The sequence below is a fragment of the Haloarcula salina genome (assembly GCF_010119195.1).
Taxonomy (GTDB): Archaea; Halobacteriota; Halobacteria; order Halobacteriales; family Haloarculaceae; genus Haloarcula; species Haloarcula salina.
In genome coordinates, this window is the sequence record NZ_WRXL01000005.1 from 173,014 (window position 1) to 230,684 (window position 57,671).

General features: G+C 66.4%; 47 protein-coding genes (2 of these 47 only partly in view). 29 read left to right on the top strand and 18 right to left on the bottom strand.

The genetic code is table 11. The annotated features are described in order from the left end of the window. A protein-coding gene (locus GM656_RS14275) for a Zn-dependent hydrolase (RefSeq protein ID WP_162414353.1) crosses the window boundary here: on the bottom strand, positions 1–1,186 show its 5' portion. Its footprint begins 47 nt before the window's first position; 1,186 of the gene's 1,233 nt are visible here — the first part of the coding sequence; it begins with the start codon at positions 1,184–1,186; its stop codon lies off the left edge, out of view. A 131-nt stretch (positions 1,187–1,317) separates the two neighbouring features. On the opposite strand from GM656_RS14275, the gene GM656_RS14280 reads away from it, so the two are divergent. After that, complete coding sequence (locus GM656_RS14280; RefSeq protein ID WP_162414354.1) at positions 1,318–3,030, top strand: N-acyl-D-amino-acid deacylase family protein; 1,713 nt, start codon at positions 1,318–1,320, stop codon at positions 3,028–3,030. A gap of 126 nt (positions 3,031–3,156) precedes the next feature. Here the strand turns inward: GM656_RS14280 and GM656_RS14285 are convergent, their stop codons facing one another. Next, a complete protein-coding gene (locus tag GM656_RS14285; RefSeq protein ID WP_162414355.1) occupies positions 3,157–4,311 on the bottom strand; it encodes a BMP family ABC transporter substrate-binding protein in 1,155 nt (384 codons plus the stop codon). A 184-nt stretch (positions 4,312–4,495) separates the two neighbouring features. Then, positions 4,496–5,662: a BMP family ABC transporter substrate-binding protein gene (locus GM656_RS14290; RefSeq protein WP_162414356.1), complete on the bottom strand. Its 1,167-nt coding sequence runs from the start codon at positions 5,660–5,662 to the stop codon at positions 4,496–4,498. A gap of 291 nt (positions 5,663–5,953) precedes the next feature. Between GM656_RS14290 and GM656_RS14295 the strand changes: the two genes are divergently transcribed. The 4 genes from GM656_RS14295 to GM656_RS14310 all read left to right on the top strand — a co-directional run bounded on the left by GM656_RS14295 (position 5,954) and on the right by GM656_RS14310 (position 10,866). Then, the gene (locus GM656_RS14295; RefSeq protein ID WP_162414357.1) at positions 5,954–7,618 is read left to right on the top strand and encodes an ABC transporter ATP-binding protein; all 1,665 of its coding nucleotides are present in this window, start codon (positions 5,954–5,956) and stop codon (positions 7,616–7,618) included. After that, positions 7,618–8,718, top strand: coding sequence for an ABC transporter permease (locus GM656_RS14300; protein ID WP_162414358.1), 1,101 nt, complete (start codon positions 7,618–7,620; stop codon positions 8,716–8,718). Before GM656_RS14295 ends, GM656_RS14300 begins: the two co-directional genes overlap by 1 nt. After that, positions 8,718–9,698: an ABC transporter permease gene (locus tag GM656_RS14305; RefSeq protein WP_162414359.1), complete on the top strand. Its 981-nt coding sequence runs from the start codon at positions 8,718–8,720 to the stop codon at positions 9,696–9,698. Before GM656_RS14300 ends, GM656_RS14305 begins: the two co-directional genes overlap by 1 nt. 133 nt (positions 9,699–9,831) lie before the next feature. Next, positions 9,832–10,866 carry an LLM class flavin-dependent oxidoreductase gene (locus GM656_RS14310; RefSeq protein ID WP_162414360.1) on the top strand — a complete coding sequence of 345 codons (1,035 nt, stop codon included), beginning with the start codon at positions 9,832–9,834 and terminating at the stop codon, positions 10,864–10,866. 56 nt (positions 10,867–10,922) lie between these two features. Here the strand turns inward: GM656_RS14310 and thrC are convergent, their stop codons facing one another. Both thrC and GM656_RS14320 read right to left on the bottom strand, forming a co-directional pair. Then, the gene (gene thrC, locus GM656_RS14315; protein ID WP_162414361.1) at positions 10,923–12,182 is read right to left on the bottom strand and encodes a threonine synthase; all 1,260 of its coding nucleotides are present in this window, start codon (positions 12,180–12,182) and stop codon (positions 10,923–10,925) included. A 184-nt stretch (positions 12,183–12,366) separates the two neighbouring features. Further along, positions 12,367–13,707, bottom strand: coding sequence for a dihydroorotase (locus GM656_RS14320; protein ID WP_162414362.1), 1,341 nt, complete (start codon positions 13,705–13,707; stop codon positions 12,367–12,369). Positions 13,708–13,852: 145 nt separating this feature from the next. Here GM656_RS14320 and GM656_RS14325 point away from each other — a divergent pair, with 145 nt between their 5' ends. The 3 genes from GM656_RS14325 (at position 13,853) to GM656_RS14335 (ending at position 17,175) form a co-directional block, all read left to right on the top strand. Next, positions 13,853–15,151, top strand: coding sequence for an amidohydrolase family protein (locus GM656_RS14325; protein ID WP_162414363.1), 1,299 nt, complete (start codon positions 13,853–13,855; stop codon positions 15,149–15,151). Between the two features lie 144 nt (positions 15,152–15,295). Then, a complete protein-coding gene (locus GM656_RS14330; RefSeq protein WP_162414364.1) occupies positions 15,296–16,204 on the top strand; it encodes a hypothetical protein in 909 nt (302 codons plus the stop codon). Positions 16,205–16,308: 104 nt separating this feature from the next. Beyond that, positions 16,309–17,175: a hypothetical protein gene (locus GM656_RS14335; RefSeq protein WP_162414365.1), complete on the top strand. Its 867-nt coding sequence runs from the start codon at positions 16,309–16,311 to the stop codon at positions 17,173–17,175. A 195-nt stretch (positions 17,176–17,370) separates the two neighbouring features. On the opposite strand, the gene GM656_RS19145 is transcribed toward GM656_RS14335, so the two are convergent. From GM656_RS19145 to GM656_RS14350, 4 genes are all read right to left on the bottom strand, one after another. Continuing rightward, complete coding sequence (locus GM656_RS19145; RefSeq protein ID WP_174242984.1) at positions 17,371–17,532, bottom strand: hypothetical protein; 162 nt, start codon at positions 17,530–17,532, stop codon at positions 17,371–17,373. Positions 17,533–17,641: 109 nt separating this feature from the next. Beyond that, positions 17,642–17,947: a HalOD1 output domain-containing protein gene (locus GM656_RS14340; protein ID WP_162414366.1), complete on the bottom strand. Its 306-nt coding sequence runs from the start codon at positions 17,945–17,947 to the stop codon at positions 17,642–17,644. Between the two features lie 93 nt (positions 17,948–18,040). Next, positions 18,041–21,784, bottom strand: a complete 3,744-nt coding sequence (locus GM656_RS14345) for a PAS domain S-box protein (protein ID WP_162414367.1) — start codon at positions 21,782–21,784, stop codon at positions 18,041–18,043. 120 nt (positions 21,785–21,904) lie between these two features. After that, positions 21,905–25,291: a PAS domain S-box protein gene (locus tag GM656_RS14350; protein ID WP_162414368.1), complete on the bottom strand. Its 3,387-nt coding sequence runs from the start codon at positions 25,289–25,291 to the stop codon at positions 21,905–21,907. A gap of 203 nt (positions 25,292–25,494) precedes the next feature. Between GM656_RS14350 and GM656_RS14355 the strand changes: the two genes are divergently transcribed. From GM656_RS14355 to GM656_RS14375, 7 genes are all read left to right on the top strand, one after another. Further along, positions 25,495–25,839: a DUF7344 domain-containing protein gene (locus GM656_RS14355; RefSeq protein WP_241692783.1), complete on the top strand. Its 345-nt coding sequence runs from the start codon at positions 25,495–25,497 to the stop codon at positions 25,837–25,839. A gap of 185 nt (positions 25,840–26,024) precedes the next feature. Continuing rightward, entirely contained in the window at positions 26,025–26,711 is a 687-nt protein-coding gene (locus GM656_RS14360) for a potassium channel family protein (RefSeq protein ID WP_162414369.1), read from the top strand. Further along, complete coding sequence (locus tag GM656_RS14365) at positions 26,708–28,366, top strand: TrkH family potassium uptake protein (protein ID WP_162414370.1); 1,659 nt, start codon at positions 26,708–26,710, stop codon at positions 28,364–28,366. The genes GM656_RS14360 and GM656_RS14365 overlap by 4 nt, the downstream gene beginning before the upstream one ends. A 246-nt stretch (positions 28,367–28,612) precedes the next feature. Then, on the top strand, positions 28,613–28,741 hold the full coding sequence (locus tag GM656_RS19540) for a hypothetical protein (RefSeq protein ID WP_277815057.1): 129 nt from the start codon (positions 28,613–28,615) through the stop codon (positions 28,739–28,741). 432 nt (positions 28,742–29,173) lie between these two features. After that, positions 29,174–29,311, top strand: a complete 138-nt coding sequence (locus tag GM656_RS19150; protein WP_174242985.1) for a hypothetical protein — start codon at positions 29,174–29,176, stop codon at positions 29,309–29,311. Between the two features lie 64 nt (positions 29,312–29,375). After that, the gene (locus tag GM656_RS14370; protein ID WP_162414371.1) at positions 29,376–29,777 is read left to right on the top strand and encodes a DUF7344 domain-containing protein; all 402 of its coding nucleotides are present in this window, start codon (positions 29,376–29,378) and stop codon (positions 29,775–29,777) included. Next, entirely contained in the window at positions 29,774–30,016 is a 243-nt protein-coding gene (locus GM656_RS14375; protein ID WP_162414372.1) for a HalOD1 output domain-containing protein, read from the top strand. Before GM656_RS14370 ends, GM656_RS14375 begins: the two co-directional genes overlap by 4 nt. 24 nt (positions 30,017–30,040) lie before the next feature. Here the strand turns inward: GM656_RS14375 and GM656_RS14380 are convergent, their stop codons facing one another. Continuing rightward, positions 30,041–31,081, bottom strand: a complete 1,041-nt coding sequence (locus tag GM656_RS14380; RefSeq protein WP_162414373.1) for a zinc-dependent alcohol dehydrogenase family protein — start codon at positions 31,079–31,081, stop codon at positions 30,041–30,043. A 165-nt stretch (positions 31,082–31,246) separates the two neighbouring features. On the opposite strand from GM656_RS14380, the gene GM656_RS14385 reads away from it, so the two are divergent. Then, the gene (locus GM656_RS14385; RefSeq protein ID WP_162414374.1) at positions 31,247–32,878 is read left to right on the top strand and encodes a class I adenylate-forming enzyme family protein; all 1,632 of its coding nucleotides are present in this window, start codon (positions 31,247–31,249) and stop codon (positions 32,876–32,878) included. Between the two features lie 39 nt (positions 32,879–32,917). On the opposite strand, the gene GM656_RS14390 is transcribed toward GM656_RS14385, so the two are convergent. Genes GM656_RS14390 through GM656_RS14405 form a run of 4 tightly spaced genes read right to left on the bottom strand, consistent with a single transcriptional unit; the run spans position 32,918 to position 37,642 of the window. Beyond that, a complete protein-coding gene (locus GM656_RS14390) occupies positions 32,918–34,318 on the bottom strand; it encodes an aminotransferase family protein (RefSeq protein WP_162414375.1) in 1,401 nt (466 codons plus the stop codon). Beyond that, a complete protein-coding gene (locus tag GM656_RS14395) occupies positions 34,315–35,280 on the bottom strand; it encodes a CoA-transferase subunit beta (protein ID WP_162414376.1) in 966 nt (321 codons plus the stop codon). Before GM656_RS14395 ends, GM656_RS14390 begins: the two co-directional genes overlap by 4 nt. Next, complete coding sequence (locus GM656_RS14400) at positions 35,277–36,302, bottom strand: CoA transferase subunit A (protein ID WP_162414377.1); 1,026 nt, start codon at positions 36,300–36,302, stop codon at positions 35,277–35,279. The genes GM656_RS14395 and GM656_RS14400 overlap by 4 nt, the downstream gene beginning before the upstream one ends. Continuing rightward, complete coding sequence (locus GM656_RS14405; protein ID WP_162414378.1) at positions 36,299–37,642, bottom strand: ArgE/DapE family deacylase; 1,344 nt, start codon at positions 37,640–37,642, stop codon at positions 36,299–36,301. Before GM656_RS14405 ends, GM656_RS14400 begins: the two co-directional genes overlap by 4 nt. Before the next feature lie 167 nt (positions 37,643–37,809). Between GM656_RS14405 and GM656_RS14410 the strand changes: the two genes are divergently transcribed. Genes GM656_RS14410 through GM656_RS14425 form a run of 4 tightly spaced genes read left to right on the top strand, consistent with a single transcriptional unit; the run spans position 37,810 to position 42,047 of the window. Next, the gene (locus GM656_RS14410; protein ID WP_162414379.1) at positions 37,810–39,072 is read left to right on the top strand and encodes an ABC transporter substrate-binding protein; all 1,263 of its coding nucleotides are present in this window, start codon (positions 37,810–37,812) and stop codon (positions 39,070–39,072) included. 55 nt (positions 39,073–39,127) lie between these two features. Further along, positions 39,128–40,243 (top strand): ABC transporter ATP-binding protein, encoded by a 1,116-nt coding sequence (locus GM656_RS14415; protein ID WP_162414380.1) that lies wholly within the window; start codon positions 39,128–39,130, stop codon positions 40,241–40,243. Beyond that, positions 40,240–41,241, top strand: coding sequence for an ABC transporter permease (locus tag GM656_RS14420; protein ID WP_162414381.1), 1,002 nt, complete (start codon positions 40,240–40,242; stop codon positions 41,239–41,241). The genes GM656_RS14415 and GM656_RS14420 overlap by 4 nt, the downstream gene beginning before the upstream one ends. Further along, complete coding sequence (locus GM656_RS14425) at positions 41,238–42,047, top strand: ABC transporter permease (protein WP_162414382.1); 810 nt, start codon at positions 41,238–41,240, stop codon at positions 42,045–42,047. The genes GM656_RS14420 and GM656_RS14425 overlap by 4 nt, the downstream gene beginning before the upstream one ends. Before the next feature lie 37 nt (positions 42,048–42,084). Here the strand turns inward: GM656_RS14425 and GM656_RS14430 are convergent, their stop codons facing one another. Further along, positions 42,085–42,603, bottom strand: a complete 519-nt coding sequence (locus tag GM656_RS14430; RefSeq protein ID WP_162414383.1) for an Lrp/AsnC family transcriptional regulator — start codon at positions 42,601–42,603, stop codon at positions 42,085–42,087. A 93-nt stretch (positions 42,604–42,696) separates the two neighbouring features. On the opposite strand from GM656_RS14430, the gene GM656_RS14435 reads away from it, so the two are divergent. The 6 genes from GM656_RS14435 (at position 42,697) to GM656_RS14460 (ending at position 49,230) form a co-directional block, all read left to right on the top strand. Next, positions 42,697–44,022: an aspartate aminotransferase family protein gene (locus GM656_RS14435; RefSeq protein ID WP_162414384.1), complete on the top strand. Its 1,326-nt coding sequence runs from the start codon at positions 42,697–42,699 to the stop codon at positions 44,020–44,022. Further along, a complete protein-coding gene (locus GM656_RS14440; RefSeq protein WP_162414385.1) occupies positions 44,019–45,179 on the top strand; it encodes a thiolase family protein in 1,161 nt (386 codons plus the stop codon). The genes GM656_RS14435 and GM656_RS14440 overlap by 4 nt, the downstream gene beginning before the upstream one ends. Before the next feature lie 100 nt (positions 45,180–45,279). Beyond that, positions 45,280–45,777, top strand: coding sequence for an Lrp/AsnC family transcriptional regulator (locus tag GM656_RS14445; protein ID WP_162414386.1), 498 nt, complete (start codon positions 45,280–45,282; stop codon positions 45,775–45,777). A gap of 119 nt (positions 45,778–45,896) precedes the next feature. Further along, complete coding sequence (gdhB, locus tag GM656_RS14450) at positions 45,897–47,177, top strand: glutamate dehydrogenase GdhB (protein ID WP_162414387.1); 1,281 nt, start codon at positions 45,897–45,899, stop codon at positions 47,175–47,177. Next, entirely contained in the window at positions 47,174–48,559 is a 1,386-nt protein-coding gene (locus GM656_RS14455) for an NAD-dependent succinate-semialdehyde dehydrogenase (RefSeq protein WP_162414388.1), read from the top strand. Before gdhB ends, GM656_RS14455 begins: the two co-directional genes overlap by 4 nt. Positions 48,560–48,651: 92 nt before the next feature. Further along, on the top strand, positions 48,652–49,230 hold the full coding sequence (locus tag GM656_RS14460; protein WP_162414389.1) for an NAD(P)/FAD-dependent oxidoreductase: 579 nt from the start codon (positions 48,652–48,654) through the stop codon (positions 49,228–49,230). An 821-nt stretch (positions 49,231–50,051) separates the two neighbouring features. Here the strand turns inward: GM656_RS14460 and GM656_RS14465 are convergent. After that, positions 50,052–51,299, bottom strand: a complete 1,248-nt coding sequence (locus tag GM656_RS14465) for a Cdc6/Cdc18 family protein (protein WP_162414390.1) — start codon at positions 51,297–51,299, stop codon at positions 50,052–50,054. Between the two features lie 925 nt (positions 51,300–52,224). Next, positions 52,225–53,070, bottom strand: a complete 846-nt coding sequence (locus tag GM656_RS14470; protein WP_162414391.1) for a CPBP family glutamic-type intramembrane protease — start codon at positions 53,068–53,070, stop codon at positions 52,225–52,227. 179 nt (positions 53,071–53,249) lie between these two features. On the opposite strand from GM656_RS14470, the gene GM656_RS14475 reads away from it, so the two are divergent. Then, complete coding sequence (locus tag GM656_RS14475; protein WP_162414392.1) at positions 53,250–53,906, top strand: lactate utilization protein; 657 nt, start codon at positions 53,250–53,252, stop codon at positions 53,904–53,906. 1,002 nt (positions 53,907–54,908) lie between these two features. On the opposite strand, the gene GM656_RS14480 is transcribed toward GM656_RS14475, so the two are convergent. Continuing rightward, positions 54,909–56,051, bottom strand: coding sequence for an ABC transporter ATP-binding protein (locus GM656_RS14480; RefSeq protein WP_162414393.1), 1,143 nt, complete (start codon positions 56,049–56,051; stop codon positions 54,909–54,911). A 173-nt stretch (positions 56,052–56,224) separates the two neighbouring features. On the opposite strand from GM656_RS14480, the gene GM656_RS14485 reads away from it, so the two are divergent. Further along, complete coding sequence (locus GM656_RS14485; RefSeq protein WP_162414394.1) at positions 56,225–57,580, top strand: ABC transporter substrate-binding protein; 1,356 nt, start codon at positions 56,225–56,227, stop codon at positions 57,578–57,580. 64 nt (positions 57,581–57,644) lie between these two features. Continuing rightward, a protein-coding gene (locus GM656_RS14490) for a carbohydrate ABC transporter permease (RefSeq protein ID WP_162414522.1) crosses the window boundary here: on the top strand, positions 57,645–57,671 show its 5' end (the start). Its footprint extends 849 nt past the window's final position; only the first 27 of its 876 coding nucleotides appear in the window; its start codon is at positions 57,645–57,647; its stop codon lies beyond the right edge, outside the window.

Here is a 57,671-nt window from a genome sequence, read left to right on the forward strand (position 1 = left end):
CGGTGACGACGTCGTCCCACTCGGTGAACTCGCTCTCGCGGTGGCTGATGCCGTCGACGCTCGGAACGAAGATCATGCTCGTGGGCGTGATCTTGTTGAGGTAGTTCGCGTCGTGGCCCGCGCCGCTGACCAGCCGCGTGTACTCGCAGCCGACCGTCTCGGCGGCGTCGACGACGGTGTCGATGCAGTCCCGGTCGAACGGGTCCGCGTCGACGCGCATGATCTGCTCGACCTCGTAGTCCAGGCCCTCGCGCTCGGCGGCGTGGGCGATCTCTCGCTCGATTCGCTCGACGGCCGCGTCGACCGCCGCGTCGTCGTACGAGCGGAAGTCGAGCGTGAACTCCACCCGCTCGGGGATGACGTTGATGGCGTTCGGCCACACGTCGACGCTGCCGACCGTGCCGACGAGGTCCGTGCCCTCCGTCGCGGTGATGCGCCGGACGGCCCGCGTCACGTCCGCCGTCGCGACGAAGGCGTCGTGGCGCATGTCCATCGGCGTCGGCCCGGCGTGGTTGGCCTGTCCCTCGAAGGTGACGTTCAGCCAGGAGAAACCGAACACGCCCTCGACGGCGGCGACGGGGAGCCCCTGCTGTTCGAGGAACGGTCCCTGTTCGACGTGCAACTCGAAGTAGCAGTGGAGGTCAGCGGCCTCGCAGGGACCGTCCCCCTTGTAGCCGATGCGCTCCAGTTCCTCGCCGAACCGCTTCCCGTCCTTGTCCTCGCGAGCGTACGCGTAGTCGAGGTCGAACACGTCGCAGTAGACGCCGCTGCCGAGCATGTCCGGCTGGAAGCGCACGCCCTCCTCGTTGCTCCAGGCGACGACCTCCAGCGGGCGTCGCGTCGTCTCACCGGCGTCGTTGAGCGCCTCGATACATTCGAGCGCTCCGAGGACGCCCACGACGCCGTCGTACTTGCCGCCGTTGTACTGGCTGTCGATGTGCGAGCCGAACAGGACCGGGTCCGCGTCGTCGTCTCGTCCCTCGCGGCGGCCGAAGATGTTGCCCATCTCGTCGAAGCGCACGTCGAGGCCGGCCTCGCTGAGCCACTCGACGAGCGTGTCGCGGGCCTCCAGGTTCGCGTCCGAGAGGCTGGGGCGATTGACGCCGCCGTTCTCCGTCGCGCCGATCTCGCTGAACGCCTCGAAACGACGGCTGAACCGCTCGCTGTCGATGCTGACCTGTGCCATTGGGTAGCTGTTCCGGGGCGCGCTCTTGAATATTTCGCCGCCCCCGACGGCCGCCCCGTGTCTCACTTGCGGCCGCGACACAGACGCAAATCACCGAAAGAGCCAAACGGCTATTCCGCAAGAATGGGGGTATGACGACAGCCAGTAGCACGTCCCTCGCCTTCCGGGACGCGCGCGTCCTGGACGGGAGCGGCGCGGCCGCGTTCGCCGGGAGCGTTCGCGTCGCGAACGGACGCATCGACGAGATCAGCGACGAGCCGCTCGACGCCGAGCGAGTGATCGACCTCGGGGGCGCGTATCTCGCCCCCGGGTTCATCGACATGCACGCTCACTCGGAACTGCGACTGTTCGAACACCCCGAAGCGCCGGAGAAACTGACCCAGGGCATCACGACTGAGGTCCTCGGCCAAGACGGAGTGAGCGTCGCGCCGATTCCGGCCGACCTCACGGCCGAGTGGGAGGAGCGCGTCAAGTCCCTCGACGGCGAGATCGACGGCCGGTGGCCCTGGCACACCGTCGCGGGCTATCTCGACGAACTCGAAGCCGCCGAGCCGGCCGTCAACTGCGCGTACTACGCACCCCACGGTAACATCCGGTCTCAGCTCGCCGGGTTCGAAGACCGCCCGCTCAGCGACGAACGCGTCGTCGCCGCCGGACCGGTGGACGCCCCGCACCTCGAACAGGAAGCGGCCGACGGCGAGGCGGCTCCGGGGGAGTTGGAGGCGCTCCGCCGGGAGCTCGCGGTCGCGCTCGACGAAGGCGCGTTCGGCATGTCCAAAGGAATGATCTACCCGCCCAGTTCCTACGCCCGCGACGACGAACTGGAGGCGCTCGCCACCGTGCTCGCCGAGCGCGACTCGTTCATGATCTCGCACGTCTGGAACGAGACTGACCGCGTTGTCGAGTCCATCGAGCGCTACCTCGACATCTGCCGCCGGGGCGGCTGTCACGCTCACGTCTCGCATCTCAAGGTCGGCGGCAAGCGGAACTGGGGGCGGTCCGAGGCCGTTGTCGACCTGTTCGACGAGGCCGTCGAGCGCGGCCAGCGGGTCACCTTCGACCAGTATCCCTACACCGCCGGGTCGACGATGCTCACCGCGCTCCTCCCCCCGTGGGCGAGACAGGGCGAGTCCGAGGACATCCGTCACCGCCTGCACTCGGCGGCGGTCCGCGAGCGCATCGCCGCGGACATCGACTCGGCGAGCGACTGGGACAACCTCGCCCGCGCGGCCGGGTCGTGGGAGAACATCCTCATCACGCAGACCGGCAGCGGTCGCTACCAGGGCGAGACGCTCGCGTCCGTCGCCGCGGCGATGGACCGCGAGCCGGTCGACGCGATGTGCGAACTGCTCGTCGAGGAGGACCTCGACGTGACGATGGCCGACTTCATCATGTCCGAGGAAGACATCCAGCGCTTCCTCGCCGACGACCGCGGGACGTTCTGTACCGACGGCATCTTCGGCGGCAAGCCCCACCCGCGAGCCATCGGAACGTTCGGTCGCATCCTCGAACGGTACGTGCGCGAGCGCGACGTGCTCTCCCCGGAGCTGCTGGCCTACAAGGCGGCCGGCCACCCGGCCGATATCCTCGGCCTCGACGACCGGGGCTACGTGCGCGAGGGCTACGTCGCCGACCTCGTCGCCTTCGACCTCGACGCTGTCGCGGCGAACGCCACCTACGAGGACCCGTTCCAGTTCACCGACGGCATCGAGTACGTCCTCGTCGGCGGCACGGTCGCCGTCGCGGACGGCGCGCCGACGGGGGCGCGAAACGGGAGCGTCTTGCGCTCGCACGAGGAGTGGAACGGGGCGAACCGGCCCACCCTGGACCGCGCCGCCGAGTGAGCGGGGCGGCGCTCGCGTTGTGGGGGACGCTCGTGCGGTGGCGGTCGCCAGTGCAGTGGCGACCGCTCACGTCAGTCGACTCCCGCCGTCGATCCGCTGAAAAAACACCGCGAACCGCGTGGACCCTTATTCCGGCACTTCGCCGTCGACGCCCTCGACGAAGCTGCTCATCTCCTGAAACAGGAACTCGTCGCTCTCGCCCTCGAACTTCGAGCCGGCCCACACGTCGAGTTCGTCGTCGAGGATCTGCTGTTCGGTCTCTGCGACCGTGTCCTTGACGTCCTGCGGGACCTGGGGCCCCCACTCGTCGAGCGCGGGGAGGTTCGTCTCCATGCCGCCCCAGAAGGCGTCCGACTCCCAGGAGCCGTCGTGGACCGCCGAGACCGCCGGGTCGTAGAACTCCTCCCAGTTCCAGACCGGAGAGATGAGGTAGTTCTCGCCGCCGAACTCGCCCATCGGCGCGTTGTAGCCCGAGGCCCACACGCCCGCGTCGGCCGCGGCCTTGACCGCGGCGGGCGAGTCCTGCTCTTGGGAAATCACGTCACAGCCCTCGTCGATGAGGGAGTTCGCCGCCTGCCGGGCGGTCGGCGGGTCGAACCAGGCGTTGACCCAGCGGATCTTGAACGTCGCTTCGGGGTTGACCGAGCGCGCGCCGAGCACCATCGCGTTGATGGAGCGGACGACCTCCGGAATCGGGAACGCCCCCACGTACCCGATGGTGTTGTTTTCCGTCACCATGCCGGCGGCCTGGCCCGCCAGGTAGCGCGGCTCGTAGATGCGGCCCATGTACCGCCCCATGTTCTCGCGGGTGCGATAGCCCGTGGCGTGCTCGAAGTAGGTGTCGGTGTACTGCTCGGCCACGTTGAACATCGGGTCCTGATACCCGAACGTCGTCCCGAAGATGACGTCCGTCTCGCCCTGGGCGTACTGCTCGAAGACGCGCTGTGAGTCTCCCGGCGCGACCGCCTCCGTGTACTCCGTCTCCAGCCAGTCGTACTTCTCGTCGACGGCCTTCCGGCCCTCGTTGTGCGCCCAGGACCACCCCAGGTCGCCGACTTCGGAGATGTAGACCCACGCGGCGTTGACCGTGTCCATGCCGGACCCGCCGTCGCCGCTCGTCGCGGTCCCGCCCGAACCGTCGGACGAGGTCCCGCCGTCGCCGCCCGAATCGGTGCTCCCGCTGCCACCGTCGCCGCCGCTACACCCGGCGAGCGCGGCGACACCCGTCGCCCCGAGGCCGCTCAGTATCTCGCGTCGCGAAATCGTGCGTTTGGAATCCATGAGTGGACTGGGTGGGTATTGCGTAACCGCTCACTTAAGAATATCTTATTGATGTCGCCATATCTGGAACAAATAACGGACAAATGCGCCATATATTCGACAAAATGCGGAAATTCGTACCGATAGTCAGGAATATATCGCGTCCAACTGGGGAAAACAGCCGAGTTCGAGCGGGTCGGCGTTCTCAGCTCGGCACTTCGCCCTCGACGTTCTCGACGTAGCTCCCCATCTCCTGGAAGAGGAACTCGTCGCTCTCGCCCGCGAACTGCGAGTCGGCCCACACGTCCAGGTCGCCGCCGACGATGGCCGACCGGGACTCGGCGACGGAGTCGACGACGTTCTGGGGGACCTCCGGGCCCCAGTCGTCCAGGCTACAGATGCCGGCGTCGAGGCCCTCCCAGTAGGCGTCGGCCTCCCAACTGCCGTCTTTGACTGACTGGATCGTCGGCCCGTAGAACTCCTCCCAGTGCCAGATGGGGGAGGTGAGGTAGTTGTCGCCGGCGATGTCGCCCATCGGCGCGTCGTAGCCCGTCGCCCAGACGCCCGCGTCGGCCGCCGCGCGGAGGGCGGCCGGCGAGTCCTGGTGCTGGGCCATCACGTCGACGTTCTCGTCTAAGAGCGCCTTCGCCGCCTCGCTCTCGGTCGGCGGGTCGAACCAGGAGTTCGTCCACCGCACCTTCGTCGTCACCGCGTCGTTGACCGAGGCCGCCCCGAGCGTGAAGGCGTTGATGCCCCGGATGACCTCCGGAATCGGGAACGCCGCCACGTACCCCAGCAGGTCCGTCTCCGTCACCATGCCGGCGGCCTGGCCGGCCAGGTATCGGGCCTGGTAGATGCGGCCCATGTACCGCCCCATGTTCTCGCGGGTGCGATACCCCGTGTTGTGCTCGAAGTAGGTGTCGGTGTACTGCTCGGCCACGTTGAGCATCGGGTCCTGGTAGCCGAACGTACACCCGAAGATGATGTCGGCGTCGCCCTGGGCGTACTGCTCGAAGACGCGCTGGGAGTCCCCCGGCGCGACCGCCTCCGTGTACTCCGTCTCCAGCCAGTCGAACTGCTCGGCGACGGCCTTCCGGCCCTCGTTGTGCGCCCAGGACCACCCCAGGTCGCCGACCTCGGAGTTGTACACCCACGCGGCCTTGACAGAGTCCATGCCGGACCCGCCGTCGCCGCTCGTCGCGGTCCCACCGGAGCCCTCCGTGTCTGTACTCCCGCCGCCGGAGTCCGTGGCCCCGCCGTCTCCGCCGTCGCCTCCGTCTCCGCCGCTACATCCGGCGAGGGCCGCGATCCCCGTCGCCCCGAGTCCTCGCAGTACCGCTCGTCTCGTCCGTGCATGTGTCTTGTCAACCATTAGCTAACCGACGAATTATTCCGGGAAGAGAGACTTAAAAGATGGTGTTCGCGCAGGTATCGCCCCGCCGTCTGTCGACCGTGCCGGTGGAACGGACGAGTGAGGGAAATGTGGGGCGAATCTGTCGCCGTGTCCAGACAGCCGTCCTCCGGTCGGAGCGAATCGCCGACTGTGTCGCCGGTGAACGGCGGAGGAGCGACAAAATGACAAACGCGCCACAGTGGTGCGGAACTTGGTCAGTGGAAACAGTTATACCCGTACATTATGGATACCCGGTCAAGAACACAGCGCATGTCGGAAAACACCACTCTCAGGATGGAGGGGATCCTGAAGGAGTTCCCCGGGGTCGTGGCGAACGACCACGTCGACCTCTCGGTCGAGCGCGGCGAGATCCACGGCCTGCTCGGGGAGAACGGGGCGGGGAAGAGCACGCTCATGAAGATCCTCTACGGGCTCTACTCCCAGGACGCCGGTGACGTCTACTTTCAGGGGGAGCGTCTGGACCTCGACTCCCCGCAGGACGCCATCGACGCCGGCATCGGGATGGTCCACCAGCACTTCATGCTGATTCCGCGCCTGACCGTCGCCGAGAACGTCGTCCTCGGCGAGCGCGAGCCGGCGACGGTGTTCCGGGACGACGCCGGCGAGGAGAGCTGGCTGCCGGCGTCGATTCGGAACAACGGCCTCGTCCAGTCGCTGGCCGGTACCTTCTCGCTCGGACTCGACGTGCCCGAACAGCGCATCCAGGAGCTGGCCGACCGCTACGGCTTCGACATCGACGTGAGCGCGAAGATCTGGGAACTGGACGTGGGCCAGCAACAGCGCGTCGAGATACTCAAGGCGCTGTATCGGGACGTCGACCTGCTCATCCTCGACGAGCCGACGGCCGTCCTCACGCCGACCGAGGCCGAGCGGCTCTTCGAGTCGCTCGAACGGCTGACCGACGAGGGACTGTCGATCATCTTCATCACGCACAAGCTCAAGGAGGTCGACGCGGTCGTCGACCGGGTGACGGTCCTGCGGGAAGGCAAGAACGTCGGAACAGCCGAGGTGTCGTCGGTCACGCGCGCCGACCTCGCGGAGATGATGGTCGGCCGCGAGGTGCTGTTCGAGATCGACAGAGAGGCCGTCGACCTCGGCGAACCGGTGTTGCGCGCCAGCGGCGTCAGCGCCGAAGACGACCGCGGCATCGAGGCGCTCTCCGGCGTCGACCTGACGGTCCGCCAGGGCGAGGTCGTCGGCATCGCCGGCGTCAGTGGCAACGGCCAGAAGGAACTCGCGGAGGTCATGGCCGGCATCCGCGACCCGACGGCGGGCGAACTGGTGGTCAGCGGGACCGACATCACGGGCGCGAAACCGAAGCGGTTCGTCGAGAACGGCGTCTCGTTCGTCCCCGAAGACCGACTGCGCTACGGCTGTGCGAAGGACCTCTCGGTGATGCACAACGCCACGATGAAGGACTTCGACGGCGCGGCCTTCGGCGACCGGGGGTTCCTCGACTACGGGAAACTCGAAGACTACGCCGAGACGCTGGTCGACGAGTTCGACGTGCGCGGCGTCAGAGACGTGACCGAGACGGACGCCGGGGACCTCTCCGGCGGGAACCTCCAGAAGCTGATCCTGGCCCGAGAGATCTACCGAAACCCCGATCTGCTCGTCGCGAACCAGCCTACCCGGGGCGTCGACGTCGGCGCTATCGAGTTCATCAGGGAGACGCTGCTCGAACAGCGCAAGGAGGGGACCGGCATCATCCTGCTCTCGGAGGACCTAGACGAGATCTTCGACCTGAGCGACCGGATTCTCGTCGTCTACGAGGGCGAGTTCGTCCACGAGACCACGCCGGCGGAAGCCGACCGCGAGCGCATCGGCCTGGAGATGACCGGCGGCAGCGGCGACGAGTCGGCGTCTGATCCGACCGCCTCGCCCGCCGAGGTCACCCAGGAGAGTGAGAGCTGATGAACGTCGCCATCGACGTGAACGCCCGCGAGGACGTCCCCGCCTGGCTGGCCTACGGGACGCCAGTGTTCACCGTGCTGGCCGCGCTGGCGGTCAGCGCCGTCGCCCTCCAGTTGCTCGACGTGAACCCGCTCGCGGCCTACGCGACGATGTTCGTCGAGACGCTCACCACGGAGTTCGGCCTCACCGAGACGCTCGTCAAGGCCGTCCCGCTGATCCTCACCGGCCTGGCGGTGTACCTCCCGCTGAAGGCCGGGCTGTTCAACATCGGGGCGGAGGGCCAGCTCATCGCCGGCGCGCTCGCCGGGACGTGGGTCGGGCTCAACGTCTCTCTGCCGGGCCTCGCGCTCGTCCCGCTGATGTTCGCCGCCGCGGCGGTCGCCGGGGCCGTCTGGGCCGGGATTCCGGCCTGGCTCCGCGCGAAGTGGGACGTCAACGAGATCATCACGTCGCTCCTGCTGACGTTCGTCGCGCTGGAGATCCAGAGCTACCTGCTCCGCGGGCCGATGCAGGGCGGGACGGGGAACTTCCCGCAGTCGGCGCGCTTCTCCGACGCGGCGACGATTCCGGAGCTGGCCTCGGGCGTCCACGCCGGTCTGCTGGTCGCCGTCGCGATGGTCGTCGTGACCTACGTCATGATGAACAAGACGCGGCTGGGCTTCGAGATCACGTTCGTCGGATCGAACCACGAGGCCGCACAGCAGGCCGGCATGAGCCGGTTCAAGGTGTACCTGCTGGTGTTCGTGGTCGGCGGCGCGTTCGCCGCCATGGGCGGAATCAGCGAGATCGCCGGGGCGCAGGGCCGCTATCGCGCCGCGTTCGAGCCGGGCTACGGCTTCACCGCCATTCCCATCGCCCTGCTCGGCCGCAACAGCGCTATCAAGGTGTTGCTCGCCGGGCTGTTCTTCGCGGTGCTGTTCGTCGGCGGGTCGAGCATGGAGGTGGCCTTCGGCGTGCCCGCGGCGCTCGTCGAGATCATCCAGGCGCTCGTCATCCTCTTTCTGATCACCGCGGAGTTCTTCAAGAACTACCGGGTCAGCCTCGACTTCGACCGCGGGCCGAGCGGCGCGGCGGTCGAGCCACAGGGGGGTGACGACTGATGGTGAGCTTCCTCGCCGGCCTGCTCGACGCGACCGTGCAGGCGGCGACGGTCCTCCTGCTCGCCGGGCTGGGCGAACTCATCAGCGAGCGGGCGGGCGTGCTCAACCTCGGCGTCGAGGGGATGATGCTCGTCGGGGCGCTCGGCGGGTTCATCGTCACCGTCGTCACCGGGAGCTACTGGCTGGGCTTCGCCGCCGGCATCGTCCTCGGGATGCTGCTCGCGCTGGTCCACGCCTTCCTCTGTATCACGCTGAAGTCGAACCAGGTAATCAGCGGCGTCATGCTGACGCTCCTGGGGACGGGCATCACGACCTTCTTCGGGTCGGCCTGGGTCGAGGAGTCCATCGACGGTTTCCCGCAGATCGCGATCCCGTTCCTCGTCGACATCCCGGTCGTCGGCGAGGCGTTCTTCCGCAGCACGGCGACGGACTACCTCGCGCTGTTCATGGTCGTCGTCGTCTGGTACTTCCTGAACCACTCGAACCTCGGGCTCGAGATGATCTCGGTCGGCGAGGACCCCGAGATGGCGGACACGATGGGCGTCTCGGTGTTCCGGCTGCGCTACCTGGCCGTCCTCATCGGCGGCGGCTTCGCGGGCGCTGCCGGGGCGCACCTCTCGCTCGCGTTCTCCCAGTTGTGGGTCCCGGGCATGACCGCGGGCCGCGGCTGGATCGCCGTCGCGCTGGTCATCTTCGCGCAGTGGCGGCCCCGCCGGATGCTCGTCGGCGCGTACCTGTTCGGCCTGCTCGACGCGCTCCAACTGCGCTCGCAGTCGCTGTCGCTGACGCTCGGCCCCGACGCGCCGCTGGCCTCGCTCGTCAACCCCGTCGTCGAGTTCCTGATGACGCCCCAGATCATGGGGACGTACCCCTATCTGGCGACCATCGTCGTCCTCGCCTACGCCGTCATCCGGACCAAGAGCGACCGGCTCGCGGTCCCCTCGGCGCTGTTGCAGTCCTACAGCCGCGAAACGGACTGACTGACGGGCGGGCGCGACGTCACCGCCGAGCCACAGTCGACGCGAACCGTCGACACACACGCCACACAGACCGTGTGTCACGTCCACGTCACCCAAATCTATTTACCCGCATTCTCTCAATCACGGGTGTCTCATGAGCGACAGACAGGTCTTCGATAGAGGCGACCGCGTCGGGATCTACTTACAGGACAAGCACTCCCTGGAAGCGAACGTCGAACTGGTCCAGTACGCCGAGGACCAGGGGATCGACGAGATCTGGCAGGCCGAGTCTCGCCTCGCTCGGGACGCCGTCTCGCCGCTGGGCGCGTACGCCGCCGTCACCGACGACATCAAGCTCGGGACGGGCGTCATCAACAACTGGACGCGCAACACGGCGCTGATCGCCCAGTCGATGAGCACGCTGGAGGAACTGGCCGGCCCGGACCGCATCATGTGCGGCGTCGGCGCGTGGTGGGACCCGCTGGCCGAGAAGGTCGGCATCGACCGCAGCGGCGCGCTCCGGGCGATGCGCGAGTGCGTCGAGGTGACCCAGGACCTCCTCGACATGGAGAACGTCACCTACGACGGCGAGTTCGTCCAGATGCGCGACGTGGAACTCGACGTGGTCCACGGCGACGCCGGCCCCCGGACCGTGCCCGTCTACGTCGGCGGGACCGGCTTCAAGATGCTGGAGCTCACCGGCCACTTCGCCGACGGCGCACTCCTGAACTACCTCGTCAGCCCCGAGTACAACCAGAAGGCCCTCGACGCGCTGGAGACGGGCGCGGAGCGCGGCGACCGCACGCTCGAGGACATCGACCGCCCGCAGCTCGTCGTCTGTTCGATGGACCACGACGAGGAGAAAGCGCTGGACAACGCCCGCGAGCTCATCACGCAGTACCTCGGCCAGCAGCCCCACATCATGAAGGCCAGCGGGGTGAGCCAGGACCTCATCGACGAGGTGGGCGAGACCATCGGCGGCTGGCCGGCCGACCACGAGGACATCGAGAAGGGGATGCACCTCATCCCCGACGAGGTGGTCCACAAGCTCACCGCGAGCGGGACGCCCGAGCAGTGCCGCGAGAAGGTCCGCGAGTACGCTCAGAACGGCTGTCAGTGCCCCATCCTCTACCCGCTGGGCGACGACCGCGAACTGATGATCGACGAGTTCGCCGACGGCTACCTGTAGTCGGCTGCGAGGCGGAGCCGCGACCCACGGTCCGTGTTACCCGACTGCAGTTCGCCTCAGTCGTCGGCCGCGGCTTCCTCGGCCGTGCCGTAGAGGTGTTCGACCTCCTCGATGTCGGGGTCGATGCGGTCGACGCCGCCCGTCGCTTTCTCGGCGCTCTCCGTGTCCTTCAGGCCGAAGCCGGTCGAGACGACGACGACCGTCTCGTCCTCGTCGACGATGCCGCGGTCGAGGGCCGTCTGGACGCCGGCCACGGGCGTCGCGCCGGCGGGTTCGGAGTAGATGCCCTCGGTGCTTCCGAGCAGTTTCTCGGCTGCCAGGATCTCGTCGTCGGAGACCAGTACGCTCGTCCCGCCGCTCTGTTCGAGCGCGCGGCAGGCCTTGACGGTGTTTCGCGGCCGGCCGACGGCGATGGAGTCGGCCACGGTGTCCGCGATGTCGTCCACGTCGTCGTGTTCGTGGAAGGCGTCGTGGATGGCCGACGCGCCCTCGGCCTGGACGCCGAGCATCTTCGGGTGGTCGTCGACGTAGCCCATGTCGTAGAACTCCCTGAAGCCCTTCCAGGCCCCGGCGATGGTGCAGCCGTCGCCCATCGAGAAGACGACCCAGTCGGGGACGTGACCGCGGTCGATCGACTGGTCGGCGAGCTCGTGGCCGACGGTCCGCTTGCCCTCGACCTGGAATGGGTTGATGGCGGCGTTGCGGTTGTACCAGCCGTACTCCTCGGTCACCTGGACGCTGAGGTCGTAGGCCTCGTCGTAGCTCCCGTTGACGGCGAGCACGTCGGCGCCGTAGACGAGCGGTTGAGCGAGCTTTCCGGTCGGGGCATCGCCGGGGACGAAGATGCGACAGTCCATCCCGCCGCGGGCGGCGTAGCCCGACAGCGAGGCGGCAGCGTTGCCCGTCGAGGCGCAGGTGATGATGTCGCGCCCGGCGTGTCTGGCCTTCGTGACAGCGATGGAGCTGGCGCGGTCCTTGAAACAGCCCGTCGGGTTGCGGCCGTCGTCCTTGACGAGCGTCGTGACCCCGAGCGCGTCGCTGAGGTTCGGCGCGTCGAAGAGGTCCGTCCCGCCCTCGTTGAGCGTCACCACGTCGGCGTCCTCCGCGACCGGGAGGAACGCCTCGTACTTCCACTGGCTCTCGATGGGACCGCCGAGGTCGCCGTCGAAGGCGTCGTCGATGGCGTCGTAGTCGTATTTCACTTCGAGGATGCCCTTGACGCCCTCGTGTTCCGGACAGGTGTAGATGACCTGGTCGGGATCGTACTCCGCTTCGCACAGCGTACACTCTAGCGTCGTGACTTGCTGCATGCCCATGGTGTAGCCCACGACAACCGGGTAAAAAACAGTGCCGCCTCGCGCGCCGCGTGCGCCGGCGAGTGTGCGCCGTCAGCGCGCGTACCGGACGCCACACCCGACGAATCGCCGGATGTGCGAGTGGCGGCACACGCGACACACGCCCCACACGGCCGCGTGTGGATCCGAGCGGGCCGCGTCGCCGTCACAGCGGCCGGTCCAGGAACGTCCCCCGTCCCGGCTCCGACCGGACCTCGTGGTCCTCGGCGACGACCTCGCCGCCGGCGATCACCGTGTCGACGCGGGCGCTCCAGCGCTCCCCCTCGTACGGCGTCCACCCGCCGCAGAACTCGAGGTCGTCGGCCGTCACCTCGTACTCGTCCTCGCGGAGGAGCGTCACGTCGGCGTCGGTCCCCACGCGGAGCGAGCCCTTTCGCGGGTAGACGCCTGCCGACCGGGCCGGCCCGGCACAGACCAGTTCGTTGAGTCGCGGCCAGGAGATCCGGCCCTCGTGGACGCCTTCGCTCGCGAGGAACTCCACCATCGTCTCGACGCCGGGGAGCCCGGCGTAGGGCTCCCAGATGTCGTCCCAGCCCCGTTCGCGGTTCTCGCGGTAGGTCGGGAAGTGGTCGGTTCCGACGATGTCGATGGTCCCGTCTCGGACCGCGTCCCAGAGCCGATCGACCTCGTCGGCGGACTTCAGGCTCGGATTGACCTTCAGGAACGGGCCCTTCGCGGCCACGTCGTCCTTCGAGAACGCGAGGTACTGCGGGCACGTCTCGAGCGTGACGGGGACGTTCGCACGGGACGCGAACCGACTGCCCTCCCGTGCCCCGCTCCCGCTGGAGATGTGGACGACGTGGAGCGGACAGTCGGCGTACTCGGCGAAGTAGCCCGCCCGGGAGATGCCGTCGAGTTCGGCCTCGACCGGCCGAGAGTCCATGTACACGTCGGGGTCGTCGCCGTCGATGGTCGAGCGCGCATCGTCGAGCAGCCCCTGCGTCTCGCAGTGGACCCGGACCGTTCCGCCCGCCTCGCCCACCCGGCGCATCAGCCGGGCGATGGCCGCGTCGCTCGCCAGGTACGGGTCGGCGGTGAAGGTCTTGAAATCCGCCGTCCCCGCCTCGACGAGCCCGTCGACGTCGAGGTCGGGGTCCCGGACGTTGCCCGCGACGAGGCCGAAGTCGACGTGGGCCAGGTCGGCGCAGGTCGCGGCTTTCTCCCGGAGCGCCTCGGGCGTCGTCACCGGCGTCTGGGTCGGCAGTTCGACGACGGTCGTCACGCCGCCGGCGACGGCGCTGGCCGTCTGCGAGGCGAAGTCGATGCCGTCGGGAAAGAGGTCGTCGTCGTGCATGTGCGTGTGCACGTCGAGCGCGCCCGGGAGCGCGACCATGCCGTCGGCGTCGACGACGGTGTCCGCCGCTCCGGCGTCGGCCGCGGCGTCAGGACCGACGGCGTCGATGAGCCCGTCCGAGACTGCGATCGCCCCGCGCTCGACGCCCGCCGGCGTCACCACCCGCGCCCGCTCGACGAGGAGGTCCGTCATGCCCGAGACGGGGGCGCGCAGCGAGAAAACAGTTGGTGTGTGCGCAGTCACACATCGGAGACACATCGGTGTTGGCGCGCCACGCCGGGCGGAGCGACCGCGTGCCGCGGATAGCTTTTAGTCGCGCGGCGGTATCCTCGGACCTGTGATACTGAACGCAGGCACGCTCGTCACGATGAACGACGAGCGCGAGGTCCGCTCCGAGGTCCACGTCGTCGTGGAGGACGGCGAAATCGTCGCCATCGAGGACGGCTACGCGTCTGGCGAGGACGCGGTCGACGCCCGCGACGAGGTCGTCATCCCCGGGCTGGTGAACTGCCACACCCACATGTACGCGCTCCCGATCCGCGGTGCGCCCCTCGACGCCGCGCCCGAGAGCTTCTACGAGGCGCTCGTCGACATCTGGTGGAACGTGGACGAAGCGTTCACGGAGCGTGACGCCCGCCTCTCGGCGCTCGGTTCCTGTGCCGAGATGCTCGAGAGCGGCGTCACGACGTTCTGTGACAACTACTCCGGTCCGAACACGCTCCCCGGCGGCCTCGACGCCGTCGCCGAGGGCGTGGCCCAGACGCCGATCCGCGGGATGATAACGTTCGAGACGACGGCCCGCAACTCCGAGGACGAGGCGATGGTCGGCATCGAGGAGAACCAGCGGTTCGTCCGCGAGGGCGAGGACGACTACGACCGGGTCTCGGGCCACTACTGCCTGCACACGCTGTTCACCAACACCCGACCCGTCGTCGAGGAGTGCGTCGACCGGGCGACCGACGACGACCGGCCGATCCAGATCCACCTCGAAGAGGGACTGGTCGACGTCCACGAGTCCATCGCCGAGTACGGGAAGCGGCCGGTCCCCGCGCTGGCGGACATGGGCTTCTTCGACGCCGAGGTCATCGCCGCCCACTGCGTCCACTCCACGGAGACCGAAATCGAAATCCTCGCGGACCACGACGTGAGCGTCGCGCACAACCCCTACTCGAACATCAACAACGCTGTCGGCATCGCCGACGTGGAGACGATGGAAGCCAACGGACTGACCATCGGCATCGGCGACGACGGCTGGGACCCCGACATGTTCGAGACGATGCGCTCGGCGGTCGGCATCCACAAGCTGAAACAGAACAACCCCAGCGGCTTCGACATGGCCAAGGCCCTGGAGTGGGCGACGATCGGGAGCGCGGAAGTCCTCGGGATGGACGACGCGGTCGGCAGCGTCGAGGTGGGCAAGCGCGGCGACTTCGTCACGCTGGATCTCGGCCCGAACCCCGTCCTCGACGAAAGCGCGCCGTACTACGTCGTCAGCGCGGCGAGCCGCGCCGACGTGACGCGGACCATCGTCGACGGCGATGTGGTGTACGACCCGCAGACGGGCGTGACCGGCGTCGACGACTCCGACCTCGACGCCGTCGGGGCCGCGAGCGCCGACCTCTGGAACCGACTCTGAATCGATTGGCCAGCTATTCACACACTTAGGGTGTGATAGTATCCGGCCGGGTGTAAACTGTACGTACACGCCGCCACGAGTGCGTATAGTGGCAATTTTGTCTCGTTCCGGCAGGTAAAAGTGTCATTATCTATCATAGACAACATGGTCGTTAGTGACGCCTTTGAAACGCTCACTGCGGTACTCCAGCGCGTCGAGTCGTCCGCCACCGATATCGAAGCCGTCTCGGTCCGCGAACAGACGACCCCGGGAGACGAGGAGATCACGGCGGACCTGACCGTCGCGACGCCGGTGCTGGGGGACGCGCACCTGGACGACGACGTCTCGGTCAAGGCAGACGGCGTCGACGTGCGAGACCGGCGCCTCGAACTCGACGTGACCGTCACGGTTCCCGTCGACGCGACGCTCGACTCGCCGTCGGACGGCGGCGAGTCGGCCGACGACCTGGCGGAGGCGTTCTCGGACTCGAGCACGGTCCCTGCGTACAAGGACCCCGAAGCGCTCCGGGCCGCGTACGAGACCTGCGACACCTTCCCGGAGATGACAGAGGCGCTCGGGGCCGACGTGACCTCCGAAACGGTCCGCCGGTACATGGTCGAGTACGACATCCACGATCCGTCCGAGAACGCGGCCCCCACCGGCGGTCTCGACCTCTCCGATCCCCAGTCGAACGACTCCGAGCCACGGGCGGACGCGACAGAGCCATCCGAGACGGAACCGGCCACTGGATCGGCGAGCGACGAGAGCGACGACCTCGGCGAGCGCTCCGTCGCCGCCCTGCTCGCGGAGGACGGCGAGGACAGCGACGACAACCTGGTCGCCGACGGCCTCGGCGTCCCGCAGGGCTTGACCGTCGCCGAGCTCGCGGCGACCGTCAATCAGTCCGATTCGATCCACGCGGTCACCCGGCGACTCGACCTGAGTCAGGGACACGCCCGCCGACTGCTCTCGGAACTCGATCTCCTCGACCTCGTGACCCACCGCCTGGCGGCCGGCCAGATACGCGTCTCTCACGCCGAGATCCAGCGGCGAATCACGACAGAGACCCACTGAGTCGGCGATCCGTGTGTCGAACGCCCCGCGTAGCGCCAGCTGCGCCTGTCGGTGACGGGATGACAGGGGAACAACTATTGTCACGTGTCAGAAAGACATGGCAAATGGCAACGATTCGCGTGCGCGACTGGACGAAAGAGCAGATCGAGCGGATCCGGGACGCCGAGTCGCACTCCTCGCACGACTCGGTCATCAAGTCCCTCCTGAAAGACCGCAAGCTCGCCCAGTACGTCGACGAGCCGGCCGAATCGGGACGCGACCAGACCACCGAAGCCGAGGCCGAGAACGCGGCCCCGGACAAACCCTTCGAGGACCTGACCGTCCTGACGGAGTTGCGACAGCCCGAGAACGGGGTCGTGTTCCTGTGGTGTCCCAGTTGCGGCAACGAGCTCGCTCACCTGACCGTCGAGACGCCGCTCGGCGTCTCCGTCTTCGAGACGGAGTGCCAGCGCTGTCTCACCCATCTCGACAGCCACGCCGTCGTCGCCATCGAGATCGGCTATCCGATCGAACAGAAGCTCATGGACGACGACCTGCAGTCAGACCTCAAGGAGTGCGTGCTCGACTACTGGGACCGCACGCTCGACGCCCGCCGCGACGATGACGACGGCCCCACCGAGGACGCGACGGACATCGACCGCCTGGTCTGGCAGTTCGACCAGTACCGCCGCGACTTCTCCTGGGACTGGCCCGCCGACAGGCCCGTCGTCGGCCTCGATGCCGGCACCACCTACCGCGACACGCGGACGGACGAGCGCGTTCGGGTCCTCGAACCCGTCACCGACAACCGCAACGCACTCGACGCTTTCGAAGTCCGCCGCTACCCTGCCGACACCGACCCCGAAGCGGCAGACCCGGACACCGAACTCCTCGACCCCACAGACATCGTCCGCCTCGTCCGAGACCGGCGACTGATACTCGACGATCCCAGTCCGTCGGCCGACCGCGAGCCGCCCGAACCGTCCGCGTGAGTCGGCGACCGGCCCCGATCCTGCTCGCCGTTCGAGGATGCCTCGTACCCGTCCGACGAACTCGCTCTTCGGCGTGACCCGCGCGTCTTCCGTAAGGCAGACGCTCGGCTGGTAGTCGTCCGGACAGTGGCCATAAGGTGTAGCTATACTAAATGACTATGCTATGTAGCAATATCGCGAAGGACGGCGCGTCGATCAGGGGCGCACGTCGACGACGAAGTCCGACTGGACCCACGCCCGGTGATTCTCGGTGTCCTGGATGATCGAGATCGGCCCCGAGTCACCGCTGTACTCTATCCAGCGGAATCTGTCCGAAAGCCCCGTGACCGCGTCTCCGGCGCCGTTTTCACTGTTCATCGGTGGTCCTACGGGTCGCATCACCCGGTGCGGCGGGCGGGGGACGTACGGTCGTCGCGACACCGCTCCAACGGCGACCGGCGGGCGGGCGGAACGAGTCCGGCATCGGTCACTCCTCGCCGATGACCGGAGAAGGGTCACAGGTGCCGTCGGCCGGCCGGACCTCCGCCGTCCCGTCGCCCGAGACCCGGACCTCGTATTGCTCCACCCGGAACGACACTCGGCTGTATCCCCGTCCGTCGGACGTGCTCTCGACGAGCGTCGTGAGGGCTTCGACGTCCACGTACTCGTTGAGTGGCGGGAGGTCGAGCGGGTCGACCTCGCGTGCGGTCGCGAGCTGGTCAGTGATCGAGAGGAGCAGTGACTCGGAAGCGCCGTCGTCGCCGGCCGTCTCGTCGAATCGGTCGTACGCCATTACGACATCCTACATGCTTCAGCCGCATACGCGTCCTCACTAAGGACATACCCCGTGTCGGTGAAGGGGGCTATATTCCTAGCCCGTGTCGGATCACTCCTCGAACACCTGAGAGAACAGCTTCCGTTCGCCCGTCCTGATGTGGCGACTGACCGTCGGCTGTGCGATGTCCAGCAGGTCGGCCAGTTCCTTGCCGCTCGTCTCCCGCGGCCACTCGAAGAAGCCGCTGAAGTAGGCCGTCTTGAGGACTTCCAGCTGGCGCTCAGTCAGGCGGTCGCGGTAGTGAGCCTCGAACTCGGCCATGGTCTGGACCGGACGGTCGTACTCCTTCCGAGAGACGAGTTCGGCGCTCTCGTACTGACCGGTGAACATCCGGACGAACGACTGCACGTCACCGCTCTGTGGAATCTCCACCGTCACGGTTCCGCCGTCGGCCCCGGCCGTGACCACCGTCGGGTGGACGCCGTACGAGAGGAGCTGGGAGAGGAATCCGTTCTCGGAGACGAGCGCCTCGTAGCGACCGCCCTCTTCGGTCTCCGCCAGCAGACTCACCTGTTCGATGGCCGGAATCCGGTCGGCGAACTCGGAGACCTGCTCCGGGTCGGCGTCGGAGACGGTGAAGAAGGCCCGCAGATCCCCGTCGCCGTGTTCGACGAGCTCCTCGAACTCGAACGTGCTGTCGGTCTGGCTCGCGAACGCCAGGGCGGGAATCGACTCGTCGTCGAGGTGAAAGGAGAGTTCGACAGCGCCGTCGCTGACCAGCGCCTTCTTTCGCTCGAAGGCGTTGATCGCGTAGCCGACCATCTCGCCGAGCTCCCCGAGCACCGCGACCTCCATCTCGTCGAACACGCCCGGTTCGTCGGCGTAGAGGTGCAGGATTCCGTAGACGGTGTCGCGGTACGCCAGCGGGACGGCGATGCTCGCTCTGTATCCCCGCTGGAGCGCCTGGGTGCGCCACGACTCGAACGGCGGCTCGGTCTGGAGCGAGTTCTGGACGGCCGGCTCGCGGGACCTGAAGGCGGTCCCCGTCGGCCCGCTGCCGGTCTGCTCGTCGCCGGTGGTGACGGTGATCGTGTCCAGATACCCGTCCCCTCGGCCGGCGCTCGCACGCGGGACGATCTCGTCGCTCGCGGCTCGCTGCTCGCCGATCCAGGCGAAGACGTACGGCTCCGAATCGACCAGCTCCGAGCAGACGGCGGTCTCGATCTCGTCGCGCGTCGACGCCTGCGTCAGCTCCTGAGTGAGGTCACGTATCACGCGGTTGAGGCGACTGAGCCGTTCGAGCGACTCGTTGCGATCGGCCAGCCGCTCGTTCTTCTCCTTGAGCGACTGCTCGCGGTCGACGCGATCGAGCGCGGCCGTCGCGTTCGCCACCAGGATCCGAGCGACCATCACGTCCGTCTCGGTGAAGGCGTCGGCCTCGGTCGAGCCGGCGGTGAAGACGCCGTGGCTCCCGACGTCGAGGAGCACCGCGCTCTCCAGCGGCGTCTCGTCGGCGTCAAGGGACGGCTCCGCCGAGAGGTCGCCGATAACTCGGCCGTCGCTTTCCGTGAATACCTTCCACGGCACGCCCCACTCGGACGCGAACAGCGGGTCGCTCCCGACGAGGTCCTCGAGGGGCGCGGTCGCCGCGCCCCGGGTCAACTGTCCGGTCTCCTCGTCGTAGTACTCGAGGGTCACCAGCGGCAAGCCGAGCATCTCTCGCGCCCCGCTGACGACGATGTCCGCGACTTCGGTTTCCGTCTCAGCGACCGTCAGTGCCTGCCCGATCTCGTTGAGCGTCGCGAGACGTTCCTCGCGGCGCTTGCGCTCGGCGATGTCGCGAACGATCCCGACCCGCCCGTGTCTGCCGTCCGCCAGTTCGAACAGCGAGATGCGCGCCTCGACTGGGACGGTCTCCCCGTCGGCGGTCTCGAGCGTGGTTTCGAGCGTGGCCTGTTCGGACCCCGTGTCCCGGATCTCGCCTTGCAGGTCCCGCGCGACGTCGGTGACGCCGGGATCGATGACGTCGCTCGCGGGCCGCCCGAGCAGTTCGTCGCGGTCGTAGCCGAGGAGATCGGTGTAGGCGTCGTTGACCAGCACGAATCGCTCCTGGTCGTCGAGGGCGTACACGCCGTCGCCAACGGTTTCGACGACGGCCTCGTACCGCTGGAGCTGTCGTTCGCGGCGCTTTCGGGCGGTGACGTTCTGGAGGGAGAAGACGCCCGACGTGGCCTCGCCGTTCTCGCCCCGCAACGGTGCCCCGCGCACCGAGAGCCAGCGCGTCTCCCCGTCGATCTCGACGCTGGCCTGCCCGGACAGCGTCTCGCCGTCCTCGACGACGCGCTGGTAGGGCCGGCGGTCGTCGTCGATCAGTTCCCCGTCGAAGGTGAGGGGTTCGAGCGAGAGGTCCGCCTCGGTGAGCGGGCCGTTGTACCCGTCGATGGCCAGGATCTCGGTCGCCCGGTCGTTGAGGTATCGGAACGTGCCGTCTTCGTCGATGATGGCGATCCCGACCGGGCTGGTCTCGAGGATGCGGTCCTTGAGGCTCCGTTCCTCGCGGAGAGCGGTCTCGGCGCGCAGGCGCCCCATGAGTCGGCCGAGGTCAGCCGCGATCGTCCGCGTCGCCTCCAGCATCTCCTCGTCCGGTTCGCGCGATTCGGCGAGGAGGAAGACCATGACCGCGACGACCGTCCCGTCGGTGACGATGGGGACGGCGAGCGCCGCGCGCAGTCCCGCCGAGACCGCTTCGGCCTCGCGTTCGAAGCCCGCGTCGTCGGTCACGTCGGTGAGCCACTCCGCCGCCCCGGAGTCCCACACCCGACCCACCAGTCCGTCGTCCCGCGTGAAGGAGACGGGCGACGTGGCGTCCTGGAACGACGCGGCGGCATCGGACGTGGCGTAAGCCTCCGAAACGCGCTCGAAGTGCTCGTTCTCGGTCTGTACCCAGGCTTCTCCGTACTGCCAGTCCATCGCCGACCCGACGGCGTCGAGGGCGGTTTCGAGCCCGTCCTCGAACGAGTCCGCCTGGAGGATGCGCTGGGTCGTCTCGCGGTACAGCGCGCGCTCGGCTTCGAGTCGTTTTCGCTCCGTGACGTCCCGGATGATCCCGGTGAAGTACCGGTCCGTTCCGGTCGTGAACTCCGCGAACGAGATGCTCAGCGGGATTCTATGGCCGTCTGCGTGTTGCCCCGGTAACTCGATGGCGTCCCAGTCGAGGGTCCGCTCGCCCGTTCGGAGGTAGCGCTGGATCCCCTCGTGGTGACTCGCGGCGAGGTCGTCCGGCATCAACGCCGTGAGCGGTTCGCCGACGAGTTCGTCGGGGTCGTATCCGAACACGTCGGCGACCGCGGGGTTCGCGTACCGGATGGTGCTCGACTCATCGATCGAGACGATGGCGTCGGGCGTCGCCGACGAGAGCGCTTCCATGTGGCGGGTCGTGTGGGGCGTCCCGGCCTCCCGCGCCCCGTCTCCGAACCGCTCTCGCAGGTGGTGTTCGACGACGCGGTGCTTCTCCGGACCGGTGTCGTGGACGAATCTGTCGATGCCGGCGTCGTACGCGCGTTCGACGAGGTCGGGATCGCTGTCAGCCGAGACGAGGATCGTCAGCGCGTCCGGGTTCGCGTCGCGGTAGTGAGACAAAACCGAGATCCCGTCGCCGTCGGCGAGGTCGTACTGCGAGACGACGACGCCGGGGCTGGCCGCCGACGTCTGTTTCGCCTCGGCCGCGCTCTCGACGGCGAGGCGCTGGACGGAGACATCGACAGCCGACAGATAGTCGCGGACCGGCTCAGACGCGAAGACTCCCGAGTCGACGTCGAGGAGCGTGAGGGAGACCGCGTCGTGGTCGATACGCATGACTGTTCACTGTCCTCTCTCGTGGAAGTACACCAGGCCTAATCGTATAGGCTTTTGACACGATCGGGACAGAGAGCATGAGTAGGAAGGCCCGACGACGCGACGAGCCGCGACCGCCGATCACTCGGGCGCGGACAGTTCGGTCGAGAGGAGGCGGTCGAACACCTTCGACTCGGCCTTCCTGAGGTGCTGGTGAAACGTCGGGGGAGCGACGCCGAGCGAGTCGGCGACGTCCTCGCCGGAGGCGTCGCGCGGCCACTCGAAGAAGCCCGCGTAGTATGCGGCCTGCAACGAGGCCAGTTGCCGATCGGTGAGCTCCGTCTCCAGGGCGTGGCGGACCTGCGTCGTCGTTTCGGTGTCACGGGTTCGCTGCCGTCGCTTGAGGAGGTTGATACCCGGGTACGCCTCAGTGACGGTGTCGATCACCTGTCGAACGTCGACGCTGGTCGGGACGTAGATCGTCATGTCGTAGGTGCCGTCCTCGATCGTCGCCTGCGCGACGGAGCCGCCGAGCGACGCAACCGTCGAGAGCACCGGCGGCTCGGAGAACCTGGCCTCGAAGCCGATCTCGCCGTCGCCCTCCCGGAACGTCACGTCCTCCCAGTGCGGAAGCGTCTCGACGAGACCCCGGACGCTGTCGACCGCGTCGGCCGTCACGGTGCCGTAGACGAGGTACTCCGAGTCGCGGATGGGTGTCGCGTGCTCGATCGAGATGCGGCCGGCGTCCGTCGACGGGACGTCGAGGGACTCGAAGACCTTCGGGAGGCGAAACTGGAGCTCGACGATCTCGTCGCTCATCAGCGCTCGCTTTCGCTCCGTTGCCGCGATGGCGTGGCCGACGATCTCGCCCAGTTGGTCGAGCACCGCCCGCTCCGTCTCCTCGAACGCGTCCGGCCGATCCGCGTAGACGTTGAGGACGCCGTACGTCGTCTCCTCGTGTCGGATCGGGACAGCGGCCGACGAACGGACCCCGTGTTCCGCGGCGTTGTCGCGCCACGGTTCGAACCGCGGGTCAGTCTCCACGTCCCGCGTCGTCTGTATCTCGCCCGTGCGGAAGGCTCGTCCGGCCGGTCCATCGCTCCGCTCGTCGTCCGGGTCGAGCGAGATGATGACGTCGTCGAGATAGCCGTCGACGCCGGCCCCGGTACGGAACGTTATCGTCTCGGCAGTCCTGTCGGCGTCTCCGATCCAGGCGAAGCGATACGAGTCCGTCGCCGCGATGCGCTCGCAGACGGCCGCCTCGATCTCGTCTCGGGTGGACCGCTCGATAACGGCGTCGGTGATGTCACGGACGACGTAGTTGAGGTTGTTCAGCGCCGCGAGCTGCTCGCGCTGACGGAGCAGTTCCCGCTCGCGTTCGAGGCGGGCCGAGATGTCGCGGGTGACGCCACAGCGGCCGTAGCTATCGCCCATCGGGAACGGTGAGAGGCGGCTCTCACAGCGCACGGCGTCGCCGGACTTCGTGTGGACATCGAGTTCGAGCCGACCCACGTCGCGCTCCCCCCGAGCGACTTCGTCCGCCATCTCCTGGGCGCGCGGCGTGATCTCGTCGTCGTGGATTCTCGTGGCGTGCGCGCCCAGCAGTTCCGACCGCTCGTACCCCGTGAGCTCGCAGAAGCCGTCGTTGACCAGGACGAACCGCCCCTCGTCGTCGACCGCGTAAATGCCGTCGCCGACCGTCTCGACGATTGCCTCGTAGCGTTCGAGGTCCCGCTCGCGCTCCTTTCGCTCCGTGACGTCACGGACGACGGCGACGCGCTCGTACCCGCTCTCGATGTCCATCAGCGCGAACGTCGCCTCACCGATCCTGGTATCGCCATCGGGCGTCGTCAGTTCCGCTTCGAGCGACGCGGTCGATCGCTCGCCGGCCGCCAGTTCCGCTTCGATCTCTCTCGCCGCGTCCAGCGTGCCCTCGTCGCCGATGACCGTCGAGACGTGCGACCCCAGCAACCGCTCTCGCGAGTGGCCGACCAGCGACTCGTAAGCCTCGTTGGCCTCGGTGAAATAGCCGTCTTCGTCGACGACGTAGATGCCGTCTTCGACCGTCTCGACGATGGTCTCGTAGCGTTCGAGAGCCCGCTCGCGCTCCTTTCGCTCGGTGATGTCCCGGAAGTACACCGAGAGCCCGCTCTCGGACGGGTAGGCGCTCACCTCGAACCAGGCGTCGAGCGGCGGGTAGAACTCCTCGAACGTGACCGGGTCCTGCGTCTCGAACGCGTCCTCGTACTTCCGCCGGAACGTCGAGTCGGCGGACGCCGGGAACTCGTCCCACACGCGCCGGCCGACGAGTTCGCCCACCGACCGATTCAGCAGGTCCGCCGCCCGGTCGCTGACGTGCGTGAATCGCCAGTCCTCGTCGAGGCCGAAGAACGCGTCGTCGATTCGCTCGAACACCTCCTGAAGCTCCGCTTCGAGGTCGTCTCGCTGGCGCTCGATCTCGCGCTGTCGGCGCTTTCGCTCGCTGACGTCGCGGCCGATGCCCGTCACGCCGGCGATCCTGTCGCCGCCGTCCTCGGTGACCGGTGACGCGGAGAACTCGTACGGAACCGGTCCGTCCTCGGTTTCGAGCGGGAGTTCGACGGTGACGGTCTCACCGCGCTCGACGACGCGCTCGAAGGCGTCCATGGCGTCCGCAACCGCGTCGTCGCCGACGAAGTCGATCGGCTCGCCGTCTCGTATCTGTGCCGGGTCACAGTCCGTCACGGTCTCGAATCGGTCGTTCCATCGGAGGAACTTCCCGTCGGTGTCGAAGGCGTAGAGGACGTCCCGCTGGTTGTCGAAGAGGCTCTCGACGAAGGCCTTCTCCTGCCGGAGTTCTCGCTCGGCCTCGCGGCGCTCGGTCATGTCGCGCGTGACCTTCGCGTACCCGTCGAGAGTGCCGTCGTCGTCGAACAGCGCGGTTATCGTCACGCTGGCCCAGAACCGCGACCCGTCGGCCCGGACCCGCCATCCCTCCTCTTGGTACGTTCCGTCCGCGGCGGCGGCCTCCAGATTCGACTCTGGGTTTCCGGCCGCACGCGCCTCGTCCGCGTAGAACGTGGAGAAGTGCTCGCCGACGATTTCGTCGACGTCGTACCCCTTGATCCGTCTGGCCCCCTCGTTCCAGGTCTGCACGTGGCCGTCGGCGTCGAGCAGGAAGATGGCGTACTCCTCGGTCGCCTCGACCAGCGACCGGAACTGCCAGTCGCGCCGGGTCTGTGCCCGCTCGGACCGTCGCAGCTCCGTGGTATCTGTGGTCTCAGTCCCCTGCGTCGCGTCCGTTCCGTCCGCCGAGCCGTCGGTGTGGGAGACGTCGCTCCGGACCGGCTGCCACCAGACGCGAGCGTTCGCGCCGACTTTCTTTGTCCGCACCTGCTCGCGGTCGGCGAGTCGGTCGAGTCGATCGTACGTGCTTCGCCGTCCGAGGTCGAGGCGCTCCGCCACCTCGTTCGTCGTGAGCGGGACGCCGTCGGCCTCGAAGAGCGACAGCGTTTCCCTGAGGGCCGGCGTCAGCGCGTTCGAAGTCATGACCGAGGTAGGTGATGCCACGATAAATAGACTCCGTCGACGGAGTGTGTTCACGACGAGCCCCGAGTTGGTACCCAAGTGAGAACCGTTTCGGAAGCACGTGATCCGATTTCGCGCTCGTCTCGGCGGGCCCGTGCGTCGGACGGAGTCTAATTCTTGTGAAGTCAGCCTTACCCCTGAACGACTCGACATCTCAGTCACTGATGTCCCCCACACCGATTCCGACAGATCCCGACGCGACCCACACCGAAGCGAGTCCTGACGACGCGGCCGCGCTGTTCGACCGGGCCGGCCTCTCTGCGTCCGAGCGCAGCCGCCTGCTGGCCTCCGAGCGACGGCAGACGGCGCTCTCCGTCCTCTCGGAGACGCGCTGTCCGGTCGAGCTGGAGGAGCTGGCGGCCGCGGTCGCCGCGCGCGAAAGCGACTCCGACGACGCGGAATCCGACCGCGTCGCGACCGTCGCCACCGCCCTTCACCACAACCACCTCCCGCGGATGGCCGACATGGGTGTCGTCAGCTACGATCCCGAGTCGGGACGGGTGACGTAGGCGGTCCCCGCGGCACGTTCGGCCCGTTCACCTTCGGCAAGCGCCGTGACCGATTCTCCCGATTGTCGCACTCCCGCCGGAGCTGACAATCACCGGCCCCGAAGCCACGAGCGAACAGCGACGGGAGCGCAGTCCCCGGGTTCGAGTGAATAGTCATATGGACACGCGGGCAGACAGCGGTCTGTATGTACGTCATCATCGTGGGCGCGGGCGACATCGGGACGCCGCTCATCGAGCTGGCGACCCGTGACGGCAACGAGGTGGTCGTGGTCGAACACGACGACGAGCGCGCCGAGTACGCCTCCCGCGAGTTCGACTGCCTGGTCATCAACGACGACGCGACGGTCAGGGCGACGCTCGAAGACGCCAGGGCCGACCGCGCCGACGCCCTCCTGACGACGACGGACAAGGACGCGACGAACGTGATGGTCTGTCTGCTCGCGAAGGAACTGGAGATTCCCGACATCGTCTCCGTGGTCCACGACCCCGAGCACATGAGCCTCTATCGCCAGATCGGCGTCAACACGATGGAGAACCCCCAGCGGCTCATCGCGCAGTACCTCTACCGCGGGGTCCAGCGCCCCGCCATCATCGACTTCATGGAACTGGGCGGAGACGCCGAGGTGTTCGAGATCGCGGTCGCCGAGGGCGCACCGATCGCCGGGCTGACGCTCAGAAACGCCGCAGACGAGGGTATCCTCACGCCCGACATGCTCGTGGTCGCGGTCGAACGGGACGGTGAGGAGACGCCGATCACGCCCCGCGGAGGAACCCGTATCGAAGCCGGCGACGTGGTGACGGTGTACTCGGCGACGGGCGCGACACCGGAGAAGACGGACATCTTCGGTCACCTCGAAGACCACCGAACATGAGTCGCGGACGGCGCTCGCGGTTCGCCGACGACCTGCCGATCATCGCCCGCGACGTGGGTCGGCTCCTCGTCATGACGGGCGGACTGATGGGGCTCTCGGTCCTCGTCGCGGCCCTGTTCGGCGAGGTGTACGCGGCCGCGGCATTCGCGCTGTCCGCGGCCGTCACCGGGACCGTAGGCGGTGCGGCGAGCCGACTCGCCGGCAACGCTGACCCCCCGGAGATGAAACACGGGATGGTCATCGCCGCGGCCGGGTGGTTCACCGTCGCCCTGTTCGGGGCCCTCCCGTTCTTCCTAACCGCGCATCTGACGCCGCCGTCGGTCGCTGCGTCGTACGTCCCAGCAGGCGCGGGCTACGAGTCGAGCCTGGCGTTCTTCCGGTCGCCGCGTCATGCCGTCTTCGAGAGCATGAGCGGCTGGACGGGGAGCGGGCTCACGATGGCGGTCCACGAGCCGAGCCTCCCGCGGGCGATCCAGTGGTGGCGCTCGCTCATCCAGTGGGTCGGCGGCGTCGGCGTCATCGTCCTCACGGTGTCGATCCTCGTCCGGCCGGGAAGCGGGAGCTACACGCTGTACCAGAGCGAGACCCGCGAGGAAAAGATTCACCCGAGCGTCGTCTCGACGGTGCGGACGGTCTGGAAACTATTCGTCGCTTACACGCTCGCGAGCGTCGCCGTGCTGTTCGTCGCGATCAGGGCCAGCCCGTACGGGTCGTCGCTTCCGCTCTGGGAGGTCGGCTGGCAGGCGCTCAACCACGCGATGACGGCGCTGTCGACGGGCGGGTTCAGCGTCACTGACAACTCAATCGCGACCTACGACTCGCCGCTCATCGAGACGGTCCTGCTTCCGGTCATGACGCTCGGGGCGATCGCGTTCCCGATTCACTACGCCGTCCTACGGGAGCGAAAGTACGGCGAACTGCTCGCGGACGTCCAGACCCGGTGGCTGTTCGTTCTTCTCGGGCTCGGAGCGGTCGCGTTGTCAGTCCAGAACGGGCTCTCGGTCCCGGTGGCGACGGACGCGTTCGCCTCGCAGTCGTTCCTGCCGACCTCGCTCCGAGTCGGCAATCCGATGGTAACCGACGCTGTCCGGGACTCGACGTTCCAGTGGATCAGCGCGCTCTCCTGTACCGGCTTCCAGTCCGCGCCCATCGGCGAGTGGACCGCCGGCGGGAAGGTCCTGCTGTCGGGCGCGATGGTCCTGGGCGGCGCGGCCGGCAGCACCGTCGGCGGCATCAAAATCATCCGCGGCTACACCATCATGCGCGGCATCCGCTGGCAGTTCACGCGGGTCTTCCTGCCAAAGAGCGCCGTCGTGACCGCCCGCATCGGCGACCGGAAACTGGGACGGGAGCAGATGGACCGCGAGTTCAGCGAGGCCGCGCTGGTGAGCCTGCTGTGGCTGGTGCTGTTGCTCGGGAGCAGCGTCCTGCTCGCCAACGCGGCCGGTGAGGCGTTCACCTACGCTGACGCGCTGTTCGAAGTCGCGAGCGCACAGGGGAACGTCGGACTCTCGACCGGCATCACCGGCCCGTCGATGCACCCGGCCGCGGAGGTCATGTTCGTGTTCAACATGTGGATCGGGAGACTGGAGATCATCCCCGTCCTCGTCTTTCTGCGCTCCGCGGTGTACGGGCTGGAACCGCGGCTGCGATAACGCGGCCGCTCCCGCAGCCCGCCCGTCGTGCGAACGAGTATGCGGTGACGTTCGATGGCTGCGATAGACAGTACCTATACTATTACTGACCTAATACAGTATGACGCCAGGAGACAGAGTATTCCCGTTAGAATCGTTTCAGATCCGATATATTCGGTTCATCCCGGGTAGTGATGTGTAGGACCTAATATTATATCAGCAGTATTAGAACAACCTTCTTGGGCGGTGATAGTCACCACTCCGGTAATGGCAATTCACCAGAACACCGCCGCGGAAACGTACCGCTGTCCCGACTGTCAGGGCGAGATCGAGTTCGCAGATCGCGCCTGGCGCTGTACCGACTGCCGCTACGTACCGCGACACAGCGCCGACTAATCGACCGGCGAGTACCGCCACCGACAAGTCTCCGAAGTCTCGGCCCGCACGTTCTTTCGCCGCCGATATCGTCTGACGACTCGTCATCAGAGCGACGCCCAGTCCCGCATGGCCGTCCAGACGTTAGCACACATATATAGCGATATATCCATCATACATCCGTATTTTGCTCGATATTTCCCACTATTGGGCAGAATATAAGGTTACTTCAAGCTGTATGTCCAAAAGTACTTTACAGGATGCCGTGGTTGTAGTTCACATGGCGATTCACGATTCCACCGCACCGACGACCGGGGGCGTACCGGACGCGCGTTCGCATCACGCCGGAGCCGACAGATACTGCCACCACTGCAACGAAATCGCACTGGCCTTCGATCCGGCTGCCGACCGCCCGCGCTGTCGCACCTGCGGGAGACTCGGGTGAGGTAACCGATGAGCATTCGACGACAGATACAGTCCCGACTGCGCGGGCGACCGACGTACAAGTGCGCCCTGTGTGACCTGACGTTCGAGACGGAGCGCGAGCACTGCCCGGCGTGTGGCTCCACCGTTCGCGGCGTCGACGACTGAGCGGCGGAGGCCGGGTTGCACACGCAAGCCCGTCCCTTAGGACGGCCGCACAGAAACCGTATCCATGGACACTGAGAGCGCCCGTCCCGAGACGGGCGAGGCCGAGTTTCTCGAACCACTCACCGAATCGCTCTCGAATCCGGAGCGGCGTTCGATACTGCGCGTGTTACGGGACCGCACAGAGTCGGACCCGCTCCCGGTCGAGCGACTCGCGACCGAACTCGTCGCGCGGGACCGCGACGCGCCCCCCAGTACCGTCACCGCCGAGCAGTCCGACCGTCGGCGGACGATGCTGTATCACTGTCACCTGCCGAAACTCCATCGAGCGGCGGTGATCGACTGGGACAGGGCCGGCGAACGGGTATCACTCACGGACCGATCCGAGATTCGCGAGGCGCTGTCGGCGCTGCTCCCCGGATCAGAGTCACAGGGATCGTCGACCGATCGTCGACGAGGGAGTTCGTGACCGAAGTGGCCTCGCCAGCCCGCCTCGAACCGAGCCAGGCGGTCGTCGAAGCGGTCGCGAAGGCCGAAGGCGTCGGCCCGCGAGAGCTCTCGCCGCCGCTCGCGTACGTCGTCGATCCGGACGCTCTCGACTCGCTGTTCGACCGCTCGAAGACGGACGGCGTCGTTCGGTTCCGGTACTGCGGCTACACCGTGAGCGTGCTGGCCTCGGGGTCCGTCGACGTCCAAACGGCGGCGTAACGGTCGATAGAGACCCCGTGAGCGTCAGGGCTTTACCAGCACTTTGATCGCCTCGCGTTCGTCCATCGCCCGATAGCCATCGGGGACGCCGTCGAGGTCGACGGTCTTCGTGAAGATCGGCGAGGGGTCGAGCGTGCCCTGCAGCACGTCCGCGAGCAGGTCTTCGGCGTAGGCGCGGACCGGCGCGACGCCGCCGCTGAGCGAGATGTTGTCTTCGAACAGCGAGAACATGTCGAGGCCCTCGTCGTTGACGCCGTGAGGAACGCCGACGTATCCCACGGTTCCGCCGGGTCGGCACACGTCCGTCGCCGTGTCCATCGCCGAGGCCGCCCCGACGCACTCCATGACGTGGTTCGCGCCGCCGTCGGTCAGGTCGAGCGCGGCGTCGACCGCCTCCTGGCCGCGGGCCGAGACGAGTTCGGTCGCGCCGAAGTCCTCCGCGATGTCGAGGCGGTCTTCGTGGTGGCCCATGGCGATGATGCGTTCGGCCCCGAGGCGGCGCGCCGCGAGGACGCCGCAGAGGCCCACTGCGCCGTCGCCGATGACGATGCAGGTGTCGCCCTCGCCGACGCCGGCGCTGACGGCGGCGTGGTGGCCCGTCCCCATCACGTCCGTCAGCGGGAGGATCGCTTCGAGCGTGTCCTCGTCGTCGGCGTGGCGGTCCGGGACGCGGACGAGCGTGCCGTCGGCCTCCGTCGCCCTGACGTACTCACCTTGACCGCCGCCGTTGTCGCCGCCCCAGGAGTCACCGTTGACACAGGAGGTGTGCAGCCCCTTGCGGCAGAACTCGCAGCGGCCGCAACTGATGACGAAAGGCGCGAACACACGGTCGCCGGGCTCGACCGACCGGACGTCGTCGCCGACCTCCTCGACGATGCCCATCGGTTCGTGGCCGACGCGAGAGCCCGCCTCGCGGTCGCTCTCGCCGCGGTAGAACCACAGGTCAGAGCCGCAGACCGCGGTGTGCGTCACGCGGACGATGGCGTCCGTCGGCGACTCGAGTTCCGGCCGCGGGACCTCTTCGACGGTTATCTCTCCGGGACCGCGGTAGATGGCTGCGCGCATACCACGGCGTCGGCGCCCCGGGGCAAAAACCGTTCCCCTGCCGCGGTTGCGTCGGTCGCTGCCGATGCGAGCGGCCGCGAGTCGGCGAGCGCACTCCGCTCACGTCCCGTCCACGTCCGGCCGCGCTGCCTGTGGATTTTTCACCGTCGCGGGCCGAGTGTGCGTATGACTACGCGGTACCCCCGGACGCTCCCCGGGCTCTTCGACCGGGCCCTGCGGAAGTACGCCGACCGCACCGCGATTCGCGACGAGAGACGATCGCTCTCGTACACGGACCTCGACGATCGGTCGGCGAGGCTGGCCGACGCATTGGTCGACCTCGGCGTCGGCGCGGCCGACCGAGTCGGCGTGTTGCTCGGGAACGCGGCGGCGAGTCCGGTCGTCGATATCGGCATCCTGCGTGCCGGCGGGGCGCGCCTCCCGCTCAATCCGCAGCACAGCGCCGACGAACTGCAGTACCTCCTCGACGACGCCGGCGCTGAGACGCTCGTCTGCGACGCGCCGCGGCGCGACGCCGTGGCGACCGCCTCGCGAACCGTCGACTCGCTCCGAACGGTGATCGTCGTCGGCGCTGACGACGACGCCTCGACGGGCGCGGACACGATGGCGGTTGACGACGGCCCGGAGCTGGCCGACGGCGTCGACCTGCATCGGTACGAGTCCCTCCTCGCCCGTCACGACGGCGACGGCGACCGACCGACGCCGGACCCAGACGACACCGCCGGCCACTACTACACCGGTGGAACGACGGGCCGGCCGAAGGGGGTCTGTTACTCCCACCGCGGCCTCGTCGAGAACGTGGGGTCGCACCTGCTGGAGTTCGGCTTCGACGGCGGCGACGTGGGCCTGCTGACGACGCCGCTGTCGCACTCGGCCGGGACGTTCTGCTGGGCGGCGCTGCTCGGCGGGGGCACGGTGCTGTTGCGCGACGGCTTCGACCCGGAGGACGTGGTCGCGACCATCGAGCGCGCGGACGTGACGTGGACGTTCCTCGTCCCGACGATGCTCTATCGCCTGCTCGACGACGACAGCCTCGCAGCCGTCGACCACGCCTCGCTCGACCGGATCGTCTACGGGGCCGCGCCGATGCGGACCGACCGACTCGAGGAGGCCATCGAGCGAATCGGCCCCGTCTTCCACCAGTTCTACGGCCAGACCGAGGTCCCGAACCTCGTTACGACGTTCCCGCCACAGGAGCACGCCCGCGCCGCCGAGGCGGGCGACACCGAGCGCCTCCGGTCTGCGGGGACCCCCTGCCTGCGAGCGACGGTCGAGGTTCGGGACCCGGAGACCGACGAGGCGCTCCCTCCGGGCGAGGTCGGCGAGGTCGTCGTCGCCGCGCCGTACGCGTTCGAGGGGTACTACGAGCGCCCGGACGCGACGGACGAGACGCTCCGTGACGGCTGGGTGTACACCGGCGACATCGGAACGATGGACGCCGACGGCTACCTGACGCTGCTGGACCGCAGCAGCGACGTGATCGTCACCGGCGGGATGAACGTCTACAGCCGGACCGTCGAGCGAGTCCTTCGTGACCACTCCGAGGTGGCCGACGCCGCCGTGGTCGGCGTCCCGGACGACGAGTGGGGCGAGGCCGTCCACGCCGTCGTCGTCCCGGCGAGGTCGACCGTCGACGAAGCGGACCTCCGCGGGTTCGCCGACGAGCGACTGGCGGGCTACAAGAAGCCGAAGTCCTACGAGGTCGCCGCGTCGCTGCCGACGACGGAACTCGGAAAAGTCGACCGGAACGCGATCAGAGAGCGGTACTGGAACGACGAGGATCGGTCGATCCACTGAGCCAGCGGGTCCCGTCCAGCGGACTGCCGGCGGCGCGTCTCAGTCCGACAGTTCAGCTTCGACGCGCTCGAAGGTCGCGTGCAGGCGGTCGACGATCTCGTCGGCGACCCCGCGGTCGACGGTGAGCGGCGGCGTGACGAGGGCGTGGTCGCCGCGGTCGCCGTCGACGTGCCCGCCGCCCGGGTAGGTCAGCACGCCCTCGTCGAGGCCGGTCTCGAACAGGAGCGACTGGAACTCGGCACCGGTCTCGGCCAGCGGTTCCTTCGTCTCCCGGTCGCCGACGAACTCGACGCCGAGCATGAGGCCCTTGCCGCGGACGTCGCCGACCACCTCGTACTCGTAGAACTCCTCGAAGCGCTCGCGCATGTACGACCCCACGTCGCGGGCGTTGGCGACGAGGTCGTGTTCGGTCATGTACTCGAGGACCGCGGAGCCGATGGCGGCCGACGCGGGGTTGAAGCAGTAGGTGTGGCCGTGCTGGAAGCCGTCTTCGACGTCCTCGAACACCTCGGCGACGCGGCGATGGGGCATCGTTCCGCCGATGGGCGAGTAGCCGCCGCTCATCCCCTTCGCGCCGGTGATGATGTCCGGCGTCACGTCCCAGTGCTCGATGGCGAAGTTCTCGCCGGTCCGGCCGAACCCGGCCATCACCTCGTCGACGATGAACAGCACGTCGTACTCGTCGCAGATCTCTCGAATCCGCTCGAAGTAGCCGTCGTGGGGCGTGGCCGCGGCGTTCGCGGCCCCGGTGACCGGTTCGGCGATGAAGGCCGCGACCGTGTCGGGCCCCTCCTGCTGGATGATGCGCTCGATCTCGTCGGCACAGCGCCGGCCGCAGGCCTCGCCGCCGTCCCCGCCGCAGAACCCGCAGCGGTACGGCGAGCCGTTGGGGACCTTCGGCCAGTTGTCGAACAGCGGTTCCATCTTCGTCTTCCGGGCGGGAAAGCCCGAGAGGGCCATCGCGATGCCGGTGTTGCCGTGGTAGCTCTTCCGGCGCGAGAGGACCTTGTACTTGCCCTCGTCGCCCCGCTCGTAGTGGTACTGGCGGGCCATCTTGACGGCGCTCTCGTTGGCCTCCGACCCGCTGGAGACGAGCCACGTGTGCTCGAAGCCGTCGGGCGTGAACTCGGCGATCCGTTCGGTGTACTCCATCGCGGGCTCGTTGGCGAACAGCATGCTGGAGGTGTACTCCAGGCGCTCGATCTGCTCGCGGGCGGCCTCGGCGACGGCCTCGCGGCCGTGGCCGATGTTGACGTTCTGGTTCCCGGCGATGGCGTCGACGTACCGGTTGCCGTCGGCGTCCCAGACGTGGTGGCCCTCGCCGCGGGTGATCGTGACGTACTCCTTCTGGAACGCCCGGGGGAACATCCCGCCGAGGTCCGTGCCGGGCGTGGTCGTTCGCTCGCTCGTGGTGTCGTCGGTCATCTGTTCGTTACTCATTGTGTGTCCTGGAAGGCCTTCCACTGTTCCATCACGCGCTCGCTCCACTCCTCGAAGCCGACCTCGTAGATGTAGTCGCTGCCGCGCAACACCGTGTCCGTCGGGTCGATGGCTCGGAGGACGGCGAGTTCGCCGCGGGTCGGTTCGGGCGTCGTCGAGACGTCGTCCGCCACCTGCAGGTCCCACTGGACCTCCGCGCGCACGTCGTCGACGCCCACGCCGGGGTGAGTGGCCGAGAGCACCATCTCGCCGTCGTCGTCGAACCGGAAGATCGCCATGTCGGTGATGACCGCGCTGGGGCCGTCGCCGCGGAAGCCAGCGCGCTCGCGGGCGTCGCCGCCGTCGAGGTGGCCCGGCGCGGTCCGGTAGTCGAGGTCGGTCGTGAACGCGCGCTCGTCCTGGCGCATCATCACGACCGAGCGGCCACACGAGGTCATGATGTCGTTGCTCCCGCCGGAGCCCGGGAGGCGGACCTTCGGGTGGTCGTACGTGCCGTCCGCGCCGGTGACGACAGTGGAGTTCGTGTTCCCGTAGCGGTCGATCTGGCCGGCCCCGATGATGCCCACGTCGAAGAGGCCGCGCTGATTGTCGGTGAAGATCTGGAACTGGTTCGACGCGAACAGCGCGTCGACGCCGAGGACGGTGTCGGAGATGGACTGGACCACGCCCGGCGGCCGAGAGCCGACGTAGCCCGACTCCGTGACCAACTGGCAGTCCGGCGATCGGGTGTGCTTCGCGAGGATGCCCGAGATGAGCGACATCCCGACGCCGATGAAGGCCAGTTCGCCGTTCTCGATCTCGTGAGCCGCCGACACTGCGAGCAGTTCCGTCAGCGAGTAGTCCTCGGCCGTCTCGTGCGGCCGGTCCACGTCCACCGGGTAGTCGATGTCCGCGCCCGAGAGGGTCTCCGGCGTCCGTCCCTCCGCCTCGTCGACCGCGGCGGGGTGCTGTCTGCTCGTCATCGGGACCCCTCCTCCTCCTCCGCGTCGCCGTCGACCGGCGGCAGATCGTTGAGCTGGGCCTCCATCCGTTCGAGGGTCGCCAGCCGCTCGGCCCCGATCCGCTCCAGGTACTCCTCGTGGGGGACGACCCACTCGTCCAGCCAGTCGAGGAAGTCCTCGCGGTCGCGGGAGCGCTGACCGTACTCGCGGTAGAACGGCAGGTCGGCGTAGTAGTAGCCGTAGCAGTGCCACGGGTGCGAACCGAAGGGGACCTCGACGACGGCGTCGACCGCGTAGAACGGGATCTTCGTCAGTTCGGGGTGGCGCTGGATCGTCTCGGTCGGGACGACCTCCTCGCAGGTGACGACCACGCGGTCCGCCGCCCTGGCCTTGAGGTGGTCGTTGACGACGTTCCCCCAGATCTGTGCGTTGCCGAGGCGGTCGGCGCGCTGGACGTGGATGACGGCCACGTCCGGCGTGGCGGCCGGGACGAGCGCCAGGTCGTCGCCGGAACCGAGCGGGTCCTCGACGACCTCGATGTCCGGGTTGTGCTCGGGGATGTCCGTCTCCAGCATCGACCGGGTCGGGACGAACGGCACGTCCATCGCGCCCGCGAGGAACATGAGCGAGGAGCCGAAGTTCGACACGTCGCGCATCTCCAGGTGGTGGGGCACGTCGTTCTCGACGGCGTTCCTGACGTTGTGGCCCTGCGAGATGAGGCTCGTTCCCACCCAGGAGCCGACGTAGCGGTCGACACAGCCCGCGCCGACCATGATGTCGAACAGGGTCGTGCGCGCGTCGTCCAGTACCGTCAGACCGGATTTCTCCTGCCGGACGATCTCGCGGGCCGCGGCCTCCGGGTCGCGGCCGCCCATCCCGCCGAAGGCGACGCTCGCCCCGTCGGGGACGTAGCGGTCGATGGCCGTTTCGAGGTCGGTCGTCTTGTCGCGGCGGCTCCGAGAGCCGGTCGGCGAGCCCGACGCGACGCCGGCCGCGTCCGGGAACGACTCGCCGGCGACCGCGCCGTGGTCGAGGGGCGTCATTCGGTCCCCTCCGCGGTCGCGTCGGCCGCGGCCGTCGGGTCGTCCGCCATCTCGTAGCCGCACCACGCCATCGCGATCAGCGCGAGACCGGCGATCGCCCGTTCGAGTTCCTCGACCGGGAGGGACTCGTCGGTCCCGTGGATGTTGTGCGCGCCGGGCCCGAAGCACAGGGCCGGCGTGTCCGCGTAGTTGACGAAGAAGCGCGTGTCGATGCCGCCCGGGAAGCCCTTTGCGGTCGCCTCGACACCGAGGGACTCCGACAGCACGTCCTGTACGGTCCGAACGATGGGTTCGTCCGGCGAGATGCTCGCGGAGCTCCCGCGCCAGCCGAACCACTCCACCTCGGGCGGGTGCTCGTCGAACCACGGGTCGTCCGCGACGGCCTCTCTGACCGTCTCCTCGACCGTCGCTCTGATCTCTTCGCGCGTCTCCGCGGGCGCGTGCGAGACGCGTCCTTCGAGGACCGCCTCGTCGGGGACGCTCGACGGCCACTCGCCGGCCCGGAGCGTCCCGGGGTTGAGCGAGACGGTGTGTTCGTACTCGCGCTCGAAGAGGTCGTCGTGGACCGTCTCCTTCCGGTGGTCGTGGAGGTCCTCCAGCGCCCGATAGATCGGATAGAGCTTGCCGATGGCGTTGACGCCCTCGTCCGTGTGCGCCGCGTGCGCGCCGCGGCCCTCGACGGTGACCCGGAAGTACGAGACCCCGTCGTTGGCGATCCAGAGGTCGAAGTCGGTCGGCTCCGGGATGACGACGGCGTCGGCGTCACAGCCGTCGAGCGCGGTCGCGAGCGACCCGCCGTAGCCGCCGGCCTCCTCCTCGATGACCGACTGGATCGCGAGGTCGCCGGCGAGTTCGACGCCCGCGCGGTCCAGCGCCTCGACGGCGAACAGCATCGCGGCGACGCCGCCTTTCATGTCCGACGCGCCGCGTCCCCGGAGCTCGCCGTCGACGATTTCGCCGCCGAACGGGTCGAACGACCACTGCTCGGCGTCGCCCTCGGGGACGACGTCGACGTGCCCGTTGAACAGGAGCGAGCGGCCGTCGCCCGCACCGGGCTTCGTCGCGATGACGTTCGGCCGCCCCTCGTAGGTGTCGTCCGTCTCCGCGAACTCCGGGTGGTCCTCGATACCCGGCACGTCCGTGGCTTCGAGGAGGCGAACGTCCAGTCCGAGGTCCCGGACGCGCTCGATGACGTGGCGCTGCGCGTCCGTCTCGTTACCCTGGACGCTGCGCTCGCGCACGAGGGTCGACGCGAACGCCGCGGCGTCGCTCGTCAGGTCCGCGACCGCGTCTCGGACCCGCTGTGCATCCTCCGAATCGACCGACGGGGCAGCGGTCATCGCTCTCCCCGCCCGCCGGCGCTGACCGGCTGTGGTGTCCGTGGTGTCATGATTGGTGTCTTCTTTCCAGTGTTAATCTAATCGGCCGGGATTAGATTCTCTGTCTCGCGTAATTATGTCTCGCTTGCCAAACTTTATTATACTTGCGCTATGAGTAATCTTCGTACATGAAGAAAGACGGTGAACTATCGAACGGAAGCGACACCGCGGGGAGCTCGGAGTCGACGGAAAGTTCGGGCGGCGCACCGCTGAGCCGGCGCCGACTGCTGAAGGCGGGGGCGGGCGCGACCGTCGTCGGTCTCGCCGGCTGTCTCGGTGGTGGCTCCGACGGCGGGAGTTCGGGCGGCGACGGCTCCAGCGGCGACGGCGGGAGCTCCGGGACTACCGGCACCGCCACGTCTTCGAGCGGCGGAGACGAGATGGCCGACACGCTCCGCTTTTACTCGTGGGGCGGGTCGACCCAGGAGGCGCTGACGAAGCACCTCATCGAGCCGTTCGAGGAGGAGTATGGCGTCACCGTCGAGCAGTCGAGCTTCTCGAGCCAGGACAAGATGCTGGCGAACGTCCGCTCGAACCCGGCCGGCTCATACGACGTCATCATGCCGTCGCTGTCGGGGTCGTACAACGCGGTCAAGCAGGACCTCGTCGAGCCGCTCCGGCTGGACAACATCGAGACGTGGTCGAACCTGCTCCCGTCCTTCCGCGAGTACAATCCGGCGGGGACGGGCGACGACACGTTCGTCGCGCCGCTGTACTACGGGACAGTCGGCATGGTGTACAACACCGATCACGTCTCGGGGTCGCCGCCGTTCTCCTGGGAACTCACGTGGGACTCCGAGTACAGCGGCGCGCTGACGCTCGAAGGGTTCGCGTTCGTTCGGATGTTCACGACCGCGCTCGCGCAGGGAATGGACCCCAACAAGATGGAGGGCGACGCCGGTTCCTACGAGGAGGGCGTCAAACAGGTGTACGACGCGATGGCCGAGCAACACGAACTGGTCAAGAAGTACTGGACCAGCGGCCAGGAGCAGACGACGCTGTACTCCAACGAGACGGCCGTCCTCGGCGACGGCTGGTCCGGTCGCATCCTCTCGCTGCAGAACGACGGCTACGACAACCTCCAGTACACCATCCCGGAGGAGGGCGCGTACGGCTGGTCCGACACCTTCGCCATCGCGAAGGGCTCGGAACACCGCTACACCGCCGAGAAGTTCATCCAGTTCGCGTACCGGCCCGAGGTCATGAAGAGCCTCTCGCCCGTCATCGGCTACCCGCCGGCGACGGGAGCCACGTCGAGCGACATCGAGGCCCTGCCGGACTTCGACCCGACCGGCGGCGAGCGCCTGAAGTTCCAGGACCAGAAGTTCAAGGAACAGCACCAGGAGGACTGGAACCAGACGTTCGAGCAGATCAAGCTCGGACAGTACTGACCGCGCGAAAGAGTATCCCGCTTGCGGAACTACAGACCATCACCAGATCACACGCATGAGTTACGTTGAAGTGGAAAACATCACGAAACGGTTCGGGGACGTCACCGCGGTCGACGACGTGAGCTTCACCGCCGAGAAGGGAGAGTTCGTCTCCCTGCTCGGCCCCAGCGGGTGCGGGAAGACCACGACGCTTCGAATGATCGCCGGCCTCGAGATGCCGACGGAGGGAACTATCCGGATCGACGGGGACGACGTCACCGACAGACCGCCCTACGAGCGGGAAATCGGGATGGTGTTCCAGCACTACGCGCTGTTCCCCCACAAGACCGTCGGCGAGAACATCGGCTTCCCGCTGAAGATGCGCGGGGTCCCCGAAGCGGAGCGCCGCGAGCGGGTCGCGGACGTACTCGAACGCGTCCGCCTGCCCGAGGTCATGGACCGCTCGCCCGAGGATCTCTCCGGGGGGCAACAACAGCGGGTCGCGCTCGCACGCGCGCTCGTCTTCGAACCAGACGTGTTGCTCATGGACGAGCCGCTGTCGGCGCTGGATCGCGTCCTCCGCGAGCAGATGCGCGTCGAAGTCGAGCGGATCCAGCGCGAATTCGGCATCACGACCATCTACGTCACGCACGACCAGGCCGAGGCGTTCGCGATGTCCGACCGCGTCGCCGTGCTCGACGACGGCCGCCTCTCACAGCAGGGCCGGCCGCTCGACATCTACGAGAGTCCAGACTCGGAGTTCGTCGCCAACTTCATCGGCCAGTCTTCACAGCTCTCGGGCGCTGTCGGCACCCCCGACGGGACGCCCGTTCTGGAGACCGACGCGGGCGTGACGTTCGAACTGCCCCAGTCCGTCGCGGCGACGACGGGCGACCGGCTCAGCGTCTTCCTCCGCGCGGAGAAGCTGGACGTGTCCCGCGAGCCGACGGGCGCGGCCAACGAGTTCCCGGCCGAGATCGCGACGACGAACTACCTGGGCGAGAAGACGCAGTTCTTCTGTCGGCTCGAGGACGGGACGGAGCTCATCGTCGCGAAGCACGGCTTCACGGACGTCGAGTCGTTCGAACCGGGCGATACCGTCTACGTCAGCGTCCCCCCGGAGAACCTCGTCGTGGCCCGCGACCCGGGGACGGACCAGCAATCGGGCACCGCCGGTGAGTCCACGGCATGAGCGAGCGTCACGAGACCCGCGCCGAAGACCTGCGGCCCGCGAGTAGCCAGCCGCTCCGGTTCCGCGTCTGGACGGCGGTGCTGCGCGCCGACCCCGTCGTGCGCGGCATCCAGGTCGTCAAGCGCCGCGAGCGCCTGCTCACCGTCCTCCAGGCCGGGCTCGGCCTGGCCTGGATGGCCCTGTTCCTCCTCGCCCCGCTCGTCTACATCCTCTCGCTGTCGTTCTGGCAGCGGGGGGCCGGCGGGACCATCGTCTACGAGGCGACGGTGGCGAACTACCAGGAGATCCTGCTGCAGAACGTCGACCTGCTGGGCTGGCAGATCGGGAACACGTACCTGCTGATCCTCTGGCAGTCCCTGAAGTTCGGCTTCCTCACCACGGTCGCGACGCTGGCGCTGGGCTACGTGCCGGGGTACTTCCTCGGCCGGACCGAGAGCCGGTATCGGTCGCTGCTGTTGCTGTTCGTCGTGTTGCCGTTCTGGGTCCCGCTCATCATCCGGTACTACGCGTGGATCCTCGTCCTCGGCAACGACGGGCTCATCACGACGGTGCTGGGCTGGGTCGGCGTCGCGTCGAACGGCTACCTCTACAACGACGTGGCCGTCGTCACCGGCCTCGTCCAGGTGTTGCTTCCGTTCATGATACTCCCCATCTACAACACGGTCAACAAGATCGACGACGAGTACATCGAGAGCGCCAAGACGATGGGCGCGTCGCCGCTCCGGGCGTTCTACGAGGTGACGCTGCCGCTGTCGCTGCCCGGCATCAGCGCCGGGTCGATACTGGTGTTCATCCTCGCCGTCGGGAGCTTCATGGCCCCCGCGCTGCTCGGCGGGCCGGCGAACATGATGGTCGCGAACCTCATCAGTCAGACGTTCGGGCAGGCCTTCGACTGGCCGCTCGCGAGCGCCATGGCGATGGTGTACCTGGTGGTGCTGTTCGCCATCATCACCGTCTTCAACCGCTTCGTCGGGCTCGAGGAGGTGTTCGACCAGTGAGCACCCGCCTCTCGGACGACGCGCGGTGGAACGCGATCAGGGGCGCGACGGGGCTGCTGTACCTGTTCCTGTTGCTCCCGCTGTTCATCGTGGTCCTCATCTCGTTCAATCCGACGCAGTACGCGGCGTTCCCGCCGGAGGGACTGAGCCTGACCTGGTATCAGAAGTTCTTCGCGAGCGAACGACTACTCGACGCGCTCGTCAGCAGTTTCGTCGTTGCGGCCGGCAGCGCCCTCGTCGCGGGCGCGGTCGGGCTGATCTCGGCCATCGGGTTCGTCCGCCGTGACTTCCAGTACAAGAGCGTCCTCTCCAGCCTGCTGTTCCTGCCGATGCTCATCAGCCCGGTTGTCATCGGTGTCGCGCTGACGGCGTTCCTGACCGACGTCGGGATGCAGAAGAACTACCTGTTCCTCATCCTCGGGCACTCGACGCTGGTGCTCCCCTACGTGTTCGTGACCGTGCGAGCGCAGCTGTTCGGGTTCGACCGCTCCATCGAGGAGGCCGCGCTGACGCTCGGCGCGAACGAACTGGAGACGTTCGTCGAGGTGACGCTGCCGTCGATCATGCCCGGCCTCGCCGCCGGGATGTTGCTCGCGTTCGTCATCAGCTTCGGCGAGTTCACCGCGACGCAGTTCTGGGTCCAGCCGGACACGGTGACCGCGCCCATCGAGATCTACACGATGGTCCGCACGAGCCTCACGCCGGAGATCAACGCGATGGCGACGGTGCTCATGATCATCACGGTCGTCATCCCGCTGTTGCTCGACGTCGCGCTCGGGAAGAACCTGATCCTCAAGTCGGCCTGAGGACGCCCGGGTTCGACGCGTGGCGACCCACCGCGTGTCAGTCCTCGTCCATCAACTCGAAGATCTCCGGGTCGGTCTGGAACTTCAGGAGGTTGTGGACGACGGAGTTGCGGACGTTCGAGACGACGGTCCCGTGGTGCTTGTAGAAGTCGTGAATCCACTGGGACTCCGCCTCCCGGCTCTGGAACATCATGATGGTCTTCCACTGGTACTCGCCGTTCGAGATGAAGTACATCAGCGTGTGCGGGTCGTCCATGATGTACTCCATCGCCGCCTCCCACTCCTCGTCGAAGTTCCGCGGGTCGAACTTGAACTCGAAGAGGGCGAAGTTGAAGAACTCCTCGTTTGGCATGATCGCCTCGCGGAAGACGCCCGAGGCGCGCATGTTCCTGATGGCCTTGCTGACGGTTACGTGGGAGACGTCGATGTCGTATTTTTCGTTAAGCGTCGCGCTGAGCTCTCTGGAGGAGATCTGCGGATCCTTCGAGAGTTCGCGAAGGATCTTGATGTCTCGATTCTGGAACTGCCAGTCGTTGTGGTCTGGATTTTCGCTCATGGGTAAGTCACGCTCCGATGGGTGCTGAGAGTCGATAACTTTTTAGTCGCGTTTTCCATTGTATACCTAGACGAGAATAATACTTTCCATAGTATGAGTCCTAAACCTCAATCGACGACCGACAACGACGACGTGGTCGCCGGGTACGACGAGCACGTGATGCCGATCTGGAAGTCGCTCAACGTCCCCGTCGAGCGCGCGGAGGGGTGTCGCCTGTTCGACCACGAGGGGAACGAGTACCTCGACGTGTTCTCGGGGATCTCGGTGGCCAACGCCGGCCACAACAACGAGGCCGTCGTCGAGGCGGCGAAAGACCAGCTCAACACGTTCGTCCACGGCTGCTCGTACGTCCACCCGTCGCGGCCGGTCGCCGACCTCGCGGAGCGGCTCGCGGAGATCACGCCGGGCGACCTCCAGAAGTCCTTCTTCTGTAACTCCGGGACCGAGGCCGTCGAGGGAGCGATCAAGCTCGCGCGGAAGTACACCGGCGGAAAGGAGATCGTCGCCCTGGAGATGGGCTTTCACGGCCGGACGCTCGGGAGCCTCGCGCTCACCGGCAACCACGCCTACAAGCACGGGATGGCCCCGACGCTGAACGACGTGACCCACGCGCCGGCCCCCTACAAGTACCGCTCGCACTACGGCGACCTCGACGACGAGGCGTTCGCCGCCGAGGCCGCGGCCGAACTGGAGCGCGTCATCGGCACCCACACGAGCGGCGACCTGGCGGCCGTCGTCGTCGAGCCGGTCATCGGCGAGGGCGGCATCATCGTCCCGCCCGCGGACTACCTCTCGCGGGTGAAGGAGATCGCCCACGACCACGGCGGCCTGCTCGTGCTGGACGAGGTCCAGTCGGGCTACGGTCGGACCGGCGAGTTCTGGGCAGCAGATCACTTCGACGTGACGCCGGACATCCTGACGCAGGCGAAGGGCATCGCCAACGGCTTGCCGCTCGGCGCGTTCACCGCGCCCGCCGAGATCGCCGACGCCTTCGAGTCGGGCGACCACCTCTCGACGTTCGGCGGCAACCCGGTCTGCTGTGCCGCCGCGCTGGCGACCATCGACGAACTGCAGGGCGGAATCGTCGACAACGCCCGCGAACAGGGGGCGTGGCTGGCCGACGAACTCGCCGCGCTCGAATCGCTCGACGCCGTCGGCGAGACGCGCGGCCTCGGCCTGATGCAGGGCGTCGAACTGGTCGATCCCGACGAGCGGGGGCCCGGCGACGCTCCGGCTCCGGCCCCGGACCTCGCGAAACACGTCGGCACGCACCTCCGCGAGGAGGAGGGCATCGTGATGGGCGTCGGCGGCTACTACAAGAACGTCATCCGGTTCCAGCCGCCCCTGACCATCGACCGGTCGCAGCTCCGACGCGCCGTCGACGGGCTCGAAGACGCCATCCGGGCCGAGCGCCGATGACGGCGCGAGACGCGACAGCAGCTGACACGACGCCGGTCGTCGTGGAAGCGGTTCGGACGCCGCTCGGCGTCGACGACGGCGTCTTCGCGGACGTTCGCAGCGAGGACCTCTCCGTCCCGCTCGTCGACGAACTGCTCGCGCGGACCGGCCTCGACGGCGACGCGGTCGACGACCTGCTGTGGGGCTGCGCCCAGCAGCGCGACGAACAGGGCAATAACCTCGCACGGGTCATCGCGCTCCTCTCGGACCTCGGGGAGTCGGTCCCCGGAGCGACGATCAACCGCTGGTGCGCGTCCTCGGCCGAGGCCGTCGCGCGGGGGGCCGACGCCGTCGCGGCAGGGCAGCGCGAGTGCCTGATCGTCGGCGGCGTCGAGAACATGTCCCGCGTGGCCATCGCGGGCAACATCGACAGCGTCCACCCCGGACTGGCCGACCGCTACGACCTCGACGCGCTGAACATGGGTCAGACGGCCGAAGCCGTCGCCGAGCGCTTCGACGTGTCCCGGACGGCACAGGACGAGTACGCCCTCCGGAGCCACCGCCGCGCCGCGGAGGCGGCCGATTCGGGAGCTTTCGACGAGGAGATCGTCCCGGTCGAGACGCCGGCCGGCCGAATCGAGCGCGACGAGGGCATCCGTCCCGACACGTCGCTCGAACGCCTCGCCGATCTGCCGACAGTGTTCCGCGACGACGGGACCGTGACGCCGGGGAACGCCTCGCAAATCAGCGACGGCGCCGCCGCCCTGCTGGTGACGAGCCGGTCGTTCGCGGACCGATACGGGCTCTCCGTCCTCGGGGAAATCGGCGGCCACGCCGTCGCCGGCGTCGATCCCGAGATCATGGGCGTCGGCCCCGTCCCGGCGGTACGCTCCCTCTGTGAGCGGGAGAACCGAAATCCGGAGGACTACGACCTGGTCGAACTCAACGAGGCCTTCGCCAGCCAGTGCCTGTACTGCAAACGCGAACTGAGCTTCGACGACGAGCGGTTCAACGTCAACGGCGGGGCCATCGCCCTCGGGCACCCGCTGGGGGCGACCGGCGCGCGACTGCCGGTGACGCTGCTCCACGAGATGCGGCGACGCGACGACTCCCTCGGCCTCGCCACCGAGTGCGTCGGCTACGGCCAGGGCATGGCAATCGAGTTCCGGCGACCCTGAGCCGCGGCGCTGTCAGTGGCGGTGCATCGACTCGGGCATCGATTTGCGACCGGTCGGAACCTATTCAACCACGACCGGTGAAGTGGGACTCGATTCAACGATGGACGAGAAAGACGTGACCATCCTCTCGGCGGTCGCGCGACTCGGAACCGGCAGCGCGGAGAAACTGTCCGAAGAGACCGACATTCCGACCTCGACGGTCCACTACCGCTTAGAGAAACTCAGAGAGCGCGGCGTCGTCACGAACGACCTGCTCGATGTCGATCTGGAAGCGGTCGGCCTGAACATCACCGTCATCACCGAGGTGACGGCGGAGTACAGCGAGCAGTACCACGATGACGTGGGCGAGGCGCTCGCCGACGTCGAGGGCGTCAATCAGGTCTACTTCACGATGGGCGACACCGACTTCGTCGTCATCGCGCACCTGTCGAGCCGCGGAATGGTCGAGCGCCTCATCGAGGACTACGAGTCCGTCGACGGCGTCGAACAGACGAGTTCCAAGTTCGTCATCAAGACGATCAAGGACGAACCGCGACCCCTCAACGACTTCGACCCGGAGACGCTGGCCGCGTTGCTTCAGCCCGATGCGACGGAGTGACAGTGCCTTTTCTAGATTGTATCCCATTATTAAGTCTATTTTAGAATTGAGTCCCATAGACTGCACAATATTTGGAAAAACTATTAAGGACCGGGTTCGTAGCCACCTGCATAGCGACGATGATATCAGCGAACGCCACGACAGCGGAGACGGCGGCCGACGAACCGGCGGTCGAGACGGCCAAACGGCGGCTGGACCGGCTCGCGGACCTGGTGGACGTGAGCGACGAGTACGTCGAACGGTTGAAGTACCCCTCGCAAGTCCACCGCGTTTCGATTCCGGTCCGCCTCGACGACGGCGACATCGAGGTGTTCGAAGGGTTCCGGGCCCAGCACGACAACGTCCGCGGTCCGTACAAGGGCGGCATCAGGTACGCCCCCGGCGTGACGGCCGACGAGTGCGTCTCCCTGGCGATGGCGATGACCTGGAAGTGTGCGCTCCTCGACCTTCCCTTCGGCGGCGCGAAGGGGGGCGTGGCCGTCGATCCGCGATCGCTCTCGACCGAAGAGAAACGACGGCTGACCCGGCGGTTCGCCGAGGAGATGCGCTCGTTCGTCGGCCCGCAGACCGACATCCCCGCGCCTGACATGGGCACCGACGCCCAGACGATGGCGTGGATCGCGGACGTGTACAAGATGCAGACCGGCGACGGGACGCGTGGCGTCGTCACCGGCAAACCCCCGCGCGTGGGCGGCCTCGCCGGCCGCGAGGAAGCGCCGGGTCGCAGCACCGCACTCGTCGCACGCGAGGCGGCGAACTACTACGACCTCCCGATCGACGGGCTGACCGTGGCAATTCAGGGATTCGGGAGCGTCGGCGGCCACGCCGCCCGACTGCTCGACGAGTGGGGCGCGAGGGTCGTCGCCGTGAGCGACATCGACGGCGGCGTTTTCGACGAGAACGGACTCGACATCGACGCGCTCTCGGCGGGGACCGGCCCGCTCTCCGACCGCGACGCCGCGGCCGAGGCCGACGAGCTGACGAACGACGCGCTGCTCGAACTCGACGTGGACGTGCTGATCCCCGCTGCGGTCGGTGGGGTTCTGACCGCGGACAACGCGCCGAACGTCGAGGCGTCACTCGTCGTCGAGGGGGCGAACGAGCCCACGACGGCCGAGGCGGACGCCGTCCTGGCCGAACGCGGCGTTCCGGTAATCCCCGACATCCTCGCCAACGCCGGCGGGGTCACCGCGAGCTACTTCGAGTGGCTTCAGAACACGAACGGCCGCTCGTGGACCCACGACGAAGTTCGAGACGAACTGGACGAACGGATGCTGGCTGCCTGGGAGGCGGTCAGGGAGAGTCGCGAAGCGCGGGATGTCCCGTGGCGGGACGCGGCGTACGCCGTCGCGCTCGAACGGGTCGCCGAGAGCCACGAGACGCTGGGGATCTGGCCATGAGCGGGGACGCGCCGACGCTGTTCGAGACGATGAACCCCGCGACAGGCGCGCACCTGGCGACGTACGCGGTCGACGACGAGGCCGCCGTCGAGGCGACGCTCGACAGCGCTGCCGACCGGTTCGACGCGTGGTGCGACCGACCGATCGCGGAGCGCGAAGCCCTCCTCGAAGACGTGGCGACGGTGCTTCGCGACGGGAAAGACGACTACGCTGCGCTCATCACCGACGAGGTGGGAAAGCCCCTCGACCAGTCGCGCGCCGAGGTCGAGAAGTGCGCGTGGGTGTGTGAGTACTACGCCGAGCGGGCGGCCGGGCAACTCCAGGACGAGCGCCTCGACGGCGCGCCCGGAACGAAGACCTACGTCAGCTACGAGCCGCTCGGGCCGGTTTTGGCGATCATGCCCTGGAACTACCCGTTCTGGCAGGTGTTCCGGTTCGCCGCGCCCCACCTCACCGCCGGCAACGTCGGCCTCCTCAAGCACGCCCCGAACACGCTGGGCTGTGCCCAGGCGATCGTGTCGATCTTCCGCGAGGCGGGCTATCCCGAGGGCGTCTTCTCGTCGCTGCAGATCCCCACCGACCGCGTCGCCGACGTGATCGCAGACGACCGTGTCGCGGCGGTCACGCTGACCGGGAGCACGCGCGCCGGGCGAGCGGTCGCCGCAGAGAGCGGCGAGGCGCTCAAGAAAACCGTCCTCGAACTCGGCGGGAGCGACCCGTTCGTCGTTCTCGACGACGCCCCGGTCGAGACGGTGGCGGAGCAGGCAGTGACCGCGCGCACGCAAAACGCCGGCCAGTCGTGTATCGCCGCGAAGCGGTTCGTCGTCCACGAGGCGGTCTACGACGAGTTCCTCGACGCTGTCACCCAGCGAATGGAATCCCTCACCGTCGGCGACCCGACGGCCGAAGCGACGGATCTCGGCCCGCTGGCCAGGGCGGACATCCTCGAACAGCTCGACGAGCAGGTGCGGGCCTCCGTCGACGCTGGTGCCACCGTCGTCACGGGCGGCGAACCGATGTCCCGCGAGGGCCACTACTACCCGCCGACGATTCTGACCGACGTTCCGGACGGCTGTCCGGCGGCCGAGGAAGAGCTGTTCGGTCCGGTCGCAACGGTGACCGCCGTGCCCGACGAATCGACGGCCGTGCGCGTCGCGAACGACACCGACTTCGGACTCGGTGCGAGCGTCTGGACCGCCGACGCCGCCCGCGGCGAAGCGCTCGTTCCCGAGATCGACGCCGGAAACGTCTTCGTCAATCAGGTCGTGCAGTCGGACCCGCGACTCCCCTTCAGCGGCATCAAGGACTCCGGCTACGGGACCGAACTCTCGAAACACGGCATCCGGGAGTTCACGAACGCCAAGACGGTCTGGGTGGAGTGAGCGGACGGCGCTCGCCCGTCGGTTTCGGTTCTCGACCTGCTAACGTGTATCAAATCAAAACGGTTACAACTGTGTCGGCGTAACGTCATGTCGTGACAGACGTACTCGTCGTCGGCGGTGGTCCCGCCGGCCTGAGCGCTGCGCTGTTCGCACAGAAAAACGGGCTGGAGACGACGGTGTTCGACACCGACGGGACCTGGATGCACAAGGCCCACCTGTTCAATTACCTCGGCATCGGCTCACAGGACGGCACGGCGTTCCTCGAGACGGCCCGGGAGCAGGTCGACAGTTTCGGTGTCGACAGAAAACAGGGTACCGAAGTGACCGACGTGCAGGAAACCGACGACGGTTTCGAAGTCTCCACGGACGACGGGACCCACGAGGCGGACTACGTCGTCCTCGCGACCGGAGCGAACCGCGATCTCGCGGAGTCGCTCGGGTGTGAAACGGCGGACGACGATACCGTCGACGTGGACGTGACGATGGAGACGAGCGTCACAGACGCCTACGCCACAGGTGCGATGGTTCGCGCCGAAGAGTGGCAAGCGGTCATCTCCGCGGGCGACGGCGCGGCCGCAGCCCTGAACATCCTCACGAAAGAGAAGGGCGAGCACTTCCACGACTTCGACACGCCGGACGACGCCGCCGCGCTGTTCGGTCAGGACCGGTAGCACCCGACGAAGGGACGGAGACGACGCCTCGCACCGTCCGCCTCCACGCGGAACCGGGGAGACACCACTCTGTCCGCTGTTTCAGTCCGATCAGAACCCTCTGGTACTTGCATCGGTTTGCGCTGGCGGAGCTGTACCCCACCCTGTCCGCCGTTCTTCCACCGGCGGAGGCGACCGTCGAACACCACTGTGTCCGCTGTTCTATCACCTGGAGGGCCGAGATCCGACCCCACCGTGTCCGCTGTTGCTTGGAACTGGCAGGCCACCCCCCACACCACCGTGTCCGTAGTTTAGATTCCACTATCGTACGCTCACTATCCAATTATCTATCGGGGAACGACACCGAGACTAGCTTGCACCGGCGGATTCCGATACCGGTCACGATTCGGATACCACTCTATTCGGAGGTTCGATCCCCCGTCGTGGGATCACTGCATCTCTCCCCACCCCACTCTGTCCGCAGTTCGGAGTGTGTGGCGATCGTTGGCGAAACGCAATTCTGGGGATTTGAGGGACTCTAACGCCTGTCTTTGGCGCATGAGAGACGCTATTCGGCCATCGACGCCATCGTACCGACACCGGTATGTCCGCTGTTCTCCGGTCGGGACTTCGGCGACACCCACACCGCTGTGTCCGCTGTTCCGACACCGGCGTGTCCGCCGTTTCGTGGAATGGAAAGTCGAAGACAGGGGGGCGTTCGATGCGGCATTCCACCCCACCCTGTCCGCCGTTCTGCTCCGTGGACGCATCGTGAACGGGTGACACCGGAACGTCCGCTGTTTCGACACCGCACTGTCCGCAGTTGTTCCCCCGGTCGGGAGTCACGACGCGGATTCGAAGTCAGAGAGCGTCACGTCTCGATCGATGAGATCGGCGACTGACGTGTGGATGCCGACGTCGTCGACGGTGTCTTCGAGCGCTGAGAGGATCATCTTCGGATCCATCTCGACCGAGTACTCGCGGTAAGTCCCGCCACGGCGGCCCTCGTTGCGTTCGATGGCCGAGATGATCCCCAGCATCGAGAGTTCACCCAGATGGTCTCGCATCCGGCGAGGGACGAGGGGATCGATGCCGGCTTTCTCGGCGAAGTTCGTGTATCGGGGTCGGATGTCTCGCGTGCGGACGGGCGTTTTGCCCTCCTGATCCAGCGTGACCAGCGCGTAGACGACCAGATGGCCGTGCTGAGTCAACCCGGAGATTCCCTCTCGGATCCGTCCGCGTTCGAGGACGTCGCGCGCCTCTCGAACGAGATCGTCCGAGATCGTGTCCGTCTCCTTGTCCCGAGCCAGATCGCCCGCCTTCATCAGGAGGTCGAGCGACTGGCGAGCGTCACCGGCGTCCTTGGCGCCGTAGGCGGCACACAGTTCGATGACCCCGTCTTCGAGGACCCCCTCGTGAAAGGCGACTTCGGCGCGCTGTTCTAAGATCTTGATCAGTTCGTTCGCGTCGTAAGCCGGGAACTGTATTTCCTCCTCACAAAGTGAGCTCTTGACCTTCGGGGAGAGATTGTCACGAAACGAGAAGTCGTTGGAGATACCGATGATACCGATCTTCGCGGAACTCAGGTTTTCGTTCGCGCGAGCACGCGGGAGTTGGTAGAGAATACTGTCGTCCTGAATGTGGTCGACTTCGTCGAGGACGATGTAGATCGTGCCGCCACACGAGTCCAGCTCGGTCCAGAGCATGTCGTAGACCGTCGCTCGGGGATATCCGGTCGTGCTGATCTGGTTCGTTTCGTTCCGAAACTCGTTGACGAGACGGGTCGCGATCTGATAGCTGCTCGAGAGTCCATCGCAGTTGAGCATCTCGACCGTGAGGTCGATGTCCTCGTATTGCGCCGCATCGGCTTTGAGGTGATCGATCAGATACCGCGTCCCAGCCGTCTTTCCCACCCCCGTCTTCCCGTACAGGAAAATGTTGTTCGGTTGTTCGCCGTTAATGACGGGCTGGAGAGCGGCCTTGTACCGGTCGAGTTCGGTGTCACGCCCCACGAGATTTTCGGGCTGGTAATCTTCCCGAAGCGCATCCCGGTCAAGATAGATTTCGGTATCTCGTTCGAATATCCCCATTGTATTTGTTGGTACATTAGATAGAAGATATATAAAACCACCCGTGTCCGCAGTGTCCGGAGTGTCCGTTGTTCTGATTGTTCTTAAAGAATGGTGGAACACCCCCACCCCACTTTGTCCGCAGTAATCAGTTCAAAGGGGTGGGGAGGGGTGAAAATCAACTCTAAATTTTGGAAAGGTTTATTACTATCCCGTTTGAGTTGGTCCGTAGCCTCAACAACTTTGCTGTAGCTGTAGCGGACCAGCTGACTAGCGGTGTGCCAGGACGTTCTGAAACAGCCTTGGAAAACAGGGGGATATCGTTCACTCTCCGATTAACTTCGCTCTGATCTTCACCTTGTTTCCCATCTACAGGTGCCAAAACCGTCTTCTTCGAGCCGCCCCTCTTTTGACTCCTCTCCTGTGGAAGACTCTGTTCTCCATTCATCTCTCTCACCTACCCCACCGCTTTCATCGGAGAACTGCGGACAGAGTGGGGTGGGAGGGGTCCGCTCTTCGCCGTTATTTCGGACACCACCATGTCCGCTGTTTCTCTTACCGTCATCTCAAGAACTGCGGACATTGTGGTGTCTTCGATGAGTCGTACCGTCGTTCATTGGACCGTCTCAGTCGAGCGCTTCCTTACCGGGGGCAACTCTCGCTGGAAAGACGGAACCATGCCTGGCTCAACACCACAATGTCCGCAGTAATTTCCATTCTCGAACTATCTGGCACCGAATTACAACTGGTCCTGCCGTATCTGTAGTCCGTGTCGAGGTTGGCCCGTTGAGATACCTCTCATTACGTGGCCTCACACCAGTATGTCCGCTGTTCTGACAACCGCGGAGCCGTCTACACCGAGAACAGCGGACACAGTGGTGTCTGTGTGTGGTGGTCCATCGTTCACATCGGAATAGCTGTATCGCTCTCGCACGTGCGACTCCGTTCAGTCGTCTGTCGACGAGGGCCGGTGAGACGGATCTCCGGTCGAGCCGTCGGTCCTCGTCATTCGACTGATCACGAACGCGAAGGCGACGATTCCACCGTACTCGACGGTCCCGACGAGAAGATGGAGTTCGGGCGGGTACTGCACTGTGAGCAGGAACGGCGGCTGGTTCATCGTCGCGTGAAATAGCGCGACCAGCCAGATGTTCCGCGTCAGCAGGAAGGCGAGACCGTAGGCGAATCCGGCAAGCGCGACTCCCGAGAGTCTCGTCGCCAGCCCCGGTCCGAAGCCGTGTCCGGACGCGAGCGTCCATCGAGGGAGGTGAAAGACGGCGAACAACACTGCCCCAGCGGTGACGCCGATGACGATTCGGCGGCGTCTACTGCCACTGGCGAGCGAAATGAGTTTCGACTGGAGATACCCGCGAAACAGCAGTTCCTCTGGGATCGCGGTGAACAGGAGCGAACTTCCGAAGGCCGCGAGATACAGCACCGGGTGAGCGGAAACTCTCGACCCTCCGAGTTCGAACCCATGAACCCCCGCGAGGGCGAAACCGCTCGCGAGGAGATTGTACGCCGTCCAAAAACCGAGGACGGAGGTGACCGCAATTAGGAACGATCGGGGCGGTACAAGGAGTGACCGCGGCGAAACGCCTTCGATCACGAATGCACCGACGGCGAGCGCACAGAGGAAGACACCCCAGCTGATCCCGAGAAGCGGCGGCGGAGACCCGGGCGGCGAGACGAACAGGAGACCGGACAGAACGGCGAGTGTCAGGAGGTACGTTGCGACGGGGACCAGTGACCCACCTTCGAAACGCGGCGGGAACATCTTCTCACGCCACATCGGTCGATAATTTGGGTCATCCGACTAAAATCGCCTTTCATTCGCGGAGAGGGTCGCATCCGGTCGCGAGGGACGCGTTCGGATGTCGAGTGACATCGGTGTTACTAGCTGACGCCGGTGTCCGCGAGCGGTTAAGAGAACCGAGCATGTACTCACGTACGACGAGAGCACCCCATTCCATGAGCCAGGAAAAATCAGACTACGTAGACGACGCCGAAATCGACGCAACGCTAGATGACTTGCCGGGCGACGACACCGTCGAGGAAACAGTCGCCAATCTGGAGGCTAACGGGTTCGATGTCGTGGTCGCCGATTCGCCAGACGAGGCGCTCGAATCGATCAAGTCCCACGTTCCGTCCGACGTGTCGGTCATGAACGGTCATTCGACGACGCTCGAAGAGATCGGGTTCGTCGATTACCTGACCGAGGGCGACCACGAGTGGGAGAGCCTTCCGGACGAGATCTGGAGCATCGACGACGACGAGCAGCGCCAGGCCGCCCGTCGGGAGTCACAGACTGCGGACTACTTCCTCGGCGGCATCAACGCCATCGCGGAGACGGGCGAACTCGTCGCGGCCGATCGCTCTGGAAGCCGTATCGGGGCCTATCCCTTCGCCGCCGAGAACGTCGTCATCGTCAGCGGTGTCAACAAGATCGTTCCCACGCTCGACGACGCGCTCGACCGACTGGAATCCGTCGCGTACCCGCTCGAAAACGAGCGAGCCAAGGAGGCTTACGGGGTCGAATCCGCGATCGCCAAACAGCTCATCTTCCGACAGGAACTCGAAGAAGGCCGCACGACTGTCGTGCTGGTTCGCGAGGAACTCGGTTACTGAGGACCGAGATACCGGGGCGGCCCTGGGACCGGTTTTTTTCAGTCGAGCGTGACCGCCCGCCAGCGGACAGACCGGTACGTATTCCCGATACTGTCGGACGATTGACGACTCGTCAAGACGACCGATCTGTCTCTGTCCGGGAAACCGCCTCCTTTCAGATACCGCACTCTCGCTAGCTATGAATGTCGTTCGAGTGTCGACGATCATCCGTCGAAATACGCGACTAACTCGATTAAAAATCCACACCACTGCTAATAAATACTGAATGTCCTATATTGGGCTAAAAAACAACTTTATAAATATAAAATATTTAAATCTAGGTGTAGATCGGTACTGTATGGTGCTGTAGTATCTATCTCTGGAAAAAGCACATCTGAAATCTACAATCGGTGTGCAGACTATTGGAATCGAGAAAGATACTCACCGAGAGAGCAATGCTGTCAGAAGTTCGGCCGACTGTACCGCAGTTATTCTCCTAACAAATTCAGTAATTTACGAACCACGTTCCGTAATATACGCTCTCCTCCCGAAATGACACTCATGTATTCTTTATGGTGGAATCCGATACTCGAGCGAATTAAATACGACGATCTGTCCGCGGAATTGAAAGGCCGGCAGCGTGCCGAATTATGAACCTCTGGCCACTCTGAGTGACGGGGGGTGAGAGACGGCGTGATTATAACACGTGTACTCGTGTTATCGAAAGCGTTCAGATAACGGGAACGGTGATTTCAGCAATCGGAACGAGTGTGGCGGGTCCGGAACGCATCTCCGTTCCTCTCGCAGGGGCTCGGCAGCGATGGAGCCTCGGCCGGGAGCGGGCCACGCGCTCGCGTATTGATCAGTCGAATAGAAGACCGTCTGGCGTCCAGTGGCTGTCGGCGATTCACGATAGCGCGAGGCGGTCAGCGGACACAGAAATGCACTTCACGAGGCCGTCGTCTCAGACTTCCGGCGATCCGGGGCGCTGGCAATCCAGTCCGGCGATGCCCACCGACCGGCCTACTGAGCCTGTTCCGTGGCCGGGATCTCTTTCGCCGGCTCGTCCGCAGCGAGAATGTTGATACCGTCGGACTGCCGGAACAGGTGGAGGCGTTCTTCGTCGAACGCCAGCGAGAGGTCCTGATTCGTCTCGGGCTTGACCTCGCCGGGCACGCGGACCCAGCACTCCTCGCCGTCGATGTCCATGTGGAGATAGTTGTCAGAGCCGACCGGTTCGCGGACGTCGAGGTACGCACGGATCGTGTTCGGGTGGTCGTCGTCGGCGATCGTGATGTTCTCCGGCCGGATGCCGAGGACGAACTCGTCGACCCCCTGCGCGTACTGGTCGATTCGCTCGCGGATCGAGTCCGAGACCTCGTACGTGAATCCGTTGCCGACCAGCGTCGACCCGTCCAGGCGGACGTCGAACTGGTTCATCGGGGGACTGCCGACGAAGTCGCCGACGAACAGGTTTCGGGGCTCGTCGTAGATCTCTTCCGGCGTCCCGATCTGCTGGAGTTGGCCACCGTTCACGACCGCGATCCGGTCCGACATCGTCATGGCCTCCTCCTGGTCGTGGGTGACGTACACCGTCGTCGTGCCGAGCTTGTCCTGGAGCTGCTGGAGTTCCGTCCGCATGTGGAGGCGGAGCTTGGCGTCGAGGTTCGAGAGCGGCTCGTCGAACAGGAACACGGACGGTTCGCGGACGATGGCCCGGCCGGTCGCGATTCGCTGCTGCTGGCCACCCGAGAGGTTCCCGGGTCGTTTGTCGAGCTGCTCGGTGACGCCCATCATCTCGGCGGCCTCCTTGACGCGCTGTTGGATCTTCTCGTCGGGGAGATCGGTCGTCAACTCCAGCCCGTAGGACATGTTCTTTCGCGCGGACATGTGAGGATACAGCGCGTAGTTCTGGAACACCATTGCGACGTCGCGATCCTGTGGCTGGACGCCGTTGACGACTCGATCCCCGATCCGGATCGTCCCGTCAGAAATGTCTTCCAGTCCCGCAATCATTCGAAGCAGTGTTGACTTCCCCGAACCCGATGGCCCGACGATCGTGAGAAATTCGCCGTCAGCGATCTCGAAGCTCACGTCGTCGACAGCCACGACCTCCGGGTCGCCGTCGTAGACCTTCCGTACGTTCTCGATGCTAACCGTACCCATACTGCCGCAATTGCCAAGCGGCATAATAATAGTTGTGATTAGACCCCCGCCCGTGTACACCTACCACCCCTCGAAGGACCGGACCGTCCGTTGGCATGGTACCGTCCGATAGAACCGGCATTATTTTCTACTACAAATAGGGATATAAGTAGTTCAGATTGTAATGATAGCACATGGTTCAGAAACCCTCGGGTAGCGAGACCCGTCGAACGTTCATCAAATCGCTCGGTGTCGCTGGAACAGTCGCGCTCGCCGGCTGTGGGGGCAACAGCGGCGACGGTGGGGACGGTGGCAGTGACGGCGGGAGCACGGGCGACGGTGGTAGCGAGTCCTACGAGATCACCTTCTGGGAGCTCTTCAGCGGCGGCGAGGGGCCGATCATGGAGAGCATCGTCAACAAATTCAACGAGGAACAGCCGCTCGACACGGACGCCGAAGTCACGATCAACCGACAGCGCACACCGTGGAACGAGTACTACAACAAGCTCTTCACCGCCCTCTCGGGCGGCCAGGCTCCCGACATGGCCGTAATGCACGCCGCGTATCTGCGTGCCTGGGCCGGCGGTGTCGACTCCATCGGTCAGTACGCCGACACCGGCTCCATGCAGAGCGACTACACTGCAAGTCACTGGGACCTCGTCACCGTGGACGGCAACGTCAACGCACTCCCGATGGACATGCACCCGATCGGCGTCTACTACAACAAGGACCTGTTCGAGCAGGCCGGACTGGACCCGGAGAGTCCGCCGACGAACTGGTCCGAGTTCGAGGCGGCGGGTAACGCGGTCGCCCAGAACACCGACGCGGCCGCCTTCACCCAGTCGCCGTACAACGACGGCTTCGGGTCGTTCCGGACCTGGAGCTCCTGGGTCAAACAGCAGGGCGGAAGCCTCTACGACGAGGAGTGGAACCCGACCTTCGACAACGAGGCCGGGATGAACATCGCCCAGCTCTTCTCCGACATGACCGGCGACATGGGGTGGTCCCCCGCCACGAGCGAGGACACGTGGGGCAACAACGCGTTCCAGAACGGATCCTGTGCGATGGCGATGAACGGGACCTGGTACGTCGCCGCCCTCTCCGGCGTCGAAGACCTCAATTGGGGCTTCTTCGAGCCGACGGTCGGTCCGAACAAGCAACAGGACAAGGTGTGGGCCGACGGCCACTCGCTCGTCCTCCCGAAGAAAGAGGGGCGCAGCGACGCGAAGTCGGAGATCGCCGCGCAGGTCGCCCACTGGATGACCACGCAGAATCCCTCGTGGGGTGCCGAAGCCGGTCACCTGCCCGCCGCGAACAGCATCTACGAGTCGGACGCGTTCCAGAACAGCCCGTACTACGACAAGACCCTCAACAAGTACGTCGAGATGGCCGAGGACGGCGACTACTTCTACCACCCGAAGGTCCCGAACGGCGACCCGAACGCGCAGAACTGGTACACCTGGCTCGTCGACATCTGGGCGCACAACGCGGAGCCCCAGGCGGGTGTCCAGTCCGGCATCGAGACGGTCTCCAACGGCATCTCGGAGTAAGTGAACGATGGGGATATCAGAACGCATTTCGGGAGGTGAGACAGGCACGAACCGCAAGACGGTCATGGGACTCCGGAAGGAGACCATAGAG

Bases quoted from the DNA above. Each gene is read 5' to 3' on its own strand.
- GM656_RS14465 (WP_162414390.1), bottom strand. From the start codon at position 51,299: ATGGGGATATTCGAACGAGATACCGAAATCTATCTTGACCGGGATGCG.
- GM656_RS14355 (WP_241692783.1), top strand. From the start codon at position 25,495: ATGTCCCCCACACCGATTCCGACAGATCCCGACGCGACCCACACCGAA.
- GM656_RS19145 (WP_174242984.1), bottom strand. From the start codon at position 17,532: ATGAACAGTGAAAACGGCGCCGGAGACGCGGTCACGGGGCTTTCGGAC.
- GM656_RS14280 (WP_162414354.1), top strand. From the start codon at position 1,318: ATGACGACAGCCAGTAGCACGTCCCTCGCCTTCCGGGACGCGCGCGTC.
- gdhB (WP_162414387.1), top strand. From the start codon at position 45,897: ATGATATCAGCGAACGCCACGACAGCGGAGACGGCGGCCGACGAACCG.
- GM656_RS14395 (WP_162414376.1), bottom strand. From the start codon at position 35,280: ATGACGAGCAGACAGCACCCCGCCGCGGTCGACGAGGCGGAGGGACGG.
- GM656_RS14380 (WP_162414373.1), bottom strand. From the start codon at position 31,081: ATGCGCGCAGCCATCTACCGCGGTCCCGGAGAGATAACCGTCGAAGAG.
- GM656_RS14320 (WP_162414362.1), bottom strand. From the start codon at position 13,707: ATGACGGACCTCCTCGTCGAGCGGGCGCGGGTGGTGACGCCGGCGGGC.
- GM656_RS14485 (WP_162414394.1), top strand. From the start codon at position 56,225: ATGGTTCAGAAACCCTCGGGTAGCGAGACCCGTCGAACGTTCATCAAA.
- GM656_RS14345 (WP_162414367.1), bottom strand. From the start codon at position 21,784: ATGCGTATCGACCACGACGCGGTCTCCCTCACGCTCCTCGACGTCGAC.
- GM656_RS14285 (WP_162414355.1), bottom strand. From the start codon at position 4,311: ATGGATTCCAAACGCACGATTTCGCGACGCGAGATACTGAGCGGCCTC.
- GM656_RS14405 (WP_162414378.1), bottom strand. From the start codon at position 37,642: ATGACCGCTGCCCCGTCGGTCGATTCGGAGGATGCACAGCGGGTCCGA.
- GM656_RS14305 (WP_162414359.1), top strand. From the start codon at position 8,718: ATGGTGAGCTTCCTCGCCGGCCTGCTCGACGCGACCGTGCAGGCGGCG.
- GM656_RS14435 (WP_162414384.1), top strand. From the start codon at position 42,697: ATGAGTCCTAAACCTCAATCGACGACCGACAACGACGACGTGGTCGCC.
- GM656_RS14415 (WP_162414380.1), top strand. From the start codon at position 39,128: ATGAGTTACGTTGAAGTGGAAAACATCACGAAACGGTTCGGGGACGTC.
- GM656_RS14295 (WP_162414357.1), top strand. From the start codon at position 5,954: ATGTCGGAAAACACCACTCTCAGGATGGAGGGGATCCTGAAGGAGTTC.
- GM656_RS14455 (WP_162414388.1), top strand. From the start codon at position 47,174: ATGAGCGGGGACGCGCCGACGCTGTTCGAGACGATGAACCCCGCGACA.
- GM656_RS19540 (WP_277815057.1), top strand. From the start codon at position 28,613: ATGGCAATTCACCAGAACACCGCCGCGGAAACGTACCGCTGTCCCGAC.
- GM656_RS14390 (WP_162414375.1), bottom strand. From the start codon at position 34,318: ATGAGTAACGAACAGATGACCGACGACACCACGAGCGAGCGAACGACC.
- GM656_RS14340 (WP_162414366.1), bottom strand. From the start codon at position 17,947: ATGGCGTACGACCGATTCGACGAGACGGCCGGCGACGACGGCGCTTCC.
- GM656_RS14400 (WP_162414377.1), bottom strand. From the start codon at position 36,302: ATGACGCCCCTCGACCACGGCGCGGTCGCCGGCGAGTCGTTCCCGGAC.
- GM656_RS14290 (WP_162414356.1), bottom strand. From the start codon at position 5,662: ATGGTTGACAAGACACATGCACGGACGAGACGAGCGGTACTGCGAGGA.
- thrC (WP_162414361.1), bottom strand. From the start codon at position 12,182: ATGGGCATGCAGCAAGTCACGACGCTAGAGTGTACGCTGTGCGAAGCG.
- GM656_RS14430 (WP_162414383.1), bottom strand. From the start codon at position 42,603: ATGAGCGAAAATCCAGACCACAACGACTGGCAGTTCCAGAATCGAGAC.
- GM656_RS14335 (WP_162414365.1), top strand. From the start codon at position 16,309: ATGGCAACGATTCGCGTGCGCGACTGGACGAAAGAGCAGATCGAGCGG.
- GM656_RS19150 (WP_174242985.1), top strand. From the start codon at position 29,174: ATGAGCATTCGACGACAGATACAGTCCCGACTGCGCGGGCGACCGACG.
- GM656_RS14475 (WP_162414392.1), top strand. From the start codon at position 53,250: ATGAGCCAGGAAAAATCAGACTACGTAGACGACGCCGAAATCGACGCA.
- GM656_RS14410 (WP_162414379.1), top strand. From the start codon at position 37,810: ATGAAGAAAGACGGTGAACTATCGAACGGAAGCGACACCGCGGGGAGC.
- GM656_RS14370 (WP_162414371.1), top strand. From the start codon at position 29,376: ATGGACACTGAGAGCGCCCGTCCCGAGACGGGCGAGGCCGAGTTTCTC.
- GM656_RS14330 (WP_162414364.1), top strand. From the start codon at position 15,296: ATGGTCGTTAGTGACGCCTTTGAAACGCTCACTGCGGTACTCCAGCGC.
- GM656_RS14365 (WP_162414370.1), top strand. From the start codon at position 26,708: ATGAGTCGCGGACGGCGCTCGCGGTTCGCCGACGACCTGCCGATCATC.
- GM656_RS14360 (WP_162414369.1), top strand. From the start codon at position 26,025: ATGTACGTCATCATCGTGGGCGCGGGCGACATCGGGACGCCGCTCATC.
- GM656_RS14300 (WP_162414358.1), top strand. From the start codon at position 7,618: ATGAACGTCGCCATCGACGTGAACGCCCGCGAGGACGTCCCCGCCTGG.
- GM656_RS14385 (WP_162414374.1), top strand. From the start codon at position 31,247: ATGACTACGCGGTACCCCCGGACGCTCCCCGGGCTCTTCGACCGGGCC.
- GM656_RS14420 (WP_162414381.1), top strand. From the start codon at position 40,240: ATGAGCGAGCGTCACGAGACCCGCGCCGAAGACCTGCGGCCCGCGAGT.
- GM656_RS14440 (WP_162414385.1), top strand. From the start codon at position 44,019: ATGACGGCGCGAGACGCGACAGCAGCTGACACGACGCCGGTCGTCGTG.
- GM656_RS14310 (WP_162414360.1), top strand. From the start codon at position 9,832: ATGAGCGACAGACAGGTCTTCGATAGAGGCGACCGCGTCGGGATCTAC.
- GM656_RS14480 (WP_162414393.1), bottom strand. From the start codon at position 56,051: ATGGGTACGGTTAGCATCGAGAACGTACGGAAGGTCTACGACGGCGAC.
- GM656_RS14445 (WP_162414386.1), top strand. From the start codon at position 45,280: ATGGACGAGAAAGACGTGACCATCCTCTCGGCGGTCGCGCGACTCGGA.
- GM656_RS14350 (WP_162414368.1), bottom strand. From the start codon at position 25,291: ATGACTTCGAACGCGCTGACGCCGGCCCTCAGGGAAACGCTGTCGCTC.
- GM656_RS14470 (WP_162414391.1), bottom strand. From the start codon at position 53,070: ATGTGGCGTGAGAAGATGTTCCCGCCGCGTTTCGAAGGTGGGTCACTG.